Source organism: Herbaspirillum sp. NPDC087042 (assembly GCF_044745245.1).
In the GTDB taxonomy this organism is placed as follows: Bacteria; Pseudomonadota; Gammaproteobacteria; order Burkholderiales; family Burkholderiaceae_D; genus Herbaspirillum.
Window position 1 is genome coordinate 1 of record NZ_JBIUZW010000013.1, and the last position, 55,600, is coordinate 55,600.

Below are 55,600 nucleotides of genomic sequence, written 5' to 3' on the forward strand. Positions count from 1 at the left end.
TGCATCAAGACCTAGGTGGTTATCTCCACAATGGTCACGTTAGACCGGGCGGGCATGATCTAACGCTCCTGGGTGGCCATGGCCAAGCGCGTTATCGACAACCGCTGGATGGCCGTTGCGGCCGTGCCGGCCTGCGGCCGGCACGCGACGACACCCCCCCCCAACAACGACAGACGAGGACATTCATGGACGCATTCATTTGTGACGCCATCCGCACGCCCTTCGGCCGCTACGGCGGCGCCCTGGCCGGCGTGCGCGCCGACGACCTGGCAGCCGCCCCCATCCGCAGCCTGATGGAGCGCAACCCCGGCGTGGACTGGCGCCAGCTCGACGACATCCTCTACGGCTGCGCCAACCAGGCCGGCGAGGACAACCGCAACGTGGCCCGCATGGCAGGCCTGCTGGCCGGCCTGCCCATCGAGGTGCCGGGCACCACCGTGAACCGCCTGTGCGGCTCCAGCCTGGACGCCGTGGGCATGGCCGCGCGCGCCATCAAATCGGGCGAGGTACAGCTGATGATCGCCGGTGGCGTGGAGAGCATGAGCCGCGCCCCCTTCGTAATGGGCAAGGCCGAGAGCGCCTTCTCGCGCAGCGCGACGATCTTCGACACCACCATCGGCTGGCGCTTCGTCAATCCGCTGATGAAGGCGCAGTACGGCATCGACTCCATGCCGGAGACGGCCGAGAACGTCGCCAGCGATTTCGCCATCAACCGCGCCGACCAGGATGCCTTCGCCCTGCGCAGCCAGCAGCGCTGGGCAGCGGCACAGGCGGCCGGGTTCTTCTCGGGCGAGATCGCACCGCTGGCGATCCCGCAGAAAAAGGGCGAGCCGCTCATCGTCACGACCGACGAACATCCGCGCCCCGACACCACCATGGCCACCCTGGCCAAGCTCAAGGGTGTGGTCCGCCCGGACGGCACGGTCACCGCCGGCAATGCCTCGGGCGTCAACGATGGCGCCTGCGCGCTGTTGCTGGCCTCGGCCAAGGCCGCCGACCTGTATCGCCTCACCCCGCGCGCCCGCGTGCTGGGCATGGCCACCGCGGGCGTAGCACCGCGCATCATGGGCTTCGGCCCGGCGCCGGCGGCGCGCAAGGTATTGGCGCAAACCGGCCTGAGCCTGGCGCAGATGGATGTGATCGAACTCAACGAAGCCTTCGCTGCGCAAGGCCTGGCCGTCACCCGCGACCTCGGCCTGGCCGACGATGCCGCCCACGTCAATGCCAATGGCGGTGCCATCGCCATCGGCCACCCGCTGGGCGCGTCCGGCGCACGCCTGGTGACCACCGCGATCAACCAGCTCGAACGCACCGGTGGCCGCTATGCGCTGTGCACCATGTGCATCGGCGTGGGCCAGGGCATTGCCCTGGTGATCGAGCGGGTCAGTGCATGAGCGGGCCAGACGAGGGACCACAGGACATCCTGGTAAGCCGCCACGGCGCGCATGTGCTGCACCTGGTGCTGAACCGGCCAGCGCTGCGCAATGCCCTGCGCAACCAGAGCCTGCAGGAAATCGTGCAGGCCCTGGCGCAGGCTGAGGCCGATGACAGCGTGCGGGCCGTGGTCATCAGCGGCAACGAGAAGGCCTTTGCCGCTGGCGCCGATCTGAACGAGATGATCCAGAAGGATGCCATCGCCACCCAGCTTGATGTGCGCGCGCAATACTGGCGCGCCATCGCCCGCTTCCCCAAGCCGCTGCTGGTGGCGGTGAACGGCTATGCGCTGGGTGCCGGTTGCGAGCTGCTCATGCACGCCGACATCGCCATCGCCGGACGTGGCGCCAGGATAGGCCAGCCCGAAATCAATGTGGGCACCATCCCCGGCGCTGGCGGAACGCAGCGTCTCATCCGCACCGTGGGCAAGCCGCTGGCCATGAAGATGGTCTTGAGTGGCGAGTTCATCGAGGCCAGCCAGGCGCTGCAAGCCGGGCTGGTGGCCGAGGTGGTGGAGGACGACGCCACCCTGGCACGCACCCTGGCGCTGGCCGACACCATTGCCGGCAAGTCGCTGCTGGCGGTGCGACTGGCCAAGGAAGCCATGCTGCAGTCCTTCGAACTGGGGCTGGAAGCGGGTCTGCTGTTCGAACGCAAGTCCTTCTCGCTGATGGCCGCCAGTGCCGACCGCCGGGAAGGCATTGCCGCCTTCCAGGAAAAGCGTGCCGCCGTCTTCAGCGGCGGCTGACCCCTCTCTCCCTCTTGCCTGCCATCCCGGCGCCGGGCCCATGGGTCCGGCGTTTGCAGCCTTGCAACATTGCCGGCCCGGCCGGTTCCAGTTCACTTGAATGCCATGCGGATCAGGTAAAATGCCCGGCCACGACCTGGTTCAACGCGTCACTTCGCAATTTCGCATGCGCTTGGGCCGTTCGTACTGAGTAGGTCCGCAGGACCGTATCGAAGGCGCACAGCACTCTGCCTGCGGGCGCTGGCGAGCCTTCGATACGCTGCTACGCAGCTACTCAGGACGAACGGAAAAAGATGGCGCGAACTACGTCCACAATACCAACCCGCCGGCTGCGCGCCGGCACATCGCCAGTGCAGCATCATGAGCAAGCCATCCCATCCGTCCGCCGGCCAGAAACAGGCTCGCGGCAAAGCCGCCAGCGTCGCCGCCGACAAAGCACCCCAGGCCCATGACATTCGTCCCGGCCAGTCGATCGAGCTGTTGAAGGAACTGCACATCCTCACCCGCGATGGCAAGCTCAACCAGGACAGCCGCCGCAAGCTCAAGCAGGTCTACCACCTCTACCAGTTCATCGAGCCGCTGCTGCAGGAAGTGCTGGCCGATCATCCCGACGTGAGCCTGGTGGACCATGGCGCGGGCAAGTCCTATCTGGGCTTCATCCTCTACGACCTGTTCTTCAAGGGACTGGCGGGCAGCCCCCATATCTACGGCATCGAGACCCGCGAGGAACTGGTGCGCAAGTCCGAGGAACTGGCCGCGCGCCTGGGCTTTGGCGGCATGTCCTTCCTCAACCTGTCGGTGGCCGACTCGACCACCTCGGCCGCGCTGCCCGAGCGCATCGATGTGGTCACCGCCCTGCACGCCTGCGACACCGCCACCGACGACGCCATCCATTTCGCCCTGGCCAAGGAGGCCCGCTTCATGGTCCTGGTACCGTGCTGCCAGGCCGAGGTGGCCTCGGTGCTGAACCGCAACAAGGGCAAGTCGCTGACCAATTCGCTCACCGAGATCTGGCGTCATCCGCTGCATACGCGCGAATTCGGCAGCCAGGTCACCAATGTGCTGCGCTGCCTGCAACTGGAGGCGCATGGCTACAAGGTCAGCGTCACCGAACTGGTGGGCTGGGAGCATTCGATGAAGAACGAGTTGATCATCGCGCAATACCGCGACCTGCCGCGCCGCCGTCCGGCCGAGCGCCTGCAGGAAGTGTTGCGCACACTAGGTCTGGAGGAGATGGGCGAGCGCTTCTTCGCGCCGCTGGCAGCCTAGACTGGCTGACGGGCGGCAGTCTAGCGCCCACTTGCGGGAACGCTTCTTGCTCGCAATGGCAGGGAATCAAAGAGGGATGGCAGTACAGGTGGCACCGGGGAATCAAGCCAGCCGTATCGCTGCCGATATAGTCGCATTGGAATGAGGTCGCGCGCCAACAGCGTGGCGGCCGCAGGGAGACCGGGCGACCGGTTTGGGCAAAGGGGGCCGGCCACACGCCGGGAAAATGCACATGACGACCGCCATCGAGATGGAATCACTGATCGCCGATAACCAGCAGCTACGCGCCGAGTTGCAGGACCTGCTGCAGCAGGCCCATATCAACCAGTCCATCATCGAACGCCACCAGGCCTTCGACCTCAAGCTCATCGGCGCCAGCGAATTCCGCGAGCTCATCGAGGTCATGCTCAGCACCATGCCGGGCGTGTTCAACCTGGAGACGGTGACGCTGTCGCTCATCGATGGTGACTACGCGATCCAGCGCATCCTGCGCGACCTGCAGATCGGCATCAACGAGTTTCCCAGGCTGCTGTTCCAGAAGCAGCCGCTGGCCTTCATCGACGAGGATGGCCCGCTGGCGGCCGAGAAGCCGCGCCTGGGCGAGTTCGTACCGGCCTTGCATGGGCCGATGTTCCCGGCTTACCAGCCGGTGAGCGTGGCGATCCTGCCGCTGGTGCGCCAGCACCGGCTGCTGGGCTACCTGGCCCTGGGCAGTGCCCACCGCGAGCGTTTCACACGCTCGCTGGCGACCGATTTCATCCAGCGCCTGGCCACTGTCGCGGCGATCTGCCTGGAAAACGTCATCAATAACGAGCGCCTGAAGCACATCGGCCTGACCGACCCGCTCACCGGCGTGAACAACCGCCGCTACATCGAGCAGCGCATGCAGGAAGAAGTGGCGCGCAGCCAGCGCGACCGATCGGCGCTGTCCTGCCTGTTCATCGATATCGACCACTTCAAGCGCGTCAACGACCAGTATGGCCACCAGAGCGGCGACGATGTGCTGCGCGAGGTGGCTGCGCGCATCAAGAAGGAATTGCGCCTCTCGGATGCGCTGGGGCGCTTCGGTGGCGAGGAGTTCGTGGTCTTGCTGACCCACGCCACGCGTGACGATGCGGTGCGTATCGCCGAGCGTATCCGCGCCGGCATCTGCAGTCGCAGCGTGATGATCGAGGGCTCGCGCGATCCGCTGAAGATCACTGCCTCCATCGGCGCGGCCTCCCTGATGCCGCCCGATCGCAGCCGACCGGCCATGGAAGTCAAGCAAGCCATGCTCAAGGCCGCCGACCTGGCCTTGTATCAGGCCAAGGAATCCGGCCGCAATCGCGTGATGCTGGCGGCGACCGAGTAACGCTCAGGCGGCCTGCGCCACCGGACGACGGTCGCGTACCAGCCAGGGCGTGGCGATGATGAGGGCGCCACCGATCAGGTCTTGCGGCCGCAATTCGGCCGCGCCCAGCCACCATGCCGACAGGCTGGCTACCAGGATCTCGGCCAGCATCACCACCGCCGTGATGGTGGCCGGCAGGCGTGCCACACCATATTGCAGGCACAGGTTGGAGATCAGGAAGAGTACCGCCCACACCCCCACCAGCGGCCAGGCCGCGCCAGGCACATGGGCCGGCCAGGCAGTCAGGCCGGCCAGCGAGAATCCCAATCCCAGCAGACAGGCCAGCACGGCGCCGCCACTGAGCATGGCGATGGCGCGGGCGCCATCGGAGACACCGTGCAAGCGACGTAGCAGCACATTGTTGATCGCGAAGGAAAATCCGCCCAGCACCGCCAGCCAGTCCGGCAGCGTCTGCGGCAGCGGCAGGCCCAGGCGCGGCTGGTACAGCACGATGAAGGCCCCGCCCAGGCCCAGTGCCACGCGTACCAGCGAGCGCGGGGTGATGGCCTCGTGCAGCACCAGGCGCGCCAGGATCACGGTCCAGATCGGCATCAGGTAGAACAGCAGGATCACCCGCACCACATCGCCATAGGCAATGGCCACGTTGAAAACGGCATTGGTCAGCCCCGTGGCCAGCGCCACGCCCAGCAGTTCGGGATGACGCCACAGCTGTGGCAGGTCACGGTATTTCAGTGCCAGCAGCATGGCCGCGCAGGCCGTGAAGATGGCGGCCGTGGCCCACAGCGGATGCAGGCCCATCGCTTCCAGCGCGCGCATGCCGGTCCAGGACAGGCCCCAGATGGTGGTGTTGATGAGCAGCGCCGCGACGGCGGACTTGGGTAGGTGGTGCATGTTCTTTATTGGACAAATGGGATGGCGTCAGCACAATCTACGTACTTGGAACGCCACTTTCGTTAAATCCGGCAAATAGTCTTTATGCACGGTGGCTGATAGCCTTCCGTTCGTCCTGAGTAGCCCCGTCAGGGGCGTATCGAAGGCTTGTCTGCGTGCTTGTGTGCATTTCATGAGTCGGCGCACCTTCGATACGCCGCTACGCGGCTACTCAGGACGAACGGGGAGGTCCAATGCAAAATGCCGTTCAGTGCGGCACTGAACGGCATCTTCACGGACGACGGCTGGACCTGGTTCAACTGCCCTTGGCCCCAGCCTGCAGACGTTCGTACTTGTCCATCAACTGCTCGCGGCTTTCGCGCCAGGCCGGGTTGAAGGGGATGCAGGCCACCGGGCAGACCTGCTGGCATTGCGGTTCCTCGAAGTGGCCCACGCACTCGGTGCATTTGTCCGGATCGATCTCGTAGATCTGCGGCCCCATGTAGATCGCCTCGTTGGGGCATTCCGGCTCGCAGACGTCGCAGTTGATGCAATCGTCGGTAATCATCAGTGCCATGACCGCTCCTTCGTCACCACGCGCATTGCGGCGCGCGGCGCCATCCTGCTTGCTTGAACCTTCATTGCCCTACCCTGCCCTTACCTTGCGTTACCTTGCTTTACTTGCCGTGCAGCATCCTACTGCTGCTTGGCGATCTTTTCCTTGAGCCACTTCTCGACCGAGGGAAACACGAACTTGGAGACATCGCCGCCCAGTTGCGCGATTTCGCGCACGATGGTGCCCGAGATGAACTGGTACTGGTCCGACGGTGTCAGGAACAGCGTTTCCACATCCGGCAACAGGTAGCGGTTCATGCCGGCCATCTGGAATTCGTACTCGAAGTCCGAGACCGCGCGCAGGCCGCGCACGATGACGCGGGCGTTGTTCTGGCGCACGAAGTCCTTCAGCAGGCCCGAAAAACTTTCCACCTGGACATTCGGATAATGTCCCAGCACTTCATTGGCGATCGACAAACGCTCTTCGAGCGAAAAGAACGGCTTCTTGTTCTGGCTGTCCGCTACGCCCACTACCAGTTTATCGAACAACCCGGAGGCGCGTCGGACCAGGTCCTCATGTCCACGCGTCAACGGATCGAACGTGCCCGGATATACAGCTGTGACCATGGTGTCTCCTCACCGGCAATTCAATCAGAACGCGCATTATGCCTCAATTTGGGCACTGCTTTTGCGTTGCAATAAATGATAAAACACCATGCCTGCCTTGTCCGAGCGGACCACTTCCCAGGCTTGCATCCATGCCGGGGCCTCGTCGCCGTCGAGCGGGAACTCGGCTTCGGCATAGACCAGCCCGGAGGGGGTGAGCAATTCAGTGCAGCTGGGCAATATTTTTTCCAACCAGCCCTGGTGATAAGGCGGATCGATGAAGACCAGGCTGTAGCCGCCCGCCTCGCGCTGCGCCGCATTGCGGACCGCCGCCAGGGCATCGCCGCGCACGATGGCAATGGTATCGGCCTTGAGCTTGTCGCGATTGGTTTCAAGCTGGCGCACGGCCGGGCCGCTCTGCTCCACCATCACTACCCGGCGCGCGCCACGGCTGGCGGCTTCGAAACCGAGCGCGCCGGAACCGGCGAACAGGTCCAGGCAGGCCACCTGCTCCCAGTTACCATCGATGAGATGGGTCAGCCAGTTGAAGACGGTCTCGCGCACGCGGTCCGGCGTGGGGCGCAGGCCCTCGGCATCCAGCACCGGCAGCGGCGTGCGCTTCCACTGGCCGCCGATGATGCGGACCTGGTGCGGACCACGCGAGGCGGGCTTGCCGCCCTTGTTGTTCTTGTCGTGACTGCTCTTGCTCATGAATGTCCTAACTTGCTTCTCAGTTGCTTATGGGTTGGCGACGGGCGTCGCGCCGTCTTCGCCGACGATCACGGTCACCAGGGCATTGGCCTGTACATGCTTGCGCAAGGCTGCCCGCACCTCTTCGACGGTGACGGCGCGCACGCGCTCTATCCAGTGGTCCAGGTAGTCCAGCGGCAGGCCATAGAAGCCGATGACGGAGAGGTTTTCCAGCAGCTTGGCATTGCTGTCGATGCGCAGCGCGAAGCCACCGGCGAGATTGTCCTTGGCGGCCCTGAGTTCGGTAGCGCTGGGGCCGTCCTGCAGGAAGCGCTGCAGCGTGGCGCGGGTCACGCGCAGGGCTTCATCGGTCTGTTCCTTCTTGGTCTGCAGGCCGATCTGGAACGGGCCGGGCTGGGCCAGCGGCGAGAAGCCGCTGTAGACGCTGTAGCTCAGGCCGCGCTTCTCGCGCACCTCGTCGGTCAGGCGCGAGACAAACCCGCCTCCTCCCAGCACATAGTTGCCCACCGTCAGGGCGAAGAAATCCGGGTCGCCGCGCACGATGGCCGGCGCGCCGATGAGGATGTGCGATTGCGAGGCCGGGTGGGCGATGCGGATCTCGCGTGCCGCTGGCGCGACCACCGCCGGCAGCGCCGGCAAGGCAGCGCCTTGCGGCAGTTCGCGGGTCAGCGCGGCGGCAATCGCGCGGGCCTGTTCCTCGGTGAGATCGCCGATGAGTGCGATCACGGCGCGATTGGCCACGTAGTGGCTGTGGTGGAAGGCCAGCAGATCGTCGCGGGTGATGGCTTGCACGCTGGCTTCGCTGGCGTCGGCCGCATAGGGATGGCTGCCATAGGCCGCCGCCATGAAGGCCTTTTCGGCGATGGCTTCGGGCTTGGTGGCCTCTTCGCGCAGGCTGGCGATGGTCAGGGCCTTGTCGCGCTCCAGTCCCGCCTGCGGGAAGGCGGGATGGGCCAGCATGCGTGCCAGCAGGCCCAGCGCCACCTCGCGCTCGGGCAAGGAGGACAGCGTGCGCAAGCTCACCCCGGCACGGTCCTGGCCGGCGCCGCCATGCTGCTGGGCGGCCACGTCGGCGAAACCGTCGAGAATCTGCGCTTCGCTCAAGGGCCCGGCCGTGCCACCTTCCACACCGCGCGTGAGGCTGGCCACGGTCAGCTCGGCCAGGCCGGCCTTGCCCGCCGGATCGCGCCGCTGACCGGCGTCGAATTGCACGCTCACATCGAGCATGGGCAGCGAATGGTTGGCCACGAAGAGCACGCGGGCGCCGTCGGGCTGGGTCCATGATTGCACGGCCAGTGCGGCCCGGGCAGGCGACACGGCCAGCAGAGCCAGGGACGATGACAACAGCAACAGGATGCGTAGCGATTTATTCATGAAAGATCACACTGGAGAAACCGGGAGAAGGAGTGCTCGGAACGGGGACATCAGCCGCCCTGCTTTTTGTCGCCTTTGTCGCCTTTATCACCCTTGCCGATCCACTCCAGCACCGGCTGCCACTGGTCGAGATCGCGCTGCACCCGCGACGGCGCGACATCCCACAGCGTCAGGCCATGGGCGGCCAGTTGCACGTAGTTCTGGGTGTCGCGCAGATAACCCAGCACCGGCAGTTTCAGGCCTTCAATGAAGCGGTGCAGTTGCTCGGCCGAGCGGGTGCGAGCATCGACGCGCATGCCGACGATGCCCACGTCGATCTCGCCTTCGCGCACGGCCTTCTCACCGGCCAGGCGGCGCAGGAAATCCTGCGTGGCCAGGATGTCGAAGATGGAGGGTTGCAGCGGCACCAGGATCTTGTCGGCCAGCTTGAGCGCATCGTTGAGGCGCCAGCCGTGCAGGCCGGCCGGGGTATCGAGCACGACGTGGCTGGTCCCCTTGGGGGGCTTGGCAATGTAGTCCTCGCTGACTTCCCAGGTGACGATGGGACGGGCCTGCGGTGGGCGGATATCCAGCCAGGCGCGCGAGGATTGCTGGCGATCGATATCGCCCAGCAGGACAGCATGCCCGCAGCTGGCGAAATAACCGGCCAGGTTGGTGGCCAGGGTGGTCTTGCCCACGCCTCCCTTGGGATTGGCGACGACGATGACAGGCATGTTTTCCTCCGAGAAGAACAGCGAAGCCGATCGGCTATCCGAAATGCTGAAAAGGATTTATATCGTTAATGCAACAAGCCTGCCGGCGGCGGTGCCGGCCGCTTGCCCTCCAGCGGCAGGGGGACCAGCGTGGCCACGGTCAGGTTGTCATCCTTGAAGTAGCGCTGCGCCACCGCCTGTACCTGGGCAGGCGTGACGCTCTTGAGACGCTCGATGATGCGATCGATATGCTTCTGGCCGATGCCGGCCGCCTCCATCATGCCGATCTCCATGGCCTGGCCGAAGACCGAGTCGCGCTTGTAGACCTGGGCGGCGATGAGCTGCGTCTTCACCCGCTGCAGCTCCTGCTCGGAGACGCCCTCGCTGGCGATCCGGTCCACCTCGGCACGCAACAGGCCTTCCAGCTGTTCGGTGCTGACGCCCTCGGCCGGGCTGCCTTCCAGCGTGAACAGTACCGGACCGCGCGCCACGCTCTCGTAGCTGGCACCGACCGCGGTGGCCTGGTTGCCGGTGCGCACCAGCTGCGCACTGAGGCGGGCATTGTCATAGCCATCCAGCACGGCCGAGAGCACATCCAGGGCATAGCTATCCTGATCCTGCTCCACATCGCGCAGCGCCGGCACCTTGAAGGCCATCACCACATAGGGATTCTCGGCTGGTGCCTTGACCGTGACGCGACGCAGGCCCAGCTGCGCCGGCTCGTTCTGCGGCTTGCCGCGCACGATGGGGCGCGCCGGGATCTTGCCGAAATAGGTCTTGGCCAGCGCCAGCACACGCTGTGCATCGACGTCGCCGGCCACCACCAGGGTGGCATTGTTGGGGGCATACCACCGGCGATACCAGGCGGCGATATCCTGCACGCTCATGTGCTGCAGGTCATCCATCCAGCCCACCACCGGGTGGTGATAGGGATGGGCGGTCCAGGCGGCGGCGTTCAGGGCTTCGTTCAACAGGCCCATGGGCTGGTCGTCGGTGCGCCAGCGGCGCTCTTCCATGATGACGCGGATTTCCTTGGCGAACTCGCCGGCATCGAACTGCAGGTTGGCCATGCGGTCGGCTTCCAGCGCCATGACCTTTTCCAGCTGGCCTTTTTCGATCTGCTGGAAGTAGGCCGTGAAGTCGTTGGCGGTGAAAGCGTTTTCCTGGCCACCCAGTTCGGCCACCAGGCGGCTGAACTCGCCGACCTTGTGATGGCGGGTGCCCTTGAACATCATGTGTTCCAGCGCATGGGAAACACCGGTGCTGCCGTTGAGCTCATCGATGGAGCCGACCTTGTACCAGACCATCTGCACCGCGATGGGTGCGCGCCGGTCCTCCTTGACGATCACCTTCATGCCGTTGCCCAGCACGAACTCGCGCGCCGGCTCGGCCCGGGCGGGTGCCGTGGCGGCCAGGGCAGAGAGGCCCAGCAGGAAAAACAGGCTCAAAGGGCCGGCGACGAGGAAGGCTCGGATCTTCGATTTCATGGACTGTGCTCTGATAAAATGCAGGATTCATTGACCCTGGCGGCCGCGCGCGGGTCTTGAGGATGGGCAATTGTAACCTGTCCGATGCGCTTGTCAGGGCGCCGGAACTGCCCTCCCGCACCGGTTTTCCCCCTCCCGCCCCCGGCCGCAGCCAGAATCCAGCCTATCCGCCACCCGATGTTTAGTTTCTTCAAGAGAAAACCCAAACCGGAAGCGCAGCCCACGCTGCCTCCCCAAGTCGAACCGGCCCCGCAGCCTGCTACTGCGCCTGCCGCCCCCGTCATCGCCGCTGAACCGGTCGTCTCTGCCGCTCCCGTTGCTCCCGCTGCAGCGGCCGTCGAGGCTGTTCCTGCACCGGCCGAGGTCGCGCCGCCGCCCGCTGCCGTCGCGGCGCCCGAGCCGGTCGCTCCTGTGACGCGCGCAGAAGAGGCCGAAGAAGCGGTCGAAAAAGCGATCGAAGACGAGGTAGAGATCGTCGCCGCCCCCGAGGCCGCACCGGAAGCCAAGCGCTCCTGGCTCTCGCGTCTGAAGGCTGGCCTGTCCAAGACTTCCAGCAACCTGACCACGCTGTTCGTGGGCGCGCGCATTGATGACGATCTCTACGACGAGCTGGAATCGGCCCTGCTGGTCTCGGACGCCGGCGTCGAAGCCACCCAGTGGCTGCTGGACGAATTGAAGAAGAAGGTCAAGGCCGAGCGCCTGACCGAAGCCACCCAGGTGCGCACCGCCCTGCGCAGCCTGTTGATCGACCTGCTGCAGCCGCTGCAGCGCCCGCTGGTGCTGGGCCGCGAAAAGCCGCTGGTGATGATGATCGCCGGCGTCAACGGGGCCGGCAAGACCACCACCATCGGCAAGCTGGCCTTACACCTGCAGGCGCACGGCCAGTCGGTGCTGCTGGCCGCTGGCGACACCTTCCGCGCCGCTGCCCGCGAGCAGCTGGCGATCTGGGGCGAGCGCAACAACGTCGCGGTGATCGCCCAGGAGTCCGGCGACCCGGCGGCGGTGGCCTTCGACTCGGTCCACTCGGCCCAGGCGCGCGGCACCCATGTGGTGATGATCGATACCGCCGGCCGCCTGCCGACCCAGCTGCACCTGATGGATGAGCTCAAGAAGATCAAGCGCGTCATCGCCAAGGCCATGCCCTCGGCGCCACACGAGGTGCTGCTGGTCATCGATGGCAATACCGGCCAGAATGCGCTGGCCCAGGTCAAGGCCTTCGACGATGCGCTGGGCCTGACCGGTCTTGTGGTGACCAAGCTCGACGGCACCGCCAAGGGCGGCATCCTGGCCGCCATCGCCAAGACCCGCCCGGTGCCGCTGTATTTCATCGGCGTGGGCGAGCAGATCGAGGACTTGCAAGCTTTCAACGCCACCGAATTCGTCGACGCCCTCCTGAGTTGATCCGATGATTGAATTTTCCCGGGTTTCCAAGCAATACGCGCGCGAGGTCTATGCCTTGCGCGACATCTCGCTGTCGGTAAAGAAGGGGGAATTGATCTTCCTGGCCGGGCCTTCCGGCGCCGGCAAGTCCACCCTGCTGAAGATGATCGCGGCCATCGAGCGCCCCACGGCGGGCAAGCTCTCGGTCAATGGCACCGACATCGGCGGCATCAAGGCCTCCGGCCTGCCCTATCTGCGCCGCAACCTGGGCCTGATCTTCCAGCAGCAGAAGCTGCTGCTGGATCGCAACCTGCTGGCCAATGTGATGCTGCCGCTGATCGTCACCGGCGCTTCGCGCGGCGATGCCGAAAAGCGCGCCCGTGCCGCACTGGACAAAGTCGACCTGCTGGACAAGGCCCAGTGCGAGCCACTGGAGCTGTCGGGCGGCGAACAGCAGCGCGTGGCCATTGCGCGCGCCATCGTCAACCGGCCGCAGATCATCCTGGCCGACGAGCCCACCGCCAACCTGGACCGCGCCAATGCCAACAAGGTGCTGGCGGCGCTGAAGTCCTTCCACGGCGTGGGCGTGACCTGCCTGATCTCGACCCACGACGAGCAATACCTCACCGGTGCCGACCGCATCGTCTACCTGGACCGTGGCCGCATCGTCGATGGCTGGCATAACGGCGTGGCCAATCCCGTGGAGGTATCGCCATGAGCTGGATCACGCAGCATCTCAATGCCGCCGGTGACGCCCTGCGCCACCTGCTGCGCTCGCCGGGCAACTTCTTGCTCAACGTGCTGGTGGTCTCGATCGCGCTGGCGCTGCCCTTTGCCGGCCTGTCGGCGCTGGAAAACGTGCGCCCGATCTCGGACCAGATGTCGGTGGAGCCCGAGATCAGCATCTTCATGAAGCCCGACGCCGGCCGCGATGCGGCCCAGGCGGTGGGCAAGACCATTGCCCAGGTGTTGAAGGATGGCAAGACGGTCGGCAAAGTGGAATTCATCCCGCGCGAAAAGGCCTTCGATGCCTTGAAGAGCAAGACCGGCCTGGCCGACGTGCTGGCCACGCTGGGCAGCAATCCCCTGCCGGACAGCTTCGTGCTGCGCCTGCCGGGCTTCGAGAATGCCATGGATGCCGGCCGTGTCGATGACATCGCCCAGCAGCTGAAGAAGCAGCCCGGCGTGGATACGGTGCAGATCGATTCCGAGTGGGTCAAGCGCCTGGCAGCGCTCTTGCGCATCCTGCGGCTGGTGCTGCTGTTCCTGGGCATCACGCTGGGTGCGGTGGTGGTGGCGGTGGTGTTCAATACCATCCGCCTGCAGGTGATGACGCAGCGCGATGAAATCGAGGTCTCGCGCCTCTTTGGCGCCACCAATGCCTTCATCTACCGGCCCTTCTACTACACCGGCGCCCTGCTGGGCATCTGTGCCGGGCTGGTCGCGCTGGGCCTGGTGGTGTTGGCGCAGCAACCGCTCAATACGGCCATCCTGGATTTCGCCCACCTGTACGCCTCCGAATTCCAGCTGGCGCTGCCCAGCCCCGTAGCCATTACACTCTTGCTGGCGGTAAGCGCGCTGCTGGGCCTGTTCGGAGCGATGCTGTCGGTGCGCAGGCAGTTGGCGCGCAAGGCGTGAGCCTGGAAGATCGTCGCTAGCGACACCATGGTCACTGCACGGCCACCGCTTCCCCGGTGGCCGTTTTTGTTTTCGTTGCGGCTCGCACCGGATGGCTTCCGCCAGCTCAGTAGAAGTAGCGCTGCATGATCAATCGCTCCCGGTGCTTGCGCCTGGGCTTGACCTGGCCAGGCCGGTCGGCCGTCTCGATGATGGTGCGACAGGTTCCGGCTGCTCCGCCCAGCCGCCGATAGGTGGCCAGTGCCTGACGGTCCAGCAAGAGCTGGAGGGACCACCAGTGGTCGCTGTTGCGGAGGTAGGTCGAGATGTCCGGATCAATCCAGCCAGCAAACCAGCAGATGTTGCCTGCAAAGCATCGCAGACTGTTGACCGTATGACGTGGCCGGCGGGGGAAATACCCGACGACACCTGTACGGTTGAATTCCGGCGTCACCCAAAGGGCATCGTGGTGTCCGATACGATTGCGTACCTCCCTGATTCTCTTGAGCAAGTCGATGACACGCTGCCTGAACGCAGGGCTTCCGTAGGGAGTGGCCAGCGTATCGGGGGCATGAGGAAAGACCATGGCCAGGATGGCTTCCTGCAAGCCCTCAGGCTGCGACTTGTGGCCCAGCCCGCCAATCAATACCTCCCAGAAACCGAGGGGCAGCGCCGCCACAATGTCATCGGGGGTAAGCACATAGCCATCGGGTTTTCTCCCTCTGATTTTTTGCATGACGACAGCAACATCGTCCTTGGACTTCGGTGATAGCTTGTGCCGTGCCGGCAAGAATGGCGGCGCCGTCGGATGGGCGGCATGCACGGGATTGGCTCGCGGCATCATCCAGTCGAAGGAATCGGCCTTGCCAAAGTATTGCGATACTGCCCGATGGAGAGCGTTGCGCAGCGATACCTCGACGTCGGCGAGCAGCGGGAGCAGCCGGGCGCCGATTGCCTGGTTCCAGGCATAGCAGCCCAGGAGGTCCTTCTCCGAGGTGGTCCGGAAGAATGCCTCGATGGTGGACAATCTGGGAGCCGAAAGATGTCTTGGCATGTGCGGCAAGGGTACCCCGTTGCTGGTGGCGAGTCGGCGGTGCTATACTCGGCGGCATAGAGGCAAGGGTTTTCCGGGAAACTGGTCGTGCCCTTGTAAATTGAGGACAAAGCCCGCTATTGCGGGCTTTGGACTTTCTGGAAAGAAATTTTATCGTTCGGGATAGCCCGCAACAATAAATCCCCCCTGCCGAACGACTCCCTCTCTGGTTTCCCCGACATTCTTCGAGCGATGGGGCCGCAATGCCCCATCAGGAGCAGAACCGCCCGCTGCGGGCCGAGTTGTGCACTGCATAAATTGTTACAAGTTTCTGACCCGCTTTTGACCCGCATCGCAACTTTTGTCGTCCAAAGGCGACTAAGATGGAGGGGAAATAATGCAATGATTGATTCAACAACAATAGATTTACTCTATTGACGCTTCCCGATCATGCTATTAGCACTCCTGGGTGACGAGTGCTAGAATACCTTATCGAATTGCTCCAGTTTTATCTGGGCACTGCAACAAATCGCGCATTGGCGTATGACTGCGCTGGCCGAACCGGCGCCGACGTCCAATCCTTACCGCTTCATACTGCTTCCGGAAGGAACAAGGAGAATCCATGAAAACTGCGTCTGCACAAACTGCACTCATGCCTGCCGAGTCCAATGCACTCGCGCTGGGTTTTTCCGGCAGCCTGGGCAATATCGACGCATATATTTCGGCAGTGAACCGCCTGCCCATGCTGACCCAGGAAGAAGAGGTCAAGCTGGCGCGCGACCTGCGCGAAAAGAATGACCTGGGTGCCGCCCAGAAGATGGTGTTGTCGCACCTGCGCCTGGTGGTGTCGATCGCGCGTGGCTATCTGGGCTACGGCCTGCCGCACGCCGACCTGATCCAGGAAGGCAATATCGGCCTGATGAAGGCAGTCAAGCGTTTCGACCCGGCGCAGAACGTGCGTCTGGTGTCCTACGCCATGCACTGGATCAAGGCCGAGATCCACGAGTACATCCTGAAGAACTGGCGCCTGGTCAAGGTGGCCACCACCAAGGCCCAGCGCAAGCTGTTTTTCAACCTGCGCAGCCACAAGGAAGGCCTGGACGCGATGACGCCGGCCCAGGTCGAGGCCTTGGCCAAGACCCTGGACGTCAAGCGCGAGGAAGTCATCGAGATGGAAACCCGTCTCTCCGGTCGTGACATCGCCCTGGAGTCGCCCACCGATGACGACGACGACAAGTTCGCGCCGATCGCCTACCTGTCCTCGGACAACTCCGAGCCGACCCGCGTGATCGAGGCCAAGCAGTACGACCGCATGCAGTCCGAAGGTCTGGAAGCCGCACTGTCCAAGCTGGATGACCGTTCGCGTCGCATCGTCGAAGCCCGCTGGCTGGCCAACGATGATGGCTCGGGTGCCACCCTGCACGAACTGGCCGACGAGTTCGGCGTCTCGGCCGAGCGTATCCGCCAGATCGAGGCAGTGGCACTGAAGAAGATGAAGACGGCGCTGCAGGCGTACTCCTGATCAGTCCGTCATCGCAGCACCAACAAGAAAGGCGCCCTCGGGCGCCTTTCTTTTTATCCAAACGATTTGTATCGTTTGTATCGTTTAGCCGGATCAGCTCAGCAGCAGCTTGATGTCATGCGCCAGCGTCTGCGGCCCCTGTCCGTGCTTGACGAACAGACGGATGTGGCCCTGCGGGTCGAACACGTAGCTGCCGGCGGTGTGGTCCATCGTGTAGCTGCCCGGCTGCTTGCCCGGCACCTTCTGGTAGAACACCTTGAATTCCTTGGCCACTTTCTCGGTCTGCGGCAGGTCGCCGCGCAAGCCGAGGAAGCGCTTGTCGAAGGCCGGCACGTATTGCGAGAGCACCTCCTGGGTGTCGCGCTCGGGGTCAACAGTCACGAACAGGACCTGCACCTTGTCCGCATCCGGGCCCAGTTCCTTCATCACGTTGGCCATTTCCACCATGGTGGTGGGGCATACGTCCGGGCACTGGGTATAACCGAAGAACATCACCACCACCTTGCCTTTGAAGTCGGCCAGGGTACGTGGCTTGCCGGTATGGTCGGTGAGGGCGAAATCACGGGCGTAGTCCAGGCCGGTGACATCGGTGTTGTTGAATTTCAGTTCAGACTTGGACGGCCCGCAGGCCGCCAGCAGCGTCGCGCAACCGGCCAGCAGCAGCGCCGAGAGGAATCGTTTCATGTCGTGGTTTAGAAACTGCGGAACAGGAAGTAATGGTCCACCAGCAGCACCGCGAACAGGATCGACAGGTAGACGATGGAATAGGCAAAGGCCTTGCGTGCGATCAGGTCGGTGTAGTGGCGATAGATGCGCCACGAGTGCCAGAAGAAGATCGCGCCCAGCACGATGGCCGTGCCCAGATAGATCAGGCCGCTCATGCCGATGGCAAAGGGCAGCATGCTCACCGCCAGCAGGGCGATGGTGTACATCAGGATGTGGAACTTGGTCACATCCATGCCGTGCGTGATGGGCAGCATGGGCAGGCCGGACTTGGCGTAGTCGTCGCGGCGGTACATGGCCAGCGCCCAGAAGTGCGGCGGCGTCCAGATGAAGATGATCATCACCAGCACCCAGGCCTGCATGGGCACATCGTTGGCGATGGCGGCCCAGCCCAGTGCGGGCGGCATGGCGCCGGCCAGGCCACCGATGACGATGTTCTGGGGCGTGGCGGGCTTGAGGATGATGGTGTAGATGATGGCGTAGCCGACGAAGGTGGCGAAGGTCAGCCACATGGTCAGCGGATTGACCAGGGCGTACAGCACCCACATGCCCAGGCCGCCAATGACCCCGGAGAAGATCAGGGTCTGCACCACCGTGATCTCGCCGCGCGCCAGCGGACGGCGGGCGGTACGGGCCATGCGCGAATCGATCTCGCGCTCGACCAGGCAATTGATGGCGAAAGCCGCACCGGCCAGCAGCCAGATACCCAGCGTGCCGAAGACAAGCTTGTGCCAGTCGGGCAGTTCGGGGGAAGACAGGAACATGCCGATCACGGCACAGAACACCGCCAGCTGCGTCACGCGCGGCTTGGTCAGTGCCCAGTACTGGGCGATGCGGTTGGGTTGGGCGGTCAGTGTGGTCATGAAGTGACGGGCTTGGCGGGGACCGGTGGAGCGGCGCTGGCCAAGCCTTGTGGAGCGTAACGGGCCTTGTAGTTTAACATGACCATGAGGATGACCAGCAGCGCGGCGCCGCCGTTATGCACCACGGCAATGGCCAGCGGCCAGTTCAGGTAGATGGTCGCCAGCCCCGTGCAGAGCTGCAAACCCACGATGCTCAAGAGCCAGCGCCCGGTCTTGCGCAGCCCCGGATCGCGCAGCGCGCGCTGTGCCAGCCATACAACATACAAGATCACGACAAAGGCGAAGCTGCGATGCACCCAGTGGATCGCCGTCAGCGCCTGGAACGGCAGGTAGTCGCCATTGGCGGTCATGCCCAGGTGGCGCCAGAGCGTGAAACCGTGTTCGAGATCCATGTCCGGCACCAGCTTGCCATTGCACAGCGGGAAGTCATTGCAGGCCAGCGCGGCATAATTGGTACTGACCCAGCCACCCAACGCGATCTGCAGGGCCAGCAGGATGGCACCCAGCGTGGCCGGCAGCACCAGCGCCCGGCCGGCCGGGGTGACCGGCACATGCTGCTCCTGCCGGGCCGCCAGCCAGGCCAGCATGGCCAGCAGCACCAGGCCCAGCAACAGGTGGGTGGTGACGATGACCGGCTGCAGCTTCAACGTCACGGTCCAGGCGCCGAAGGCCCCCTGCAGGCAGATGAAGCCCAGCAAGGCGGTCGGAAACCAGGGGTGGAACTGCGCATCGGTCTTGCCGGACTTGAGCCAGCGCCGCCACGCCACCACCATCAGCACGATGATCAGCACGCCCACGGCCATGGCGAAATAACGGTGCGTCATCTCGATCCAGGCTTTGCTCCAGGTCACCGGGCCGGTGGGCATGGCCTCCTGCGCGGCGTTGATGTGCTCGTGCGCCAGCAGCGGATTGGAATGGTCGTAGCAGCCCGGCCAGTCGGGACAGCCCAGGCCGGAATCGGTCAGGCGCGTGAAGGCGCCGAACATGATCAGGTCGAAGGTAAAGAACAACGTCACCCACACCAGCTTGCGGTATCGGTTGACCAGCCCCTGCGCGCGCGCCACCAGCAGCAGCGGGATAAGGGAAACCAGCAGGCCGGTCAGGCCCAGTTCTATCAGCGTGATTGCATTCATCGTGGTTCAAACATGGACTGCCGCGCATACGGTGTCGATGGATCCATCAGAAACCATCAACACCATCAAGGGTGATCAAAGGCGATCAACCGATGGACGAGGCGCGCAGCAGCTTGGAAATGTCCTTCTTCATCTTGTTGGGATCGGGATCCTTGGGGAAGCGCATCATCAGGTTGCCCAGCGGGTCGATCAGGTAGATGTGGTCTTCCGCCGAGGTGCCGGCATCGACCGGCAGCCAGGCCTTGAGTCGGGCGGCGTCGGCCCTAAGGATATCGGTTCCGTCGTATTCGCGCAGCAGCATCGTTTCCACCGGCGCGTTATCGGTCACCAGCCAGACCCGTTCGATGCGTTCCATCTCCTTGCCCTGCATCAGCCGCAGCTGGCGCATGGTGAGGAGCTTCTTGCGGCAATCCTCGGCACAGTCGCCGCGATCGACCTGGAGCATGATCCACTTGCCCTTGTAGTCCGCCAGCTTGGCCGGCGCACCGTCGAGGGCGCTGCTGCCCAGTGGCGGGATGGGATACTGGCGCGGATCGATCAGCGCGCCATAGTTGGTGCGGCTCTGCGGCTTGATCACGTAGTAGGTCAGGTAGGAAGCGATCAGCGGTGCGGCACAGACAGCCACCACCGCCAGCATCTTCCAGCGTCCGGCGCGGCGGCGCGCCTCATCGGTCTTGTTGCCTGCTTCAGGTTTTGTCATTACGGCCACGTCGATATCCCGTCACGATGAAAAAGATGATTGCCATGCCGGCCAGTGCATACCACTGCACGGCATAGCCACGATGGCGCTCGCTGCCCAGCGCAGGGGCCGGCCAGTCGCGCAGCAGGCCATCGGCCCTGCCCGCCGTGGCAGCGCCCTGCTCGATCACATAGGACGAGAGCGTCCAGCCGCTGGCCTGCGCCAGTGCGGTCATGTCCAGGTTCTGCAGGATGGCCTGCGGGCGCGGTGCATCGGGCTGGCCCAGCTGCATCACATGGCCGGCGTCGCGACGCAGCACACCCTCCACCTGGGTCAAACCCACCGGCAGGGGAGCCTGTGGCAGCCGCGTGCGATCGACCGCATCGCGCGGCGCCCAGCCACGCGCCACCACCACGGCCTGTGGGCTGCCGACCGGCTTGAACAGGGTCAGCACATGGAAGCCCACGGCGCCATCGTGAGGGCGGTTTTCAAGATAGACCGTCCATGGCGCGATGAATTCTCCGCGCAGCACGATATGACGGAACTCATTGGCATCGCCACTGGCGTCGCCCGGCAGGGCCTCCAATGGCGCCTGCGTGGCACGTGCCTGCATGCTTGCCTGCAGGGCTTCCTTCGCCTGCGCGCGATGGGTCTGCCACTGGCCCAGCGCAACCCCGGCGGCAGCCACCACCAGCGTGGCGCAGAAGGGAACGAGCCTGAAACGGAATCTGGTCGGCATCTATAGGTTTGGCCTTACAATGAACGGAGACGCATCCGGACCTGACGGACTCGCGGTCCAGGACACGACAACAATATCCATCAGGCCGTAGCAGCATACTGCATGCAGGCGGCCGGAGACAGGGATTCTACCCGCATGAAAATCATCGTCGCCATCGCCTTCGTGCTCATCCTCGCCAGCCTGGCCTCGGCACTGCTGTTCCTCATGCGCGACAAGGGCAAGAGCAACCGCACCGTACAGGCGCTGACCCTGCGCGTGGGCTTCTCGGTGGCGCTGTTCCTGTTCATCCTCCTGAGCTACAAGCTGGGCTGGATACAGCCGACCGGCATCCGCTAGACGCGCTTCCCCTTCAGCGCCCAAGAAAAAGCCGCACCGAGGTGCGGCTTTCGTTTGCCCGTTCTGCTGAGGGACTTACAGCCAGTACACCACCACATACAGACCCAGCCACACCACGTCGACGAAGTGCCAGTACCAGGCCGCGCCTTCGAAGGCAAAGTGGTGCGTCGGCGTGAAGTGGCCACGCAGCAGGCGGTAGAGCACCACCGACAGCATGATCGCGCCCATGGTCACATGGAAACCGTGGAAGCCGGTCAGCATGAAGAAGGTCGAGCCATAGATGCCGGAGGTGAGCTTGAGGTTCAGCTCGGTATAGGCATGGATGTATTCATAGGCCTGGAAGCCCATGAAAGTCGCGCCCAGCAGGATGGTCAGGAACAGCCACACCGCCGTCTGGGTACGATGACCGGCGCGCAGGGCATGGTGCGAGATGGTCAGCGTGACGCCGGAGGTCAGCAGCAGCAGCGTGTTGATGGTCGGGATCGGGAAAGGCCCCATGGTGGCGAAGCTCTCCACGGTACCGGCCGGACCGACGCTACCCCACTGGCCGGCGAAGTCGGGCCAGATCACCTTGTGATCCAGGTCGGCCAGCCAGGGCATGGTGATGCTGCGGGCATAGAACAGTGCGCCGAAGAAGGCGCCGAAGAACATCACCTCCGAGAAGATGAACCAGCTCATGCTCCAGCGATAGGACAGGTCGACGCGCTCGCCATACTTCCCCGATTCGGACTCGCCGATGGCATCGCCGAACCAGTAGTACAGCACCACCAGCACCATCAGGATGCCGAAGATGTTGACGTAGGGCGCCCATGACACGCCATTGACCCAGGCCGATGCCCCGGCCATGGTGATGAGCATGGACAGGCCCGCCATCATCGGCCAGCGCGATGGCCCCGGTACGAAATAGTGTGGCGCCTTGGCTTGCTGAGAACTCATGTTCTTCTCCCGGTACGAAATCCGATTGCTGTTTGCTGTTGCCTGGTATTGCCCATGGCCGGTGTCTTCTCCCGACTCACCGGCTTCCAGGTTCGGTCTGCTCAAAAACTAGAAATCAATCCAAATCATTTACGCCTTAGCCGCTCACCGCATTGGCCACCACTACCTTGACGATGGTGACCAGGATCGCCACGAACACCACCGCGCCGATGATGCCGGCGATGATCACGTGCACCGGGTTGAGCCGGGCCGCATCCGATTCGTAATCCCGGCGCTTGCGCACGCCGAAGAAGGACCAGAACACCGCCTTCATCGTCGCCCCGAACGAGGCCTTGCGCTGCGCCGCCTGCTCCAGATCCTCGCTCACGTCCGCTCCCCCGCAGGCCGTCAGCCTGCCGTCTTGTCCTTGCCGTTGATCTCGAAGAAGGTGTAGGACAGCGTGATCGTGGTCACATCCTTGGGCAACTTGGGATCGATGTAGAACACCACCGGCATCTGCTTGGCCTGGTTGGGTCCCAGGGTCTGCTGCGAGAAGCAGAAGCACTCGACCTTCTTGAAGAAGGCCGCCGACTGCTGCGGCGCATAGCTGGGGATGGCCTGGGCATCGACACTGCGCGCCTGGGTGTTGACCACCTCATAGGTGACCTGGGTCATCTCGCCCGGATGCACCTGCAGGCTGGACACGGTAGGACGGAAGCGCCACGGCCCCTGGGCATTGCCATCGAACTCCACGGTCACCGTGCGGGTCTTGTCGACCTGGGTATTGGCCGGCGCTTCCACGGTCGCATCCTTGGGCGTGAGGAAGTTCACCCCGGTCACCTCGCAGATCTTGCGATAGACCGGGATCAGCGCATAGCCGAAGCCGAACATCAGCACCGCCACCACCACCAGCTTGCGCAGCATGACGAAGTTGAGGCCACGCTCCTGCGCAGCTTGGTCCTGGTCCGGGTTCATTTGGCGAACCAGATGCGATTGATGAAGATGCCCACGAAGAAGGCCAGCGCCACCAGCCCCAGCAGCAGGCCGGTACGCAGGTTGTCGGGTTTCTTGCGTTCGCTCATGTGCGCTCCGTTTTTCTCAAGGCCCATGCTGCTCAATGCACCACCGGCGGTTCCTCGAAGGTGTGGAAGGGGGCCGGGCTGGGCACGGTCCATTCCAGGCCTTCGGCGCCATCCCAGGGCTTGGCTTCAGCCTTCTTGCCCCCCTTGATCGAGGGGATCACCACGAAGAAGAGGAAGTAGACCTGGGTCAGCCCGAAGCCGAAGGCACCGATCGAGGCAACCATGTTGAAGTCGGTGAACTGCGCCGGGTAGTCCGCATAGCGACGCGGCATGCCGGCCAGGCCCAGGAAGTGCATCGGGAAGAAGGTCACGTTGAAGGTGATCAGCGACGCCCAGAAGTGGAACTTGCCGCGCCATTCGTTGTACATGAAGCCGGTCCACTTCGGGCCCCAGTAGTAGAAGCCGGCGAAGAGCGCAAACAGCGAGCCGGCCACCAGCACGTAGTGGAAGTGCGCCACCACGTAGTAGGTATCCTGCATCTGGATGTCGATCGGGGTCACCGCCAGGATCAGGCCGGTGAAGCCGCCCATGGTGAACACGAAGATGAAGCCCACCGAGAACAGCATCGGCGTCTCGAAGGTCATGGAACCGCGCCACATGGTGGCGATCCAGTTGAAGATCTTCACGCCGGTCGGCACCGCAATGAGCATGGTGGCGTACATGAAGAACAGCTGCGCCGTCACCGGCATGCCGGTGGTGAACATGTGGTGCGCCCAGACGATGAAGGACAGGATCGCGATCGAGGCGGTCGCATACACCATCGAGGCATAGCCGAACAGCGGCTTGCGGGCGAAGGCCGGGATGATCTGCGAGACGATGCCGAAGGCCGGCAGGATCATGATGTAGACCTCGGGGTGGCCGAAGAACCAGAAGATGTGCTGGTACATCACCGGATCACCGCCACCGGCGGCATTGAAGAAGGAGGTGCCGAAGTGACGGTCGGTCAGCGTCATCGTGATGGCACCGGCCAGCACCGGCATGACCGCGATCAGCAGGTAGGCGGTGATCAGCCAGGTCCAGCAGAACATGGGCATCTTCATCAGCGTCATGCCGGGCGCGCGCATGTTGAGGATGGTGACGATGATGTTGATCGAGCCCATGATGGAGGACGCGCCCATGATGTGCATGGCGAAGATACCCATGTCCATGCCCGGCCCCATCTGGGTGGACAGCGGCGCATACAGCGTCCAGCCGGCAGCGGTGGCGCCGCCCGGCACCAGGAAGGAACCGGCCAGCAGCAAGGCCGCTGGCGGCAGCAGCCAGAACGAGAAGTTGTTCATGCGCGCAAAGGCCATGTCGGACGCGCCGATCTGCAGCGGGATCATCCAGTTGGCGAAGCCCACGAAGGCCGGCATGATGGCCCCGAACACCATGATCAGGCCGTGCATGGTGGTCAGCTGGTTGAAGAACTCGGGACGGAAGAACTGCAGGCCCGGCTGGAACAGCTCGGCCCGGATCAGCAGCGCCAGCACACCGCCCGAGAGCAGCATGGTGAACGAGAACCAGAGGTAGAGCGTACCGATGTCCTTGTGGTTGGTGGCGAAGACCCAGCGACGCCAGCCGTGCGGATGGTCGTGCGCGTGCTCATCGTGTGCGTGCCCATGCCCGTGGTCATGGGAATGATCGGGGGCGTGATCGGCGGTAGTGGTCATGTTCCGGTCTCCAAACGATTACTTGCGTCCGGCCAGCACTTCGGCGGGCTGCACGATGTTTTCCTGGGCCTTGTTGGACCAGTTGTTGCGCGTGTAGGTGATGGCGGCGGCGATCTCGGTGTCGTTGAGCACGCCCTTCCAGGCCGGCATGGCGTTCTTGCCATTGAGCACCAGGTGGATCTGGTCGGCCTTGGGGCCATTGACCACGGGGCTGCCGTCCAGCGCCGGGAAGGCACCGGGCACGCCCTTGCCGTTGGCCTGGTGGCAGGCCACGCAATTGGCGGTGTAGACCTTCTCGCCACGCTGCTTCAATTCATCCACGGTCCAGACCTTGTTGGGATCGTCGGCCTTGGCGGCCATTTCCTTCTTCTTTTCATCGACCCACTTCTTGTAGTCGGCTTCGCTGACCACGTTGACCACGATGGGCATGAAGGCGTGATCCTTGCCGCACAATTCCACGCACTGGCCGCGATAGGTACCGATCTTCTCGGCGCGGAACCAGGTGTCGCGCACGAAGCCGGGGATCGCGTCCTGCTTCACGCCGAAGGCGGGAATCGTCCAGGAGTGGATCACGTCATTGGCGGTAGTGATCATGCGCACCTTCTTGTTGACCGGCACCACCACGGGATTGTCGACCTCGATGAGGTAGTTGTCGTTCTTCTTCAGCGTGGGATCGGTCACCTGCTCGCGCGGCGTGGCCAGGGCGGAGAGGAAGGAGATGCCTTCGCCATCGCCCTTGAGGTAGTCGTAGCCCCACTTCCACTGCATGCCGGTGACCTTGATGGTGAGGTCGGCATTGGAGGTGTCCTTCATCGCCACCACGGTCTTGGTGGCCGGCAGGGCCATGCCGATGACGATCAGGAAAGGCACCACGGTCCAGGCGATTTCCACGGTGGTGCTTTCGTGGAAGGTGGAGGCCTTGTGGCCCACCGACTTGCGATGCTTGATGATGGAATAGAACATCACGCCGAACACCGCCACGAAGATCACCAGGCAGATCACCAGCATCATGATGTGGAGGTCATAGATCTGCTCGGCGATCTTGGTGACCGGTGGCTGGAAGTTCGTCTGCAGCACGGCCGGTCCCCCCGGACTGTCCACCACGGCCCAGGCCGGCAAGCCGGCCGCCAGCATCGAGGCACCGATGATCGACGATTGAAGGCGCTTCGCAAGTTTCATGGATTTCCTCAAAAGCCCAAAAATTATAAGAATGAGAGTGCTACCGTCCCGCCCATCCGGCCCGCCAGCGCGCACTCCAGCTCCTGCGCCAGTGCGCGTCGCCCGGCTTCATTGATGAAACGGCCAACTTCCACGCGCTGCCCCCTGCAGTCCAGCGCCACCAGTGCCTGGGGGCCTGCCGGAAATGCGATGCGCGTGCCATGCAGCGTTGCCAGGTCCAGCTTGATACGGCTGGTCCGGCCCGCCTGCGTCACCTCGACGATCAGGCCATCCTCGGCCAGGACCACGACTTCACGATCAGTTGCATGACGGGCGTACACCAGGAAGGCGATGCCGACCGCCGACAATTCAATGACTGAAAATACCAGGATGGTCCATGCGCCATGGAGCGTGAAGCCCAGCGCGACCGTGAGCGATACCGTACAAAGGATTGCGAAGACCCACGCCAGCTGACGTGGCGCAATCGAACAATTGCGCTTCAATATCCATTCCCGCGTCTCCATAGCACCTCGCCAGCATGATAGTCGGTCGAGCGTGTCTCTCTTCGATCCGCAGCAGGTGTCAGGGATGGCGGCGTCGGCGCTGAACTCGGCGCGACTGCCCGGTACTGGCGCTATCCGTGGCTATCTGTTTTGCGGTCTTTATTTATTCTTGCTATTTGTTCTTGCTGGAATTTCTTGCTGTGAATTTTTTTCCCATTTCAGTATAAGGGCTAAACTCGCCACGGATCAAGCACGCACCGCCGCATCGCCGGCAATGCCCTTCCAGGCCCGTCCGGCGTACTGCCACTTACCCCGCAAGTCGGCCAGGGGACTGGCTTTGCGGCCATGCAGCAAAAGCCGCACCCGTCAGGCAGGGCGTAACGATACAGCAACGATTGCGCTGGCCAGATAGCCAGTTGCGACTAAGCCTTATATGCGCCAGCCACTATCGCGGCGGTCGCTCGAAACGAATGATGCTCTCGCCAGCCGCCGTGGTCTTGGGCACCGGGCGGAAGGCATGGCCATAGATCACCTCGAAGCTCAGCGGGATCTTGCCGTCACGGTTGCGCATGGCCTCCAGTGCAGCCAGCAGGCGCTGGTACTGGTGGCGACTGAGCATGCTGCGGCGCCGCGTCTCCAGCGGGTTGCCGCCCCAGGCGCGCACGTCTTCCAGCAGTCGTTGCGGGGTCTCGTAGGTGACCGTGATGGTCTCCATGTCCATGACGGGCGTGGAAAAGCCGGCATTGACCAGCATGTCGCCGAAGTCGTGCATGTCCACGAAGGGCAAGGTGTGCGGTGCAATATCGATGCTTTCGAAGGCGCTGCGCACTTCACGCAGGGTATCGGGACCGAAGCAGGAAAACATCAGCAAGCCTTCCACCCGCAAGACGCGCCGCCACTCGGCGAAGACGCGGTCGGGCTGGGGATGCCAGTGCAGCGCCAGGTTGGACCAGACCAGGTCCAGGGCATTGGCTGCCAGCGGCAGGCGGGCGAAATCGGCACAGGCCAGCTCCGGGCCATTGGCGCCGGGGCCGGAACCCAGCCATTTGTTGATCGAGCCGAACAGGCGGTTCATCGCCGACTGGGCACCGCGCTGGTGTTCGGCGGCCACCGCCAGCATGCCGTAGGCACCATCGATGCCGATCACCTGGGCCTCCGGATAACGCTTTTGCAACACCGGCAGGTCGGCACCCTCGCCGCAGCCGGCATCAAGCACTTCGCGTGGCGCGATCTTGACCAGGGCCAGACGTTCCTGCATGCGCGCGGACACTTCGCGACGCAGGAAGTCGGACTCGGCCACGCGTTGTGGCTGGCCGAAGCGACGGCGTACCAGGGGCAGGTCGATGGGGGCACTCAGCTTGGCGCTGGCGGAAGGCGGCGGCAGGGACATCGGGGACGGCGGCAAAAGAACAACGGTGGGCAAGGGGCGCATCGGCCGCCGCATCGACAGATGAACAGATCGACAGGGGCTGATGCGATAATGCGCGTAGTTTAGTCGAAATCCATTTTTACCGGGCGCACCTCGCATGGATGTCAAATCGCCAAAACCCGCTCCTGCCAAGACCGCTGCCGCCGGCTATCGCCGCACCGGCACCGGTGCGCCCAAAAAGCCGAGCGAGCCGGGCTGGATCAGCCGCATGCTGGCACGCGTGCCGCCCCTGCTGCCCTCCACCTGTGCGCTGTGCGGCACGAGCGGACGCGAGAGCCTGTGCACGCCCTGCCACAAGCGCTTCTACACGCGCCAGCACCGCCGCTGCATCCAGTGTGCCCTGCCCATGCCGGTGACCGGCAAGGAACTGCGCTGTGGCGCCTGCCTGAAGGACCGGCCGGCCTTCGACGCCACCATCGTGGCCACCGATTACTTCGCGCCCTCTGACCAACTGGCCCTGGCCCTGAAATTCGGCGGCGACCTGCGCCTGGCGCCGCTGCTGGCGCGCCTGATCTTTGACGCCACCCTGCGCAATCCGGTCCCCGGCAGCGAGGTGCAACTGGCCATGCCGACCCTGCTGGCGCCGGTACCGCTGGGCCGCGAGCGCCTGCAGGAGCGTGGTTTCAACCAGGCACTGGAAATCGCCCGACCGCTCTCGCGCCTGCTGGACATCCCCCTGCGTGCCCAGTTGCTGGAACGCAAGAAGGAAACCCTGGCGCAATCGGCCTTGCCAGTGGTCGCGCGCGCCCGCAACATGCGCTCGGCCTTTGCCCTGCCCTTCGGCGCCATGGATCAGGTGCGCGGTCTGCATGTGGGCATCGTCGACGATGTCATGACCACCGGCGCCACCCTGAATGAAGTGGCGATCGTGCTCAAGCGGCACGGCGCCCGACGCGTGACCAACCTGGTCTTTGCGCGCACCCTGCCGACCTGAGCACGGGTCGGCCTCTTTTTTCCGCAGGAGAGTTTTTTGTTCCACGTCGTCCTGGTCGAGCCGGAGATCCCTCCCAATACCGGCAACATCATCCGTCTGTGCGCCAATACCGGCGCGCAATTGCACCTGATCGAGCCACTCGGCTTCCCGCTCGACGACGCCAAGATGCGTCGCGCCGGACTGGATTATCACGAATACGCCAACATGCAGGTCCATCCCGACTGGGAGAGCTTCCTGGCGCGTCGCCGCGAGGATCCGCAGTTCGATGCAGGCCGCATGTTCGCCATGACCACGCATGGCTCCACGCCCTTCGCCGGCCTGGCCTTCCGTCCGGGTGACACCTTCGTCTTCGGCTCGGAAACACGCGGCCTGGCGCCCGAGCGGCGCGAGTCCTTCCCGACCGCGCAACGCATCCGCCTGCCCATGCGACCGGGCAATCGCAGCATCAACCTCTCCAATACCGTGGCGGTGGTGGTCTATGAGGCATGGCGCCAGAATGGCTATGACGGCGGCAGCTGAACAAAGTGTGCACCCATGAAAAAACGGCTCCCGCGGGAGCCGTTTTCTTTTGCCTCACAGGCGGGCGCCTGGTCAGCCCAGCAGCAATGCATCGTCGGAGAGCTTCTCGCCGCGCGTCTGCTCGAACATCTTGAGCAGGTCCGGCACGTCCAGCCCGGCGCGTTCCTGGCCCGAGACGTCCAGCACCACGCGGCCCTGGTGCAGCATCACGGTACGGTCGCCGTAGTCCAGTGCCTGGCGCATGCTGTGGGTCACCATCATGGTGGTCAGCTTGCTCTCGGACACGATCTTGGCCGTCAGCTCCAGCACGAAGGCCGCAGTCTTCGGATCCAGGGCGGCGGTGTGCTCGTCCAGCAACAGGATGCGCGACGGCTGCAGCGAAGCCATCAGCAGGCTCACCGCCTGGCGCTGGCCGCCCGAGAGCAGGCCGATACGGTCGGAGAGGCGGTTTTCCAGGCCCAGGTTGAGGATGGAGAGCTTCTCGCGGAACAGCTCGCGCATCTTGCCGCGAATGGCGAAGCTGAAGCCACGACGACGGCCGCGTGCCATAGCCAGGGCCATGTTCTCTTCGATGGTCAGCGCCTCGCAGGTGCCGGCCATCGGGTCCTGGAACACCCGCGCGACCATGCCGGCGCGGTTCCAGGCCTGCTTGCGGGTGACGTCGGTGCCATCGATCTCGATGGACCCGGTATCGACCAGCAGGTCGCCCGAGATGGCGTTCAGGAAGGTGGACTTGCCGGCGCCATTGGAGCCGATCACGGCCACGAACTGGCCGGTCGGGATTTCCAGCGAGAGGCCACGCAGGGCCGGGTTCTCGATGGGCGTGCCGGGATTGAAGGTGATCTTGAGATCAGTGGCTTTCAACATCTCAGGCTCCCTTCTTCAACAGTTTCAGCTTGCGCTTGCCCATGGGCAGCACCAGGGCCAGCATCACCAGCACGGCGGTCACCAGGTTCAGATCCTGCGCCTGCAGGCCGATGAAGTCGCTGTTGAGCGCCAGCGCGATGAAGAAGCGATACAGGATCGCCCCCAGGATCACGGCCAGCGTGGTCCACACCAGGCGGCGCGCCGGCAGGATGTTCTCGCCGATGATGACAGCGGCCAGGCCGATGACGATGGTGCCGATGCCCATGGAAATGTCGGAGCCGCCCTGGGTCTGCGCAAACAGTGCACCGGCCAGCGCCACCAGCGAATTGGCCAGCGCCATGCCGGCCAGCGTGGCGCGACCGGTGGCGATGCCCTGAGCGCGTGCCATGCGGGCGTTGGCGCCGGTGGCACGCATGGCCAGGCCGATCTCGGAAGAGAAGAACCAGTCCAGCAGCAGCTTGGCGGCGATCACCACCACCAGAAGGATCAGCGGACGGCCCACATAATCGGGGATCCAGTCCGGCTGCAGGATGGTGAAGATGGTCGGCTCGGAGATCAGCGGCACGTTGGGCTTGCCCATCACGCGCAGGTTGATCGAGTACAGCGCGATCATCATCAGGATACTGGCCAGCAGGTCCATGATCTTCAGGCGCACGTTCAGCCAGGCGGTAGTGAAGCCGGCCAGGGCGCCCGCCAGCAAGGCGACGAAGGTGGACAGGAAGGGGTTGTAACCGGCGGCGATCATGGTCGCGGCCACGGCGCCACCCAGCGGGAAGCTACCATCGACGGTGAGGTCAGGGAAAACCAGAATGCGGAAGGAAATCAGCACTCCGAGGGCCACGAGGCTGAAAATCAGGCCGATTTCCAGTGCGCCCAAGAGGGTATACAGCGACATAAAAGGACTTTCTTAAAAAACACATTCGGCATTGCGCGGTACGCTAATGCCGAATGTCTTCTGCGTTACGCCGACAGCCGCAGGGGTGGTGCGACTGCCGGCGATGCACGTGTGGCCCGGTGAGGGCCGGCTTCAGTTAAGGACCTTGGTGGCCGACTTCAGGAACTCCGGCGACAGGGTCACGCCTTGCTTCTGCGCGGCCGAGGTGTTGACGTACAGTTCCAGATTCTTCACGGGGGAAGACGCGATCTCGCCCGCCTTCTCGCCCCGCAGGATACGCGCCACGACCTTGCCGGTCTGGCGCCCCATGTCATAGAAATTCACGCCCAGGGCCGCTACCGCGCCACGCTTGACGCTGCCGGTATCGGAAGCGATCAGGGGAATCTTGGCATCGTTGCAGACCTTGGCCAGCGATTCGAAGACCGACACCACGTTGTTGTCGGTGGTGGTGTACATCACATCGATCTTGCCGATCAGGCTCTTGGCGGCCGGCGCCACATCCACCGAACGGGGGGCGGCGGCTTCCACCAGGGTGAACCCTGCCTTTTGCAGCTCGCCCTTGATGTTGTTCAAGGCCGAGACGGAATTGGCTTCGCCCGGATTGTAAACCACGCCGACGCGCTTGGCCTCGGGCACCACGCGCTTGATGATCTCGACCTGCTTGACCGGATCGAGCATGTGCGACAGGCCGGTCACGTTGGTGCCGGAGGGCTTCCAGTCCTTGACCAGTTGGGCGGCCATGGGATCGGCGATGGCCGAATAGACGATGGGGATGGTCTTGGTCGCGGCCACCAGCGGCTGGGCCGAGGGCGTGCCGATGGCGACGATGACGTCGGGATTGTCACCCACGAACTTCTTGGCGATCTGGCCGGCAGTGCCTGCATTGGCCTGGGCGCTCTGGAAGTCCCACTTCAGGTTCTTGCCCGGCTCGAAGCCTTCGGCGATCAGTTCATCCTTGGTGCCGTCGCGCACGGCGTCCAGTGCCGGGTGTTCGACGAAGGAAGTGATGGCTACCACCTTCTCGGCTGCCAGCGCGGAGGCGCAGATGGCGCTCAGTGCCAGCGCACCGGCGATGGCGCGCAACGATTTGGATACTGCAAACATGGTCCTCTCCTCTTTCATGGTGGTCGGCGCCTCGGCCTGTTCATCGCCGGGCCCGTTATTCGTATGGGACGAAACGGTCTTGCCTACGCCGGATAAAGACGATCCCGCTCGCAAGCGGGATCCTCAGGCGTCGAATCGATTATTGCTTGATGACGGTCTTGGCCGAGCTGACCAGTTCCGGTGCCAGGGTCACGCCCTGCTTCTGGGCGGCGGCGGTGTTGACGAACAGCTCCAGCTTGCTGCTGGTGGCCGAGGGGATGTCGCCCGGCTTTTCACCCTTGAGGATGCGGCCGACCACCTTGCCGGTCTGGCGGCCCAGATCGTAGTAGTTCACGCCCAGCGCAGCGATGGCGCCACGCTTGACGCTATCGGTGTCGGAGGCCACCAGGGGGATCTTGGCATCGTTGCCGACCTTGACCAGTGCCTCATAGGCCGAGACCACGTTGTTGTCGGTGTTGGTGTAGATCACGTCGACCTTGCCGATCAGGCTCTTGGCGGCGCTGCCGACGTCCACCGAACGGGGCGCGGCGGCTTCCACCAGGATCATACCGGACTTGCTCAGCAGTTCCTTCAGGGCCTTGACGACCACGGCCGAGTTGGCTTCACCCGGGTTGAAGACCATGCCCACGCGCTTGGCGTTGGGCACCACGCGCTTGATCAGTTCGACCTGCTTGTCCAGTTCCAGCAGGTCGGACACGCCGGTGACGTTGGTGCCGGAAGCCTTCCAGTCCTTCACCAGTTGTGCGGCGACCGGATCGGTCACGCCCGAATAGATCACGGGGATGGACTTGGTGGCGGCCACCAGGGCTTGGGCCGACGGCGTGGCGATGGCCACGATCACGTCCGGCTTGTCGCCGACGAACTTGCGGGCGATCTGGGCGGCGGTACCGGTGTTGCCCTGGGCGCTCTGGTATTCCCACTTCAGGTTCTTGCCGGCTTCGAAGCCTTCTTCCTTCAACTCATCCTTGACGCCATCACGCACGGCATCCAGGGCCGGGTGTTCGACGATGGCGGTCACGGCAACCGACTTGTCCGCCGCCATGGCGGGGGCAGAACACACGGCAGCCAGGGACAGGGCGGCAACCATGGCACGCAGCGTCAGCTTGTTGTTGTAGGACATGCAGTCTCCCTTGAAAAATGGATGGAATACCCGAAAAGACGGTAAGTCTAGCCTAGCGCATCTGAACAATCAATTTGCATGGCGGCATGAGCCGGGCCGCCTGCAGCCAGGCCCATGCCCAGGCTTGCCGGAACGCAACGGATCGCCAGCCGTGCCACTCGCATTCCCGCTGCGGCCATCGGCGCAAGACCGGTCACCATAGTCGCTATTGACGCGGCGTAGCCGACGGTGCGCTGCGCATTGCTATAATCCCAGCCCATGCCTTCCCGCCCTTCCCTGCCGCGCTACATCCCTGGCCGCTCCTGGTCGCGGGTGTGGCTGAGCCTGTCGCTGGTGCTGGCCATGCTGGCCGCCCCCTGGCAGGTGCAGGCAGTCGCGCAAGGCCGTGGCGAGAACAGCGAGAGTCGCGACATCCCCGCCATGGCCATCTGCAGCGTGGCCGGTGGCGCGCCAGGCAGTGTCCCCGCCCATCTCGCGGCTGGCCACTGCAACCTGTGCTGCACCGGCCAGGCCGCCACCCTGCTGCCGCCATCGATACCCCTCACCGGAGCCGCACCCGGCCTCAGCTACCCGCTGGCATCGTTCGCCCCCGCCGTCCGCTCGGCCAGCCTGGCGCCAGGCAACGCGCAGGCGCGCGCACCACCGGCCTGATCCTCCTGCCCGTTCTGCCCGCAAGACCCAAGGAGGCCCAGACGCCCGATGCGCCGGCCTCGCCCATGAAGATCAACCAGGATAGAAGACCATGAAACAGCTTTTCCAACGCCTCGCCCTCGCCGCCGCCCTGCTGGGCAGCACCGCCCTGTCGCACGCCCATGAATACAAGCTGGGCCAGCTCGACATCGGTCACCCCTATGCCCGCGCCACCGTCCCCGGCCAGCCGGCCGCCGGCGCCTACCTGAGCATCGAGAACAAGGGCAGCGCACCGGACCGACTGGTGGGCGTGTCCTCGCCGGTGGCCAAGTCCGGCGAGATCCATACCATGTCGATGGAGGGCAACCTGATGAAGATGCGTGAAGTCGAGGGTGGCCTGGAAGTCAAACCCGGCCAGAAGATCGCCATGCAGCCGGGCAATGGCTACCACATCATGCTGATGGGCCTGTCGCGTCCGCTCAAGGCCGGCGAGAAAGTCCCCGCCACCCTGACCTTCGAGAAGGCCGGCAAGATCGATGTGACCTTCAACGTGGAAGATCCGGCCGCCGCTGCAGCTGGCAAGGACGACATGGGTGACATGAAGGACATGAAGGGCCATATGCACCACTGAGCCGCCATCCCGTGCTGAAACGACAAGGCCGGCAGTGAGCGTCACGCTCCTGCCGGCCTTGTCGTTTTCCGGGGGCCTGTGCGGGTGAGCCTGGCTCAGCCGGCCAGCTTGCGCACCTTGGCCAGCAGCTTGGTGGTGGAGCGGTCGTGCTCGAAGGCGATCGCCAGCACCTGGCCACCGTAGGCGGCTACCGCCTGGCCTTCGGGGATGGCTTGCATGTCGTAGTCGCCGCCCTTGACGTAGATGTCGGGACGGGCTTGCTGGACGGCTTCCAGGGCGGTGTCTTCGTCGAAGGGGACCACCAGCGAGACCGACTCCAGCGCGGCCAGCACGGCCATGCGGTCGTCGCAGGTATTGATGGGGCGGTCATCGCCCTTGCCCAGGCGCTTGACCGAGGCGTCGGTATTGGCCGCCACCACCAGCGAAGCGCCCTGGGCGCGGGCCTGGGCCAGGTAGGTCACATGGCCGCGATGCAGGATATCGAACACGCCATTGGTCATCACCACCGGCTTGGGCAGTTGGGCCACACGTTGCTTGAGTTCTTCGCGGGTGCAGAGTTTGGATTCGAAGTCGGCCATCTTGATTGGGTCTGGTGCGAATGCGCTAGGGATTGAGCGGGGGCCGCACGCTGGGCGGCGCCATGAAAAAAGCCGCAACCTGGGTTGCGGCTTGTGATTGTACTGCCTTGTCCTGCCTGCAGACGCTTTTAGTCTCAGGCAGCAGCGGCGCCAGCCGGCAGGATGCGCTGGGTCACTTCCTTGCGGTAGCGGTTCAGCTCCTGGACGTTGCTGAAGGTGCGTTCGAACAGCAGCGACATGTTGTGCAGGATGCGGTCGACGACCTTCTTTTCCCACTCGCCATCGAACTTGATCTGGTTGTCCAGCCAGCGCTCCAGCCATTCCGGATCGGGCAGGCGGCTCTGCACGGTGTCGTTGGGGAACAGCGCCTGGTTCACGTGCAGGTTGGTGGGGTGCAGCGGCTTCTCGGTACGACGGGCCGACGCCATCAGCACGCCGATCTTGGAGAAGGCGGCGCGGGCCTTGTCGCCCACTTCGTTCAAGGCCTTCTTCATGTAGCGCAGATAGGCGCCACCGTGGCGGGCTTCATCCTGGCTGATGATCTTGTAGATCTGCTTGATGACCGGCTCGGTGTGCCAGTCGGCGGCGCAACGGTACCAGTGGTTCAGGCGGATCTCGCCGCAGAAGTGCAGCATCAGGGTTTCCAACGGCGGCGCCGGATCGAACTCGAAGCGCACGTTGTGCAGCTCCTCTTCGGTCGGACACATATCCGGACGGAAGCGGCGCAGGTATTCCATCAGCACCAGCGAGTGCTTCTGTTCCTCGAAGAACCATACCGACATGAATGCCGAAAAATCGCTGTCACCGCGGTTATCGCGCAGGAACATCTCGGTCGCCGGCAGGGCCGACCATTCCGTGATCGCGTTCATGCGAATGGTCTGAGCCTGTTCGTCGGTGAGCAAGGAAGCGTCGAACTTGTCCCAGGGAATATCCTTATCCATATTCCAACGGACCTGCTCTAGCGATTTGAACAATTCTGGGTACAGCATCTCAGTGTGTGCCTATATGCGTTAAGTGTTTGATTTAACAAGATTTTCCCTGGCCATACTAAAACCGTCAGGTTTCAGCAATATGACAAGCCCCTGCGCGTGAGCGCCCGGGGCAGGCTTGTCATGGCGAAGATCAGGGGGAGGTTGGCTTGCGGGAGGCTGGCTTCTTGTTTTGCCGCGATTGTACAACACCCGCCCGGGCCGGGGCGCTCGTATTTGGGCCGGTCTTGGGTGCTTTCTTGACCGGTGGCTTCTTCGGCGCCGGCTTGGCTGCCTTGCCCGCCTTGGGAGCGGCTACCGGCTTGGCTTTCGGGGCGGCCTTGGCCTTGGGCGGCACTGTCTTATTTTCGCTACGCTTGGCGGCCTTGGGCGGCTTGGCCGGCTTCAGGAGCGGCTCCTGCTCGGCCGCTGCGCCCGTCAGGGCATTGCCCACGGCGTGCTTGAACTGCTCCTGGAGCACGTTCCACCAGGCATTGGGATTGGCGATGGCCGACTGGAAATCGGCATTGGGCGGCGCGTCCTGCGCGGCCTGCGACTCGCTGGCGGCCTGCTCGTCCGCTTCTTCTTGCTCTTCAGCAAGCTCGGGCTCGTCGGCATCCGGCTCCTGCTCAGCTTGCGCGGACTCTTCCTGCGCGCCCGCTCCCGGCCACAGCGGGAAACCGAACGGGAACGGCGGCGGCGTAGCGCCCTCGCCCTGCGCGGCAGGCTCGCCGGCCGGGGCCTCGCGCGAGGCCATGATGGCGCTCATCGCCTGCAGGGTGGACAGGGTCGCGCTCTGCACTTCCAGGGTCTGGATGGTGGCCTTGAGCATGTTGAGGTTCAGTTCCAGCCAGGACGCCACCGTCTTCAGGTCCGATATCTTCTTGTTGATATCCTCGACCGACAGCGTCGGCGTGGCCATGGATGGCGCGCCCATGCTGCTCCACATCTTCTGCATGAAATCGATGGTATCGGTGACCGAGCCTGCGCCCGGCATCTTGTCCTGGTTCAGCATTGAACGCTCCTCTTGTAGTGTTCTCTGTGGGTCAGCGCGGCGGGCGCTGCATCTTGCACGAGCTGGGCAGGGCAGTCTGCTCGGCCGGGATGAAACGCTCGGTGCGGAAGCCGTAGCCACTGCCCTCGTTGTCGAAGCGGATGCCACCGCTGTCGGCACGCTGCATCTGCATCAGGTACAGCGGCTGGATCAGCTGGTGATCGACCGCGCGCATCGTGGCGTCGTGGAAGGCGCTCTGATAATGCGCGCCTTCCAGGGCATATGCAACCGCCGCGGGCTCGGTGCTGCGGGCCTTCTCGATGGCCTTGGCCAGCATCTCGATCATGACCTGCATGCGCAGGTAGAGGTAGTCATCCTTGGCTTGCGGATAGCGCTTGCGGTATTCCTGGTAGAAGGCATCGCTGGGTGAGCCCGGCGTGCCGCCGGCATTCGGATGCCATTCGGCCACCGCCCGCACCACCCCCACGCCGGCGTCACCGATGGCCGCCGGAGCGCCCAGGCTGTTGGCGTAGAAGGTATAGAACTTGGCCTTGAAGCCGGCGTCGCGGGCGGCCTTCACCAGCAACGTCAGGTCATTGCCCCAGTTGCCGGTGATGACCGCATCGGCCCCGGCGCTGCGCATCTTGGCGATGTAGGGCGCGAAGTCCTTGATCTTGCCGATCGGATGCAATTCGTCGCCGACGATGGCGATATCGGGGCGCTTGGCATTCAACTGCTCGCGCGCGGCTTTGGCGACCTGGCGGCCGAAGCTGTAGTCCTGGCCGATCAGGTAGACGCGCTTGGTGGACGGATCGGCCTTGATGGCTTCGGTCAGGGCCTGCATGCGCATGTCGGCGCTGGCATCGAAACGGAAATGCCAGAAGCTGCATTTCTCATTGGTCAGCGTGGGATCGACCGCCGAATAATTCAGGAACAGCACACGCCGGTCCGGCTCGCGCTGGTTGTGCTTGTTGACCGCATCAATGAGTGCTGCGGCCACCGCCGAACTATTGCCTTCGATCAGGAAGGGAATGCGCTCGTCGGTCAGCTGGCGGAACTGCACCAGCGAGTCTTCCACGCCCAGCTTGTTGTCGAAGGTGGCAAGTTGCAGCAGGTGCTTGCCATCGGGCAGGCTCACACCGCCGCGCGCATTGACGCGGTCGATGGCGTAACTGATGTTGCGCACCACGGCTTCACCGGCATTGGCGAAGGGGCCGGAGAGGCCATCGATCATGCCGATGCGGATGGGGGGCAAGGGGGCCGCAGCCTGCACGGGCAGCGACAGCGAACAGGCGGCCAATGCCATGGCAACGGCACCAGCCAGGCGGGAGGACAGGGAGGCAATCATCTTCTGCGTCTTCTTCTGCATCGACATATCGACAAGGCGTAAAACCCGCATTGTACGTTGTTTGAAAAGCATCTCCGCCATGGTGCCGGCGCCGCACGCCATCGATGCGATCCGATACACTGGCGGCATGACCGAAGTTTCCCGCTCGTTGCGGCGCTGGCCGCGCCTGCTGATCCTCATTGCGCTCACACTGATGCTGCACGGCCTGCTGGTGGACTGGGGCCGGCGGCACATGATTGCCATGCAGACGCCGCAGGAAACGGCCATCACGGTGCAACTGCATCCGCTTGCCCCGCCCGCGCAGCCGGTGGCGCTGCCGGCTGCACCGCCACCGCAGACCAAGCCTGTCACGCCGGCCACCCCGCAGCGGGCCAGCAAGCCGCAGCGCCCTGCCCGCCGCGCGCAAGCATCCATCGATCCGCCCGACGAACCGATACGCGAAACCGTCGAGCGCATCGTCACGATTGCCCCCGAGGCGCCACATACCGCGCCTGCCAATACCAGTGCCAATGCCGGTACCGGCAGCGACACCGGCCCGGCCACCGCTGCTACTGCTGCTACTGCTGCTACTGCCTCCGCCGCCAGCACTGACACACCGGCTTCCGGCAAGCACTACCAGACCGACGCCCCGCCCAGCGTCGTGCTGGACTACGACGTCACCGGCACCAAGGACCAGGCGCCCGCCTACGGTACCGGCCGCATCACCTGGATCAACCATGGCACCACCTATGAGGTGATGGGCCGGGCCAAGGCCCTGTTCTTCACCGTGCTCAATTTTTCCAGCCAGGGCGAACTCGATGACTGGGGAGTCTCACCGGTGATCTATACCGAACAGAAAGGCTTCAAGGCCGCCACCAATACGCACTTCAATCGCGAGCGCAACAGCGTCAGCTTTTCGGCCTCCACCACCAGCTACCCCCGCCAGGGCGGTGAGCAGGACCGCGCCAGCCTGATCTGGCAACTGGCCGCCATCGGACGCGGCAATCCGGCACAGATCCAGCCGGGCGTGACGATCGACCTGTTCGTGGCCGGCGTGCGCGATGGCGAGGTCTGGCGCATGCAGGTGCTGGGCGAGGAAGACATCACCCTGCCCGTCGGCCGTCTGCACACCTGGCATGTGGTGCGCATGCCCAAGCCCGGTTCCTATGACGACCGCGTGGACATCTGGCTGGCGCCGCAGCACGCCTGGTATCCGGTACGGGTGCGCTATACCGACCAGCGCCCCGATGGCGACTATACCGAGCTGTCGCTCTCGGGACTGACGCCCTGAGGCCTGCCGCATTCGGCAGATGCTGTCAAAATGCGAAACAATTGCGAACAATTACGTAAAAAAGCGGCAGAACCGTGCGCGCCGGCCCGGGTCGTACAAGACCCGCCGCCCGCCATCACGATTGACTTATCCACAGAGACACAGACGAAAATCTTGCCATGACCCGAACCTCCTCCGCCTCCCTGAGCTCCTTCCCCGCCCGCCTGGCCGCACTGGGCCTGGCCGGCCTGCTGGCCAGCGCCCCGTTGCTGGCCGCCGATGGCCCACATCCGGTGGACAAGCGCCCCTTCAATCTGCCGCCGTCGGCCGAGCTGACCTACACCATCCAGGCCAAGCAGAGCGGCCTGGACGTGCAAGGCCAGGGCATCGTGAAGTGGACGCAGAGCAAGACCACCTACAACGTCAGCACCGAAACCCGCGCCATGCTGCTGGGCAAGATCCTGGAAACCAGCAGCGAAGGCGACATCGATGCCTACGGCCTGGCACCACAGCGCTTCGTCGAGAAGCGCCTGCGCCGTGATCCCTCCACCACCACCTTCAACCGCGAACAGAACAAGATCACCTTCACCCAATCCTCCGACAGCTACCCGCTGCAGGGCGGCGAACAGGATCGCACTGGCATCACCTGGCAATTCGTGGCCATCGCCCGCGCCAATGCGGCGAAGATGAAGCCGGGCTCGGAATGGAAGTTCTTCGTGGCCGGTCCGCGTGATGCCGAGCAATGGACCTTCAAGGTGGTCGGCCGCGAAAAGATCAGGACGCCCCAGGGCGAAACCGAGGCCCTGCACATCTTCCGTGCGCCGCCGCCGGATGACCAGGGCCAGAAGCTCGATATCTGGCTGGCGCCCAAGCAAGAGTGGTATCCGGTGCGCCTGAAGTTCACCGACCCGGATGGCGACTATATCGAACAGGTGCTGGATTCGGTCAGGAAAACCAACTAAGCTTGCCACAACGCTGTGCCTGGACGCGGGGCCTGGAGGGCATGGATGCCGCCAGGCCCCGCGTCCGTCATTCCCAAACCATTGCAGAAATCCCATGTCCGACACCCCCCTCGCAAGCGCCAGCGGCGCCCTCGCTCCCACCGTCAAGACCCAGAGCGCCCTGGTGCTGTTCTCCGGTGGTCAGGATTCCACCACCTGCCTGGCCTGGGCGCTGTCGCGCTACCAGCGCGTGGAAACCATCGGTTTCGATTATGGCCAGCGCCATGCCATCGAACTGGAGGTGCGCCCGTCCCTGCTGACGAAGATGAAAGCCTTCTCGCCCGACTGGAAGAAACGCCTGGGTGAAGATCACATGATCGACCTGTCGCTGATCGGCAAGATCTCCGACACCGCACTGACCCGCGACGTCGCCATTTCGATGCAGGACAACGGCCTGCCCAATACCTTCGTGCCGGGCCGCAACCTGCTGTTCATGACGGTCGCTGCCACCCTGGCCTACCGGCGCGGCCTCAACGTGCTGGTCGGCGGCATGTGCGAGACCGACTTCTCCGGCTACCCGGATTGCCGCGACGACACCATGAAGGCCCTGCAAGTGGCGCTGAACCTGGGCATGGCCACGCAACTGAAGGTGGAAACCCCGCTGATGTGGATCGACAAGGCCGAGACCTGGGCGCTGGCCGAATCGCTGGGCGGCGCACCGCTGGTGGACCTGATCCGCACCGATACGCACACCTGCTACTTGGGCGAACGCGGCGCGCTGCATGACTGGGGCCATGGCTGCGGCAAATGCCCGGCCTGCGAGCTGCGCATGCGCGGCTATCGTCACTACGCGGTGAGCAAAACTTCCGGCTGATCAGGCACAATAGGCTCGTCCCGACCAGAACGAGCCCCATGCCCAACGCCAGAACCTCCCAGCTAGTCGCCCGGAGCGCCGCCGCGCTGCTACTCTTGCTGGCCGCCGCCGAAATCGGCCGGCGCGTCGCCGACCTCCCCAGCCTGCCGGCGCTGGTCGACCTGCAATTCGACCTGACGCCGCGCAGCCAGAGCTACCGGGTATTCGACAACAGTCCGATTCGCCGCTCCTCGCACCCGCAGCCCTTGCCCACCGCATTGCGGCCGCTCGATATCAGCGTTCCCTGGAAGGATGGCGGCAGCCTGCCGGTGATCGATTTCCTCAAGACCACCTCGGCCCATGCCTTCCTGGTGGTGCAGGATGGACGGGTGGTCTACGAACGCTATATCGATGGCTACGATGCCAACTCGCGCTTCACCTCCTTCTCGGTGGCCAAGTCCTTCGTCTCGGCGCTGACCGGCGTGGCACTGGCACAGGGCAAGATCAAGTCGCTGCAGGAGCCGATCGGCACCTATCTCAAGAGCGACGAGATCGATCCCGCCTATGCCGCCATCACCATCGGCCAGTTGCTGGACATGCGCTCGGGCATCGATGTGGAAGAAAACTACGAAGGCTCATTGACCTCGCCGGTGGTGCGCATGTTCGTCAGCACCGACCTGCATGCCTTCGTGGCCCGCCGTCATGGCCTGCGCTTCGCCCCGGGATCGCGCTACGAGTACCGCAGCGTCGATACCCTGGTGCTCTCGCGCGTGCTGGCCCGCGCCACCGGCATGCACCTGGCCGACTACGCGCAGGCGCAATTGTGGGAACCGCTGGGTATGGAACAGGATGCCAGCTGGAGCGTGGACAGCAAGCAGCATGGCGTGGAAAAAGCCTTCTGCTGCATCAACACCACCGCCCGTGACTTTGCCCGGCTGGGCTTGCTCTATCTCAACGAAGGCCGCATCGGCGAGCGCCAGATCGTCAGTACCGCCTGGGCCGCCGAACCGCGCCTGCCGGTCAACAACGGCACCATCCTCGACTATCGCGATGGCTGGTGGATCCCGCCCGGCAACGCGGCCGACCGGGATTACTCGGCCATCGGGGTATTCGGCCAGTACATCTACGTCAATCCCGCCACGCGCACTGTCATCGTCAAGCTGAGCGACTATGGTGTGGAGCAGGACGAGGTGCTCACCATGCTGGCCATGCGCCGCATCAGCCACTACGTCGCTGGCAAGGACTGATGCCACTCGTGCGCGCACAGTGATAAAAAAAACCGCCTGTCTCGCAACAGGCGGTTTTTTCATTGGCGCGGCGCAGGCGAATAAACAATATAAATAATTTACATCCACCCGCCTGCACAACTGCAACGTCAGAACAATTCGTTCTTCATCTGCGTCTTGGCCTTTTCTTCTTCCGGCGTCATACCGCCACGATCACCCATGCCCAGGTCGCGCACCATGGCAGTGGGCGGGTACTCGGCGTAGTAGTACTCGCCACCGGTCTCGATCACGCCATCCGGCACCGTGCGATCCACGTTGGGCACATCCTTGAGCGCCTTGGACATGTAGCTGATCCACACCGGCAGGGCCAGGCCGCCACCGGTTTCGCGATCGCCCAGGCTCTTGGGCTGGTCGTAACCGATCCAGGCAATCGCCGTCAGGCCGGGCTGGTAGCCGGCGAACCAGGCATCCATGGAATCGTTGGTGGTACCGGTCTTGCCGGCCAGGTCGGTCCGCTTCAGGGACAGTGCCTTGACCGCCGTGCCATGGCGCACCACATCACGCAGCATGCTGTCCATGATGAAGGCGTTGCGTGCATCGATGACGCGATTGGATTCATCGCTGGCCGTGGCCGGCTTGGCCTGGGACAGCACCGTTCCGTCGCTGTCGGTGACCTTGGTGATCAGGAAGGGATTGATCTTGTAGCCGCCATTGGCGAACACCGAATACGCACCCACCATCTGCAGCGGCGTGACATTGCCTGCGCCCAGCGCCAGGGTCAGGTAGGGCGGGTTCTTGTCGGCATCGAAGCCGAAGCGGGTGATGTATTCCTGCGCGTACTTGACGCCGACCCGCTCCAGGATACGGATGGAGACCAGGTTGATCGACTTCTGCAAGGCACGCCGCATCGAGATCGGTCCCTCGAACTTGCCGCCGTAGTTCTTCGGCTGCCAGACCTGGCCACCGGTCTGGGTGAAGGTCAGCGGCGCATCATTGATGATGGTGGCCGGCGACAGACCCTTTTCCAGCGAAGACGAATAGATGAAGGGCTTGAAGGACGAGCCCGGCTGACGCCAGGCCTGCGTGACGTGGTTGAACTTGTTGCGATTGAAATCGAAACCACCCACCAGCGAGCGGATCGCACCATCCTGCGAATTGACCGAGACGAAGGCCGATTCCACCTCCGGCATCTGGGTGATGATCCAGTTGCTGCCATCCTGGAACACCCGGATGATGGCACCACGGCGGATCTTCTTCTGCGGCGGTGCCTTGTCCGAGAGCAGGTTGGCGCCGAAGCCCAGGCCGGCACCGGAGATGCTGATCTCTTCGCCGGTGGCGAGCATGGCGGTGATTTCCTTGGGCTTGGCTTCCAGCACCACGGCCGAGACCATGTCATCGCTATCGGGATGGTCGGCCAGCTCCACCTCCACGGCATCCTCCAGGACTTCGCGGCTGGTGTTTTCCGGCAGGTCCATGTAACCCTCGGGACCGCGATAGCCGTGGCGGCGCTCGTAATCGATGATGCCGCGACGCAGGGCGATGTAAGCCGCATCCTGGTCGGTCTTGGTGATGGTGGTGAAGACGTTCAGGCCACGCGTATAGGTCTCGTCCTTGTACTGGCTGTAGACCAGCTGGCGCGCCATCTCGGCGACATATTCGGCGTGCATGCCGAAGGCCGAACTATCACCCTTGACGCGCAGTTGTTCATCTTTGGCTGCCTGATACTGCACTTCAGTGATATATCCAAGCTGGCGCATGCGCAGTAGGATGTATTGCTGACGGGCATGGGCGCGCTTGGGATTGACCACCGGGTTGTAGGCCGACGGCGCCTTGGGCAGGCCGGCCAGCATGGCGGCCTCGGCGATGGTGAGATCCTTGAGCTGCTTGCCGAAATAGATCTGGGCGGCCGAGGCGAAGCCATAGGCACGTTGTCCCAGATAGATCTGATTCATGTAGACCTCGAGGATCTGGTCCTTGGTCAGGTTGTTCTCGATCTTCCAGGCCAGCGGGATCTCGTAGAAGAACTTGCGCACCGCCTTCTGCAGGAAGGTCGGTTCGTTGCTGGTCAGGAAGAAGTTGCGCGCCACCTGCTGCGTGATGGTGGAGGCCCCGCCGCCGCCGCCGGAGAGGTTGGAGAAGGTCGCCCGGGCGATGCCCTGGTAATCGACGCCGCCGTGTTCGTAGAAGCGGTCATCCTCGATGGCCAGCACGGCCTTCTTCATGATCTCGGGGATGTCCTTGAAGTGCACCAGGTTGCGACGCTCTTCGCCGAATTCGCCGATCAGCACGCCATCGGCCGAGAAGATGCGCAGCGGGATCTTGGGACGGTAGTCGGTCAGGGTATCGAGGTCGGGCAGCTTGGGATAGGTCAGCGCGACGATGAAGGTCACGCCCAGCGCCGCCATCACGGCCAGGCCGAATACGGTGCCGAACACGCCTAGCAGGAGACGCAGGGACCAGTGCATGCGCTTGCGCGGTGGCTTGCCGGTGGGCTCATCGGCCGCCGGCTGGGCCGCAGTGTTGGGCGCCGATGCGGGCTTCTTGGGATCGTCGCCGTTGGAAGGTGAAGACATTCGAGATATGCGTTAAAGCAGGCCGTAGCCGGATTGGAAGAAACAAGCCCGCATTATAGCGGCTCCCCCCTGCAGGCCGCGCGGCCCGGTGTTGCAAATAGACCAAACCCGATGGGACAGGGTTCCTGGCCGCGCTTGCGTCCGGGTGGCCGGCGGCGGCGAATTGGCCGGTCTTCCTCAAGTTTTGACTATTCCCGCACCGGCTTGTGCGTCTGACAATCCATGCTCCTTCCCTGGCATGAGGTGAGCGGCATGGTGCGGCTATCCCTTCCCCTAGGCTTGCGCCCGGCGTCCCTGTGCGCCGGCCTCGACATCGGCCGCGATAGCCTGCGCCTGGCCCTGCTGCGACGCCGTGGCGGACGGCGGCAGGTGCTGCAGCTGGCCACGCGCAGGCTGCCGTCGCCGGGCGCGGGACGCGACCATTTCAGCGACATCGATGCACTGGCCAGCCACTGCCGCGCCCTGCTGGCCGCTCCGGCCTGCCGGGATGCGACACTGGTGCTGGCCATTCCCGCGGCCAGCCTGACGCATCGCCAGCTGGTCCTGCCGGCCGGTTCGAACGCCGTGCAACGGCTATCCCAGGTGCGCGCCGAGATGGCGGCCCATGGCCTGGCTGCCGAAGAATACGAACTCGACTACCAGCTCCAGGGCCCCCAACCAGGTTCGCCGGGTGACGTACAGGTGCTGGCCCTGGCCGCCCCTACGCTGGCCATCGAAGACCGGCTGGCGCTGGCCGAGGCCCTGCAGATGCCCCTGGCCGCGCTCCCCCCGGAGGATCTCTGCCTGCGCGACTTCCTGCGCCAGGACCGGCCGACCCGCGCCGCTGCCGTGCTGCGGCTCGACAGCGGCAGCCGCTGGCTGATCCAGGGCACCGGCGCCAGCCAGCCCTTGCACTGTCCCGCGGCCGCCGTGGGCAAGAGCCGTGCCGACGCGGCCCTGGCCCTGCTGGCCGAACTGGCGCCGCTACTGCACCAGCGGACGCATCAGCTGCTGCTGACCGGCGACCAGCCCGGGCTGGACGACCTTCCCCGCCTCTTCCACCGCTACACCAGCCTGACGGCGGCACCAGCCCGGCTACCCGCCAGCCTGGTCCTGGCCACCGCTAGCGGCGACACCACCCCCAGCGCCCTGAGCGGCTTTCATCTGGCCCTGGCGCTGGCGGCACGGGGGCTGGCATGACGACACCCATCGACTTCCTCCATGCGCCAGGCCGGCGCCGCCGTGCGCGTGAACGGCTCTTCTACGGCTGGCTGGCCACGGCGACACTGCTGGGCAGCCTGTCGGCCGGCCTCCTGGCTCTGCGCCTGCACCTGCACACGCGCGACCTGCTCGCCGCCAGCACCCTGCTGGACGGGCAAGTCCGGGCGCTGGCGCCACAGGTCCAGGCCAGCACCGCGCTGCGTGCCGATATCGAGCGGCTGGAAAAGCGCAACACCGCCCTGCGGCAACTGGCGCAGCAACGTGCCCAGGCCGCCCAGCTGTTGCGCGGCGTGGCCACGGCAAGCGACACCGGGATGCGCCTGCAGCGCATCAGCCTGCAGGATGGGCGTGCCGACCTGTCCGGACAGGCCCCCACCATGCAGGCTATCCAGGACTATGCCGGCGCGCTGTCCGGGGCCGGGCTGGAGGGCGCCACCCTGCATGATCTGCACGCCGACCAGCAGCCGGATGCCACGGGCGGCTATGCCTTCAGCCTCACCATCCCGCTGCCACCGACAGCGACGGAAACCCGCCGATGAGCCTGCGCGCCCTGGCCATCCATCCCGCCCACTGGCCGCTGCCGGCGCGCCTCGTCCTGATGCTGGCGTGCGCCCTGCTCTGCGCCGTCGGCGGCCTGCTGCTGGCCGTGCAGGAGCAGGAAGACAGCCGCCACGCCGCCCGCCAGCGACAACAGGAACTGCGCACGCAATTCCGGGCTGCGCTGGCCCAGGCCAACCGCGTGGGTACGCTGCGCGTGCACAAGACGGCACTGGAGGTGCAATTGGCGACACAGGAAGAGCAACTGTGGCCATCCGCCGCCGCCAGCAACGGCCTGCTGCACACGAAACTGATGCGCCGTGCTGCCGAATGCGGCCTGACGCTGGAATCGTTCAAACCCCATGCCGGCAAGCCCTCGGCCAGCCTCAGCCTGCGCGGCCCCTATAGCGGCCTGTTGCGCCTGGTCGAGTTGGTCACCGCCCCACCCCTCCCCGTCCTCATCGACAGCCTGGAACTGCGCATCAGCGAACGCCCCGGCGACCGCAGCCTGCTGATGACCACCATCGTCACCGCCCCGACACGACCCGACCCGCAAGAAAAGGAGCGCTCCCCATGACTCTCTTACCTCTCTTACGACCCGCCCTGCCGCTCGTCATCGCCTGCCTGCTGGCCCTGCCTGCCCGCGCCCTGGTCGCCGACCATCCGGACGAAGTGGCGGCGACCCTCACCTGGCTGGACGATGCCCGCCGCCAGGCCGCTCGTGTGCCGCCAGACCCGCTCCCGCCGGCAGCCACTGCAACAGAAGCGGAAGCACCTCCCACGGCATCGCTCCAGGATCCCTTCGGCCTGCACCAGCCGGACGCCATGCCACCCGACGCATCCGCATCACAGCGCCCGCGTCCCCGATCCGGCGACACGGAGCCAGGCGCCGCCGATGCAGCAGATGCCGCGGATGCAGCCCCGCCGCGCCCCGCCCTGCGCATGCTGGGGAGCCTGCGGCAAGACGATCTGCAACAGGCGCTGGTGGAGATTGCCGGCACCACCTACCGCGTGGGCCGGGGCGATACGCTGCCGGCTGGATTGGGCAAGGTCGTGGCCGTCAGCGACGATGCCATTGACATCAGCGATGGCGCCACCACCCGCACCATCACGATCGATCCGACGCCAGTATCGGCACCGGCACCGGCCCCATCATCGCTACCGTCACGCCAGGGCAAGCGTCGCCTGACCCGGCCGGGGGCAAGGGCATGAGCGCGCCGTGGCCCGCATCGCTTGCCGGACTGGCGCTACTGGTGCTACTGGCCGTGCCACAGCCTGCCTGCGCTGCCAGCGACACCCGCCTGCATGCGCTGGACATCCACTATCACCAGGACGCTGCCACGCTGGAGCTGCGCCTGACCCAGCCCATCGATGCCGCCCGCGTCAACACCTTTACCCTGATCGATCCGCTGCAACTGGTGCTGGACCTGCCCGAGGTCACGCCTGCTGCCCACCTGCCCCGCCGCCTGGCCGCCAGCGGCCTGCTCAGGCAGGTCACCCTGGCCGGGGACGGCGAACGCCTGCGCGTGCTGCTGCGACTCAAGCAGCCGGTCACGCATCGCCTGCAGGTACAGGGCGAGCGCCTGCTGCTGGCGCTGGCGCCGCGTGCTGACGAGGATCCGGCGGCCATCGGCCAGATCGACTTCCACCGTGGTCCGGCCGGAGAAGGCCGGCTGACGCTGGAACTGGCCTCCGCCGATCACCCGGTCCAGTTGCGCCAGCTGGGCCAGCGCCTCATCGCCGACATCGGTGGCGCCAGCTTGCCGGTCGCCCTGCGGCGGCGTGTGGAGGTGGCTGGATTCGGCACCCCGGTGCGCTACCACACGGCCCTGCCCCACGACGATGGCGTACGGCTGGTAATCGAGGCGCAGGGGCCGTGGCGCTACCTGGCGCACCAGCAGGGCCGCCGGCTCGTCATTGATGTACTGAGCGCCGCACCGCCAGCGCAGGCAGGCGGGGCCGACAAGGCATACAGCGGCAAGAAGCTCTCGCTGAATGTCCAGAACATCGAGGTCCGCACCGCGCTGCAGGTACTGGCCGACTTCACGGGCGCAAACATCATCGCCAGCGATAGCGTGGGTGGCCAGTTGAGCCTGCGGCTCAAGGACGTCCCCTGGGACCAGGCGCTGGACCTGATCCTGCAGGCGCGCGGCCTGGAGATGCGGCGCCACGGCGAGGTACTGTGGGTCGCCCCACGCGAGGAAATGCTGGCACGTGAACGGCAGGAACTGGAACAGAAGGCCCAGATCGCTGACCTGGAAGCGCTGCACGCCGAGAGCTTCCAGCTCAACTACCAGCGCGCCGACACGCTGCGCCGGGCGCTGGGCATCGGCGAGGACGGCACCACCCAGCCCGGACGGCGCAATACCCTGCTGTCACGGCGCGGCAGCGCCATGATCGACAGCCACACCAACCAGTTGCTGGTCACCGATACCCTGGCGGCGCTGGCCAACGTGCGCAAGCTGATCGAACGCATCGACGTGGCCGCGCGCCAGGTATTGATCGAGGCACGCATCGTCGAGGCCGACGACGGCTTCGCCCGCAACCTCGGCGTCAAGCTGGGCCTGTCGGCCTTGAGCCGGGGTGCGGCCATCGGCAACAGCTATGCCGGCGTGGGCGAGCTGAGCGGCCAGACCGCCCCCGTACCCGGGCTTTACCTGCGCGAACCGGCACTGGACCTGCGCGCCGATGCCGCCGGCGGCAAGCTCCCGGGCAGCTTCGCCTTCACCCTGTTCAATGCCGCCGCGCAACGTTTTCTCAATGTCGAGCTGTCGGCGCTGGAAGCCGACGGTCGCGGCAAGATCGTCTCCAGCCCGCGCCTGGTCACGGCCGACCAGCAGGCCGCCCTGATCGAGCAGGGCGAAGAAATTCCCTACCAGCAATCCGCCGGCAATGGCGTCACCACCACGGCCTTCAAGAAAGCCAACCTGAAGCTGGAAGTCACGCCCCAGATCACCCCCGATGGCAACGTGATCCTGGATGTCGACGTCAACAAGGACAGCCGTGGCAGCGCCACGCCCGGCGGCCTGGCGATCAATACCAAGCACATCAAGACCAAGGTCCAGGTCGAGGATGGCGGCACGGTGGTCATTGGCGGCATCTATACCCAGGCCGACCAGGCGCATGAGACCCGGGTGCCGCTGCTGGGCGAGATCCCGCTGCTGGGCGCGCTGTTCCGCCAGCGCAGCAGCCGCCGCGAAAAGACCGAATTGCTGATCTTCCTGACACCGCGCATCGTCGTCCCGCCGCGCCCATATTGACTTTTACGGCGCCGGACCGGGATTTTTTCCCCGGTGGCGGGGCAAGAACGGTAAAATCCCAGTTCCAGGCCTGCGCTGCCGGGCGGCAACCCCGCCGGCGCGCCGATCCGGACGACGCCCGCGGGGCGCCCGGGTGACTGCGGCGACAGACGCGCAGCACCACCAGACATTTGCCAGCAGCGCAGGATTCTTAGTTTGATATGACTGGAAGCATCTTCCTCGTCGGCCTGATGGGAGCCGGCAAGACCACCATAGGCCGGGCCCTGGCCAAGAAGCTCAACAAGCGTTTCGTCGATTCGGACCACGAGATCGAAGCGCGTACCGGCGCGACCATCCCGGTGATCTTCGAGATCGAGGGCGAGGAGAATTTCCGCCGCCGCGAAGCCGAAGTCATCCGCGAGCTCTCGGCCCAACCCGATATCGTGCTGGCCACCGGCGGTGGCGCCATCCTGCGCGCCGAGAATCGCGAAAACCTCAAGAAGGGCGGCACCGTCGTCTACCTGCGCGCCAGCATCAACCAGATCCTCCAGCGCACCGGGCGCGACAAGAACCGCCCGCTGCTGCAGACCGCCGACCCGCGCCGCAAGCTGGAAGAACTCTCGCGCCAGCGCGACCCGCTGTACCGCGACGTGGCCGACTTCGTGGTCGAAACCAATCGGCCCAACGTGCAGTTCCTGGTGCAGACCATCATCAGCCACCTGGAACTCTCGTCCAAGGAAGAGGCCTGGCTGCCGCTGCCGGACGCTGACGACACCCTCGTCCTGGACACCAGCAGCACCACCCTGGCACGCGCCATGGACGGCACCACGGTGCTGGCCACCGGCCATTCCACCCTGATCATCGAAGGCGCCCACGGCGCCGCCCCCTCCATTGTTGGCAGCATGAACCAGACCACCTCCCTCCCTGCCGGCACCGCCAGCAGCACCGTCGCCCCCATCACCCTCAACGTCGACCTGGGCGAGCGCAGCTATCCCATCCACATCGGCCGCGGCCTGCTGGACGATGCCAGCCTGCTGCCGCGTTACGTGGCCGGCAAGCGCGTGGCCATCGTCACCAACGACAAGGTCGGCCCGCTGTATCTGGAGAAGGTCAGCCGTACCCTGCGCGAGGCCGGCAAGCAGGTCACCGAGATCGTGCTGCCCGATGGCGAGGAAGAAAAGAACTGGGCCAGCCTGATGACGATCTTCGATCGCCTGCTGGCCGACAAGTGCGACCGCAAGACCACCCTGGTCGCCCTGGGTGGCGGCGTGATCGGCGACCTGACCGGATTTGCCGCCGCTTCCTACATGCGTGGCGTGCCCTTCGTGCAGGTGCCCACCACGCTGCTGTCGCAGGTGGATTCGTCGGTCGGTGGCAAGACCGGCATCAACCACCCGCTGGGCAAGAACATGATCGGCGCCTTCTACCAGCCGCAGGCAGTCATCGCCGACACCGCCACCCTGCATACGCTGCCCGCGCGCGAACTCTCGGCCGGTATCGCCGAAGTGATCAAGCACGGCGCCATCATCGATGCGCCCTTCTTCGACTGGATCGAAGCCAACGTCGAGCTACTGGTCGCCAAGGATGACGCCGCCCTGGCCTACGCCATCCAGCGCTCCTGCGAAATCAAGGCCGACGTGGTCCGCCAGGACGAACGCGAAGGCGGCCTGCGCGCCATCCTCAACTTCGGCCACACCTTCGGCCACGCTATCGAGAATGGCCTGGGCTACGGTGAATGGCTGCATGGCGAAGCCGTCGGCTGCGGCATGGTGATGGCGGCCGACCTGTCGCATCGCCTGGGCTACATCGACGCCGCCACGCGCGAACGCATCCGCGTCGTCACCGAGGCCGCCGGCCTGCCCACCCGGGCGCCGGATCTTGGCACCGAGCGCTGGCTGGAACTGATGGAAGTGGACAAGAAGAACGAAGGCGGCCAGATCAAGTTCATCCTGATCAAACCGCTAGGCAGCCCCCTGATCACCAATGCGCCGCAGGACTTGCTATTGCAGACCCTGGCGGCCTCCACCGGAGAGTGACATGCATCCTGAAGCGCCGCCCTATCTCGCCCCCTACGCCGCCAACCCGGCAAGCTCGCGGGGCCGGCGCTTCAGTGAAACACCTCCCGGCTCACGCAGCGAATTCCAGCGCGACCGCGACCGCATCGTCCACTCCACCGCCTTTCGCCGCCTCGAATACAAGACCCAGGTCTTCGTGAACCACGAGGGCGACCTCTTCCGCACCCGCCTCACCCACAGCATCGAAGTGGCGCAGATCGCCCGCTCCTGCGCGCGCAACCTGCAACTCAACGAAGACCTGGTGGAAGCCATCTCGCTGGCCCACGACCTCGGCCACACGCCCTTCGGCCATGCCGGCCAGGACGAGCTGAACCACTGCATGAAGCACCACGGCGGCTTCGAGCACAACCTGCAGAGCCTGCGCGTGGTCGATGAGCTGGAACAGCACTACGGCGCCTTCGATGGCCTGAACCTCAGCTTCGAGACCCGCGAAGGCATCCTCAAGCACTGCTCGCTGCACAATGCCCGCCAGCTGGGCGATATCGGCCTGCGCTTCCTGGAGAAGCGGCAGCCCTCGCTGGAAGCGCAACTGGCCAACCTGGCCGACGAGATCGCCTACAACAACCACGACATCGACGATGGCCTGCGCTCGGGCCTGTTGACCATGGAGCTGATGAGCGAGGTCGACTTCTTCGCCCGCCACCTGCGCGAAGTGGAACAGGCCTACCCCGGCATCACCGGCCGCCGCGTGATCCACGAGACGGTGCGGCGCATGATCAATGCCCTCATCGTCGACCTCATCCAGACCTCGCGTGCACACATCGCCGAGATCGCGCCGCGCCATATCGATGACGTGCGCAATGCCCCGCAGTTGATCTCCTTCTCCGATAACATGGCCGAGCAGGCTGCGGTGCTGAAGAAATTCCTGCGTGAGAAGCTCTACCGTCACTATCAGGTCAATCGCATGACCGCCAAGGCACGCCGCATCATCGCCGAGATGTTCCAGGCCTTCATCGAGCAACCCAACCTGCTGCCACCGGATTACCAGGTCAAGGGCATCGCCGATGAAGCGCTGCGCCTGGACAAGCAGGCCCGCAAGGTGGCCGACTACATCGCCGGCATGACCGACCGCTACGCCATCCGCGAGCACCGGCGCCTGTTCGTGATGGAATGAACGTTATAAAAATTTAGTCCGTGCCGCTCGCAGCTTTAGTCCGCTCATCCTGTGGACTAACACCCGCCCCGCACTGAACGCGACGTATCGATACGTCGCGTTTTCCGCAAGCTCATCGATGCGCTCGGATACACGTCACAGCGTTGCCCCACTGCAAACGAAGTGAGCTCATCGGCACCTCCCGCACATCTCGTTACATTTTTTCTCAATATTTTTTTCATTCGTACGCTCACGGAACACGTCGTTCCGCTGCCCGCAATCCCTTACCCATATTGGCTTTGCCAGGCATTACAAAGAGGCAATGCGAACCCGCCGCGATGTGTGGCGAGGAAACTGACAGATGTAAATTTCTGTCAATATCAAGTCGGCTTCGCACGCGCCGTTATGCAGGAATGGAGTGGCGCTGTTCTTCCGACAACTCACCACTCCAGCGGATCCGACTCTCCCCCTTAGCCCGGATCCCCTTTCCACAGGAGACCGTCATGGCCATCGGCAACACCAGCAACCTGGACAGCACGTCCATCTATCCCCTGAGCAGCAGCGCCTCCACGGATGCCAATACGCTGTCGAGCAACAGCACCGGCACCAGCGCCGCCAACAGCGACAAGATCGCCAGCGCCCAGCAAGCCAACCTGCTCACCGCCAGTGGCTCGCAGGCACAGCTCAACGTCTCGATCCTGCAAGCCTCGCTGCAGGTCTCGCTCAATGCGCAGAACGATCCGCTGTCGCTGGTCTACAAGAGCGCCATCGCCAACATCAGCGAAACACTGGGCATCTCGGACAGCAGCGGCACCACACCCGCCACCACACCGGCAGCGCAGGACAACTCCCCCGAAGGCACGGCCGGACGCATCGTCTCCTTCATCACCAACATGTTCCAACTGTTCAAGCAAAACAACCCCGACAAGTCCGACAGCAGCAATATCGACGACTACATGAACCAGATCTTCAAGGGTGTGGACCAGGGCTTCTCGGAAGCACGCGGCATCCTCGACAGCCTGGGTGCGCTCAATGGCGATATCGCCAGCAATATCGACAAGACCTATTCGCTGGTACAGAAGTCGCTGAAGGACTTCATCGACCAGGTCAAGAACGGCAACCAGCAAGGTGGCGATGGCAGCAGCGACGGCAGCGGCGGCACCGTCGTGGCCAGCCAGACCACGGTGAGCATTTCGGTCTCGGTGAGCCAGACCAGCATCAGCACCACCGCGTAAGCGCCACTCATCCGGCGCAACACGGGCGTAAAAAAACAGGCTGTCCCCGCAAGGGAACAGCCTGTTCTTCGTTCAGCGCTGGCTAGGAATTCAGCGCAGCGCTGCAAGCCCTGTCAAAGCTTCAACCCTTGAGCTTGGCAAACGCCGCGGCCATCGCATTGTTGGCCGGTGCCTGCTCGCGGCCGCGCTGGTTCTGGTGCTGCGACAGGCGGCGCGAATCGTTGCGATCACCACGCTGCTCGTTGCGCGCGCCGGGTGCCGGGGCGGTGTCGTTCAGGCGCATGGTCAGGGCGATACGCTTGCGCTTCTCGTCCACTTCCAGCACCTTGACCTTGACCACCTGGCCGGCCTTGACCACGGTGTGCGGGTCCTTGACGTAGCTGTTGGACAGCGCCGAGATATGCACTAGGCCATCCTGGTGCACGCCGATGTCGACGAAGGCACCGAAGGCGGCCACGTTGGTGACCACGCCTTCCAGGATCATGTCCACGCGCAGGTCCTTGATCTCTTCCACGCCGTCCTTGAAGGTGGCGGTGGTGAACTCGGGACGAGGGTCACGACCCGGCTTGTCCAGTTCCTTGAGGATGTCGGTGACGGTGGGCACACCGAATTTCTCGTCGGCATACTTGGCCGGCGACAGGCCCTTGAGCAGCGAGGTCTGACCCAGCACGCTCTTCACATCCTTCTTGATGTCGGCCAGGATCTTCTCCACCAGCGGATAGGATTCCGGGTGGACGGCAGAAGCGTCCAGCGGGTTCTCGCCATTCATCACGCGCAGGAAACCGGCGGCCTGTTCGAAGGTCTTGTCGCCCAGGCGCGGCACCTCGCGCAAGCCAGCGCGGGAGCTGAACATGCCCTTCATGTCGCGGTAGGAAACGATGCTCTGCGCCACGCTGGCGTTGAGGCCAGACACGCGTGCCAGCAGCGGCG

56 protein-coding genes (1 of these 56 cut by a window edge) are annotated in these 55,600 nt (G+C 64.4%); 25 read left to right on the forward strand and 31 right to left on the reverse strand.

All coding sequences use genetic code 11. The features are described from left to right. Positions 1–185: 185 nt before the first annotated feature. From pcaF to ACIPHN_RS17530, 4 genes are all read left to right on the forward strand, one after another. Positions 186–1,394: a 3-oxoadipyl-CoA thiolase gene (pcaF, locus tag ACIPHN_RS17515; protein ID WP_400438020.1), complete on the forward strand. Its 1,209-nt coding sequence runs from the start codon at positions 186–188 to the stop codon at positions 1,392–1,394. After that, a complete protein-coding gene (locus ACIPHN_RS17520; RefSeq protein WP_400438022.1) occupies positions 1,391–2,182 on the forward strand; it encodes an enoyl-CoA hydratase-related protein in 792 nt (263 codons plus the stop codon). The genes pcaF and ACIPHN_RS17520 overlap by 4 nt, the downstream gene beginning before the upstream one ends. 360 nt (positions 2,183–2,542) lie before the next feature. Continuing rightward, on the forward strand, positions 2,543–3,451 hold the full coding sequence (locus tag ACIPHN_RS17525) for a class I SAM-dependent methyltransferase (RefSeq protein ID WP_400438024.1): 909 nt from the start codon (positions 2,543–2,545) through the stop codon (positions 3,449–3,451). A gap of 232 nt (positions 3,452–3,683) precedes the next feature. Further along, a complete protein-coding gene (locus ACIPHN_RS17530) occupies positions 3,684–4,802 on the forward strand; it encodes a GGDEF domain-containing protein (protein ID WP_400438026.1) in 1,119 nt (372 codons plus the stop codon). Between the two features lie 3 nt (positions 4,803–4,805). Here the strand turns inward: ACIPHN_RS17530 and ACIPHN_RS17535 are convergent, their stop codons facing one another. The 7 genes from ACIPHN_RS17535 to ACIPHN_RS17565 form a co-directional block, all read right to left on the reverse strand. Beyond that, positions 4,806–5,693 carry a DMT family transporter gene (locus tag ACIPHN_RS17535; RefSeq protein ID WP_400438028.1) on the reverse strand — a complete coding sequence of 296 codons (888 nt, stop codon included), beginning with the start codon at positions 5,691–5,693 and terminating at the stop codon, positions 4,806–4,808. Between the two features lie 295 nt (positions 5,694–5,988). Beyond that, on the reverse strand, positions 5,989–6,249 hold the full coding sequence (locus tag ACIPHN_RS17540; protein ID WP_400438030.1) for a YfhL family 4Fe-4S dicluster ferredoxin: 261 nt from the start codon (positions 6,247–6,249) through the stop codon (positions 5,989–5,991). Positions 6,250–6,368: 119 nt separating this feature from the next. After that, the gene (gene coaD / locus ACIPHN_RS17545) at positions 6,369–6,854 is read right to left on the reverse strand and encodes a pantetheine-phosphate adenylyltransferase (protein ID WP_400438032.1); all 486 of its coding nucleotides are present in this window, start codon (positions 6,852–6,854) and stop codon (positions 6,369–6,371) included. A 36-nt stretch (positions 6,855–6,890) separates the two neighbouring features. Beyond that, positions 6,891–7,544: a 16S rRNA (guanine(966)-N(2))-methyltransferase RsmD gene (rsmD, locus tag ACIPHN_RS17550; protein WP_400438034.1), complete on the reverse strand. Its 654-nt coding sequence runs from the start codon at positions 7,542–7,544 to the stop codon at positions 6,891–6,893. A gap of 27 nt (positions 7,545–7,571) precedes the next feature. Then, on the reverse strand, positions 7,572–8,918 hold the full coding sequence (locus ACIPHN_RS17555; protein ID WP_400438036.1) for a M16 family metallopeptidase: 1,347 nt from the start codon (positions 8,916–8,918) through the stop codon (positions 7,572–7,574). Between the two features lie 50 nt (positions 8,919–8,968). Beyond that, complete coding sequence (locus ACIPHN_RS17560) at positions 8,969–9,631, reverse strand: AAA family ATPase (RefSeq protein WP_400438038.1); 663 nt, start codon at positions 9,629–9,631, stop codon at positions 8,969–8,971. Between the two features lie 65 nt (positions 9,632–9,696). Then, positions 9,697–11,097 (reverse strand): M16 family metallopeptidase, encoded by a 1,401-nt coding sequence (locus tag ACIPHN_RS17565; RefSeq protein WP_400438040.1) that lies wholly within the window; start codon positions 11,095–11,097, stop codon positions 9,697–9,699. 177 nt (positions 11,098–11,274) lie between these two features. On the opposite strand from ACIPHN_RS17565, the gene ftsY reads away from it, so the two are divergent. From ftsY to ftsX, 3 genes are read left to right on the forward strand one after another with little or no spacing between them, the layout of a single operon-like run. Further along, positions 11,275–12,498 (forward strand): signal recognition particle-docking protein FtsY, encoded by a 1,224-nt coding sequence (gene ftsY, locus ACIPHN_RS17570; RefSeq protein WP_400438042.1) that lies wholly within the window; start codon positions 11,275–11,277, stop codon positions 12,496–12,498. A gap of 4 nt (positions 12,499–12,502) precedes the next feature. Next, the gene (locus tag ACIPHN_RS17575; RefSeq protein WP_198983907.1) at positions 12,503–13,195 is read left to right on the forward strand and encodes a cell division ATP-binding protein FtsE; all 693 of its coding nucleotides are present in this window, start codon (positions 12,503–12,505) and stop codon (positions 13,193–13,195) included. After that, positions 13,192–14,115 (forward strand): permease-like cell division protein FtsX, encoded by a 924-nt coding sequence (gene ftsX, locus ACIPHN_RS17580; protein WP_400438044.1) that lies wholly within the window; start codon positions 13,192–13,194, stop codon positions 14,113–14,115. The genes ACIPHN_RS17575 and ftsX overlap by 4 nt, the downstream gene beginning before the upstream one ends. A gap of 106 nt (positions 14,116–14,221) precedes the next feature. On the opposite strand, the gene ACIPHN_RS17585 is transcribed toward ftsX, so the two are convergent. Then, entirely contained in the window at positions 14,222–15,121 is a 900-nt protein-coding gene (locus ACIPHN_RS17585; RefSeq protein ID WP_400438046.1) for a hypothetical protein, read from the reverse strand. A gap of 628 nt (positions 15,122–15,749) precedes the next feature. Here ACIPHN_RS17585 and rpoH point away from each other — a divergent pair. After that, entirely contained in the window at positions 15,750–16,649 is a 900-nt protein-coding gene (gene rpoH / locus ACIPHN_RS17590) for an RNA polymerase sigma factor RpoH (RefSeq protein WP_400438048.1), read from the forward strand. Positions 16,650–16,742: 93 nt separating this feature from the next. Here the strand turns inward: rpoH and ACIPHN_RS17595 are convergent, their stop codons facing one another. The 5 genes from ACIPHN_RS17595 to ACIPHN_RS17615 all read right to left on the reverse strand — a co-directional run bounded on the left by ACIPHN_RS17595 (position 16,743) and on the right by ACIPHN_RS17615 (position 20,786). Further along, the gene (locus ACIPHN_RS17595; RefSeq protein WP_400438050.1) at positions 16,743–17,333 is read right to left on the reverse strand and encodes an SCO family protein; all 591 of its coding nucleotides are present in this window, start codon (positions 17,331–17,333) and stop codon (positions 16,743–16,745) included. 8 nt (positions 17,334–17,341) lie between these two features. Further along, positions 17,342–18,235: a heme o synthase gene (gene cyoE, locus ACIPHN_RS17600; protein ID WP_400438052.1), complete on the reverse strand. Its 894-nt coding sequence runs from the start codon at positions 18,233–18,235 to the stop codon at positions 17,342–17,344. Further along, complete coding sequence (locus tag ACIPHN_RS17605) at positions 18,232–19,368, reverse strand: heme A synthase (protein ID WP_400438053.1); 1,137 nt, start codon at positions 19,366–19,368, stop codon at positions 18,232–18,234. The genes cyoE and ACIPHN_RS17605 overlap by 4 nt, the downstream gene beginning before the upstream one ends. 85 nt (positions 19,369–19,453) lie before the next feature. Further along, positions 19,454–20,068 (reverse strand): SCO family protein, encoded by a 615-nt coding sequence (locus ACIPHN_RS17610; protein ID WP_400438055.1) that lies wholly within the window; start codon positions 20,066–20,068, stop codon positions 19,454–19,456. Then, the gene (locus ACIPHN_RS17615) at positions 20,055–20,786 is read right to left on the reverse strand and encodes an SURF1 family protein (protein WP_400438057.1); all 732 of its coding nucleotides are present in this window, start codon (positions 20,784–20,786) and stop codon (positions 20,055–20,057) included. Before ACIPHN_RS17615 ends, ACIPHN_RS17610 begins: the two co-directional genes overlap by 14 nt. A 135-nt stretch (positions 20,787–20,921) precedes the next feature. Between ACIPHN_RS17615 and ACIPHN_RS17620 the strand changes: the two genes are divergently transcribed. Then, positions 20,922–21,122, forward strand: coding sequence for a twin transmembrane helix small protein (locus ACIPHN_RS17620; protein WP_198983916.1), 201 nt, complete (start codon positions 20,922–20,924; stop codon positions 21,120–21,122). 75 nt (positions 21,123–21,197) lie between these two features. Here ACIPHN_RS17620 and ACIPHN_RS17625 read toward each other — a convergent pair whose 3' ends face one another. The 8 genes from ACIPHN_RS17625 to ACIPHN_RS17660 all read right to left on the reverse strand — a co-directional run bounded on the left by ACIPHN_RS17625 (position 21,198) and on the right by ACIPHN_RS17660 (position 27,822). Beyond that, the gene (locus ACIPHN_RS17625) at positions 21,198–22,058 is read right to left on the reverse strand and encodes a cytochrome c oxidase subunit 3 (protein ID WP_400438060.1); all 861 of its coding nucleotides are present in this window, start codon (positions 22,056–22,058) and stop codon (positions 21,198–21,200) included. 136 nt (positions 22,059–22,194) lie between these two features. After that, complete coding sequence (locus ACIPHN_RS17630) at positions 22,195–22,371, reverse strand: DUF2970 domain-containing protein (RefSeq protein WP_400438326.1); 177 nt, start codon at positions 22,369–22,371, stop codon at positions 22,195–22,197. Positions 22,372–22,445: 74 nt separating this feature from the next. Continuing rightward, entirely contained in the window at positions 22,446–23,012 is a 567-nt protein-coding gene (locus ACIPHN_RS17635) for a cytochrome c oxidase assembly protein (RefSeq protein ID WP_400438062.1), read from the reverse strand. Further along, positions 23,009–23,119: a cytochrome oxidase small assembly protein gene (locus ACIPHN_RS17640; protein WP_400438064.1), complete on the reverse strand. Its 111-nt coding sequence runs from the start codon at positions 23,117–23,119 to the stop codon at positions 23,009–23,011. Before ACIPHN_RS17640 ends, ACIPHN_RS17635 begins: the two co-directional genes overlap by 4 nt. Positions 23,120–23,151: 32 nt before the next feature. Beyond that, on the reverse strand, positions 23,152–24,771 hold the full coding sequence (ctaD, locus tag ACIPHN_RS17645; protein WP_400438066.1) for a cytochrome c oxidase subunit I: 1,620 nt from the start codon (positions 24,769–24,771) through the stop codon (positions 23,152–23,154). A gap of 18 nt (positions 24,772–24,789) precedes the next feature. Further along, a complete protein-coding gene (coxB, locus tag ACIPHN_RS17650) occupies positions 24,790–25,950 on the reverse strand; it encodes a cytochrome c oxidase subunit II (protein WP_400438068.1) in 1,161 nt (386 codons plus the stop codon). 23 nt (positions 25,951–25,973) lie between these two features. Continuing rightward, complete coding sequence (locus tag ACIPHN_RS17655) at positions 25,974–26,453, reverse strand: DUF2244 domain-containing protein (protein WP_400438070.1); 480 nt, start codon at positions 26,451–26,453, stop codon at positions 25,974–25,976. Positions 26,454–26,877: 424 nt separating this feature from the next. Then, complete coding sequence (locus tag ACIPHN_RS17660) at positions 26,878–27,822, reverse strand: methyltransferase domain-containing protein (protein ID WP_400438071.1); 945 nt, start codon at positions 27,820–27,822, stop codon at positions 26,878–26,880. Between the two features lie 136 nt (positions 27,823–27,958). On the opposite strand from ACIPHN_RS17660, the gene ACIPHN_RS17665 reads away from it, so the two are divergent. After that, positions 27,959–28,795 (forward strand): phosphoribosyltransferase family protein, encoded by an 837-nt coding sequence (locus tag ACIPHN_RS17665; RefSeq protein WP_400438073.1) that lies wholly within the window; start codon positions 27,959–27,961, stop codon positions 28,793–28,795. Between the two features lie 36 nt (positions 28,796–28,831). Beyond that, positions 28,832–29,314, forward strand: a complete 483-nt coding sequence (locus tag ACIPHN_RS17670; protein ID WP_400438075.1) for a tRNA (cytidine(34)-2'-O)-methyltransferase — start codon at positions 28,832–28,834, stop codon at positions 29,312–29,314. A 72-nt stretch (positions 29,315–29,386) separates the two neighbouring features. Here ACIPHN_RS17670 and ACIPHN_RS17675 read toward each other — a convergent pair whose 3' ends face one another. The 4 genes from ACIPHN_RS17675 to ACIPHN_RS17690 all read right to left on the reverse strand — a co-directional run bounded on the left by ACIPHN_RS17675 (position 29,387) and on the right by ACIPHN_RS17690 (position 33,300). Further along, positions 29,387–30,181: an ABC transporter ATP-binding protein gene (locus tag ACIPHN_RS17675; protein WP_400438077.1), complete on the reverse strand. Its 795-nt coding sequence runs from the start codon at positions 30,179–30,181 to the stop codon at positions 29,387–29,389. A 1-nt stretch (position 30,182) separates the two neighbouring features. Next, entirely contained in the window at positions 30,183–31,076 is an 894-nt protein-coding gene (locus ACIPHN_RS17680) for an ABC transporter permease (protein WP_400438079.1), read from the reverse strand. A gap of 132 nt (positions 31,077–31,208) precedes the next feature. After that, positions 31,209–32,180 carry an ABC transporter substrate-binding protein gene (locus ACIPHN_RS17685; protein WP_400438081.1) on the reverse strand — a complete coding sequence of 324 codons (972 nt, stop codon included), beginning with the start codon at positions 32,178–32,180 and terminating at the stop codon, positions 31,209–31,211. A gap of 139 nt (positions 32,181–32,319) precedes the next feature. Continuing rightward, positions 32,320–33,300, reverse strand: coding sequence for an ABC transporter substrate-binding protein (locus tag ACIPHN_RS17690; RefSeq protein WP_400438083.1), 981 nt, complete (start codon positions 33,298–33,300; stop codon positions 32,320–32,322). A gap of 258 nt (positions 33,301–33,558) precedes the next feature. Between ACIPHN_RS17690 and ACIPHN_RS17695 the strand changes: the two genes are divergently transcribed. After that, positions 33,559–33,951 (forward strand): hypothetical protein, encoded by a 393-nt coding sequence (locus ACIPHN_RS17695; protein ID WP_400438085.1) that lies wholly within the window; start codon positions 33,559–33,561, stop codon positions 33,949–33,951. Positions 33,952–34,042: 91 nt separating this feature from the next. Continuing rightward, positions 34,043–34,561, forward strand: a complete 519-nt coding sequence (locus ACIPHN_RS17700; protein WP_400438087.1) for a copper chaperone PCu(A)C — start codon at positions 34,043–34,045, stop codon at positions 34,559–34,561. 95 nt (positions 34,562–34,656) lie between these two features. Here the strand turns inward: ACIPHN_RS17700 and rfaE2 are convergent, their stop codons facing one another. The 4 genes from rfaE2 to ACIPHN_RS17720 form a co-directional block, all read right to left on the reverse strand. Continuing rightward, the gene (gene rfaE2 / locus ACIPHN_RS17705) at positions 34,657–35,139 is read right to left on the reverse strand and encodes a D-glycero-beta-D-manno-heptose 1-phosphate adenylyltransferase (RefSeq protein WP_400438089.1); all 483 of its coding nucleotides are present in this window, start codon (positions 35,137–35,139) and stop codon (positions 34,657–34,659) included. Positions 35,140–35,273: 134 nt separating this feature from the next. Next, entirely contained in the window at positions 35,274–36,128 is an 855-nt protein-coding gene (locus ACIPHN_RS17710; protein ID WP_400438091.1) for a diiron oxygenase, read from the reverse strand. 133 nt (positions 36,129–36,261) lie between these two features. Further along, a complete protein-coding gene (locus ACIPHN_RS17715; RefSeq protein WP_400438093.1) occupies positions 36,262–37,122 on the reverse strand; it encodes a PhaM family polyhydroxyalkanoate granule multifunctional regulatory protein in 861 nt (286 codons plus the stop codon). Positions 37,123–37,153: 31 nt separating this feature from the next. Further along, positions 37,154–38,449: a branched-chain amino acid ABC transporter substrate-binding protein gene (locus ACIPHN_RS17720; protein ID WP_400438327.1), complete on the reverse strand. Its 1,296-nt coding sequence runs from the start codon at positions 38,447–38,449 to the stop codon at positions 37,154–37,156. Positions 38,450–38,510: 61 nt separating this feature from the next. Between ACIPHN_RS17720 and ACIPHN_RS17725 the strand changes: the two genes are divergently transcribed. The 4 genes from ACIPHN_RS17725 (at position 38,511) to ACIPHN_RS17740 (ending at position 42,739) form a co-directional block, all read left to right on the forward strand. Next, complete coding sequence (locus ACIPHN_RS17725) at positions 38,511–39,719, forward strand: DUF3108 domain-containing protein (RefSeq protein WP_400438094.1); 1,209 nt, start codon at positions 38,511–38,513, stop codon at positions 39,717–39,719. Between the two features lie 158 nt (positions 39,720–39,877). Then, complete coding sequence (locus ACIPHN_RS17730; protein ID WP_400438096.1) at positions 39,878–40,660, forward strand: DUF3108 domain-containing protein; 783 nt, start codon at positions 39,878–39,880, stop codon at positions 40,658–40,660. A gap of 94 nt (positions 40,661–40,754) precedes the next feature. Further along, on the forward strand, positions 40,755–41,513 hold the full coding sequence (gene queC / locus ACIPHN_RS17735) for a 7-cyano-7-deazaguanine synthase QueC (protein ID WP_400438098.1): 759 nt from the start codon (positions 40,755–40,757) through the stop codon (positions 41,511–41,513). Between the two features lie 38 nt (positions 41,514–41,551). Further along, positions 41,552–42,739, forward strand: coding sequence for a serine hydrolase domain-containing protein (locus tag ACIPHN_RS17740; protein WP_400438100.1), 1,188 nt, complete (start codon positions 41,552–41,554; stop codon positions 42,737–42,739). Positions 42,740–42,867: 128 nt separating this feature from the next. Here ACIPHN_RS17740 and ACIPHN_RS17745 read toward each other — a convergent pair whose 3' ends face one another. Further along, positions 42,868–45,291, reverse strand: a complete 2,424-nt coding sequence (locus ACIPHN_RS17745; RefSeq protein ID WP_400438102.1) for a penicillin-binding protein 1A — start codon at positions 45,289–45,291, stop codon at positions 42,868–42,870. Between the two features lie 222 nt (positions 45,292–45,513). Between ACIPHN_RS17745 and pilM the strand changes: the two genes are divergently transcribed. From pilM to ACIPHN_RS17785, 8 genes are all read left to right on the forward strand, one after another. After that, a complete protein-coding gene (gene pilM / locus ACIPHN_RS17750; protein WP_400438104.1) occupies positions 45,514–46,470 on the forward strand; it encodes a pilus assembly protein PilM in 957 nt (318 codons plus the stop codon). Continuing rightward, complete coding sequence (locus tag ACIPHN_RS17755; RefSeq protein ID WP_400438106.1) at positions 46,467–47,030, forward strand: pilus assembly protein; 564 nt, start codon at positions 46,467–46,469, stop codon at positions 47,028–47,030. The genes pilM and ACIPHN_RS17755 overlap by 4 nt, the downstream gene beginning before the upstream one ends. Continuing rightward, positions 47,027–47,605: a type 4a pilus biogenesis protein PilO gene (locus ACIPHN_RS17760; RefSeq protein ID WP_400438108.1), complete on the forward strand. Its 579-nt coding sequence runs from the start codon at positions 47,027–47,029 to the stop codon at positions 47,603–47,605. The genes ACIPHN_RS17755 and ACIPHN_RS17760 overlap by 4 nt, the downstream gene beginning before the upstream one ends. Continuing rightward, positions 47,602–48,240 carry a pilus assembly protein PilP gene (locus ACIPHN_RS17765; RefSeq protein ID WP_400438110.1) on the forward strand — a complete coding sequence of 213 codons (639 nt, stop codon included), beginning with the start codon at positions 47,602–47,604 and terminating at the stop codon, positions 48,238–48,240. The genes ACIPHN_RS17760 and ACIPHN_RS17765 overlap by 4 nt, the downstream gene beginning before the upstream one ends. Continuing rightward, positions 48,237–50,288, forward strand: a complete 2,052-nt coding sequence (gene pilQ / locus ACIPHN_RS17770) for a type IV pilus secretin PilQ (protein ID WP_400438112.1) — start codon at positions 48,237–48,239, stop codon at positions 50,286–50,288. Before ACIPHN_RS17765 ends, pilQ begins: the two co-directional genes overlap by 4 nt. A gap of 200 nt (positions 50,289–50,488) precedes the next feature. Further along, positions 50,489–52,303: a 3-dehydroquinate synthase gene (aroB, locus tag ACIPHN_RS17775; RefSeq protein WP_400438114.1), complete on the forward strand. Its 1,815-nt coding sequence runs from the start codon at positions 50,489–50,491 to the stop codon at positions 52,301–52,303. 1 nt (position 52,304) lies between these two features. After that, positions 52,305–53,456, forward strand: a complete 1,152-nt coding sequence (locus ACIPHN_RS17780; protein WP_400438116.1) for a deoxyguanosinetriphosphate triphosphohydrolase — start codon at positions 52,305–52,307, stop codon at positions 53,454–53,456. A 482-nt stretch (positions 53,457–53,938) separates the two neighbouring features. Beyond that, entirely contained in the window at positions 53,939–54,670 is a 732-nt protein-coding gene (locus ACIPHN_RS17785) for a DUF5610 domain-containing protein (protein ID WP_400438117.1), read from the forward strand. 121 nt (positions 54,671–54,791) lie between these two features. Here the strand turns inward: ACIPHN_RS17785 and ACIPHN_RS17790 are convergent, their stop codons facing one another. Beyond that, positions 54,792–55,600 carry the end of a Tex family protein gene (locus tag ACIPHN_RS17790; RefSeq protein WP_400438119.1) on the reverse strand. 1,543 nt of this gene lie beyond the right edge of the window, so only the last 809 of its 2,352 coding nucleotides appear in the window; its start codon lies off the right edge, out of view — the gene reads right to left on this strand; the stop codon is at positions 54,792–54,794.

Excerpts from the sequence above, each read along its gene's own strand:
- ACIPHN_RS17730 (WP_400438096.1), top strand. The coding sequence starts at position 39,878 with ATGACCCGAACCTCCTCCGCCTCCCTGAGCTCCTTCCCCGCCCGCCTG.
- ACIPHN_RS17535 (WP_400438028.1), bottom strand. The coding sequence starts at position 5,693 with ATGCACCACCTACCCAAGTCCGCCGTCGCGGCGCTGCTCATCAACACC.
- ACIPHN_RS17630 (WP_400438326.1), bottom strand. The coding sequence starts at position 22,371 with ATGAAGGCGGTGTTCTGGTCCTTCTTCGGCGTGCGCAAGCGCCGGGAT.
- ACIPHN_RS17760 (WP_400438108.1), top strand. The coding sequence starts at position 47,027 with ATGAGCCTGCGCGCCCTGGCCATCCATCCCGCCCACTGGCCGCTGCCG.
- ACIPHN_RS17695 (WP_400438085.1), top strand. The coding sequence starts at position 33,559 with ATGCCTTCCCGCCCTTCCCTGCCGCGCTACATCCCTGGCCGCTCCTGG.
- coxB (WP_400438068.1), bottom strand. The coding sequence starts at position 25,950 with ATGAAACTTGCGAAGCGCCTTCAATCGTCGATCATCGGTGCCTCGATG.
- rfaE2 (WP_400438089.1), bottom strand. The coding sequence starts at position 35,139 with ATGGCCGACTTCGAATCCAAACTCTGCACCCGCGAAGAACTCAAGCAA.
- ACIPHN_RS17520 (WP_400438022.1), top strand. The coding sequence starts at position 1,391 with ATGAGCGGGCCAGACGAGGGACCACAGGACATCCTGGTAAGCCGCCAC.
- ACIPHN_RS17665 (WP_400438073.1), top strand. The coding sequence starts at position 27,959 with ATGGATGTCAAATCGCCAAAACCCGCTCCTGCCAAGACCGCTGCCGCC.
- ACIPHN_RS17700 (WP_400438087.1), top strand. The coding sequence starts at position 34,043 with ATGAAACAGCTTTTCCAACGCCTCGCCCTCGCCGCCGCCCTGCTGGGC.
- pilM (WP_400438104.1), top strand. The coding sequence starts at position 45,514 with ATGCTCCTTCCCTGGCATGAGGTGAGCGGCATGGTGCGGCTATCCCTT.
- queC (WP_400438098.1), top strand. The coding sequence starts at position 40,755 with ATGTCCGACACCCCCCTCGCAAGCGCCAGCGGCGCCCTCGCTCCCACC.
- ACIPHN_RS17575 (WP_198983907.1), top strand. The coding sequence starts at position 12,503 with ATGATTGAATTTTCCCGGGTTTCCAAGCAATACGCGCGCGAGGTCTAT.
- ACIPHN_RS17710 (WP_400438091.1), bottom strand. The coding sequence starts at position 36,128 with ATGCTGTACCCAGAATTGTTCAAATCGCTAGAGCAGGTCCGTTGGAAT.
- pcaF (WP_400438020.1), top strand. The coding sequence starts at position 186 with ATGGACGCATTCATTTGTGACGCCATCCGCACGCCCTTCGGCCGCTAC.
- ACIPHN_RS17605 (WP_400438053.1), bottom strand. The coding sequence starts at position 19,368 with ATGAATGCAATCACGCTGATAGAACTGGGCCTGACCGGCCTGCTGGTT.
- rsmD (WP_400438034.1), bottom strand. The coding sequence starts at position 7,544 with ATGAGCAAGAGCAGTCACGACAAGAACAACAAGGGCGGCAAGCCCGCC.
- rpoH (WP_400438048.1), top strand. The coding sequence starts at position 15,750 with ATGAAAACTGCGTCTGCACAAACTGCACTCATGCCTGCCGAGTCCAAT.
- ACIPHN_RS17560 (WP_400438038.1), bottom strand. The coding sequence starts at position 9,631 with ATGCCTGTCATCGTCGTCGCCAATCCCAAGGGAGGCGTGGGCAAGACC.
- ctaD (WP_400438066.1), bottom strand. The coding sequence starts at position 24,771 with ATGACCACTACCGCCGATCACGCCCCCGATCATTCCCATGACCACGGG.
- ACIPHN_RS17715 (WP_400438093.1), bottom strand. The coding sequence starts at position 37,122 with ATGCTGAACCAGGACAAGATGCCGGGCGCAGGCTCGGTCACCGATACC.
- cyoE (WP_400438052.1), bottom strand. The coding sequence starts at position 18,235 with ATGACCACACTGACCGCCCAACCCAACCGCATCGCCCAGTACTGGGCA.
- ACIPHN_RS17595 (WP_400438050.1), bottom strand. The coding sequence starts at position 17,333 with ATGAAACGATTCCTCTCGGCGCTGCTGCTGGCCGGTTGCGCGACGCTG.
- ACIPHN_RS17720 (WP_400438327.1), bottom strand. The coding sequence starts at position 38,449 with ATGATTGCCTCCCTGTCCTCCCGCCTGGCTGGTGCCGTTGCCATGGCA.
- pilQ (WP_400438112.1), top strand. The coding sequence starts at position 48,237 with ATGAGCGCGCCGTGGCCCGCATCGCTTGCCGGACTGGCGCTACTGGTG.
- ACIPHN_RS17540 (WP_400438030.1), bottom strand. The coding sequence starts at position 6,249 with ATGGCACTGATGATTACCGACGATTGCATCAACTGCGACGTCTGCGAG.
- ACIPHN_RS17625 (WP_400438060.1), bottom strand. The coding sequence starts at position 22,058 with ATGAGTTCTCAGCAAGCCAAGGCGCCACACTATTTCGTACCGGGGCCA.
- ftsX (WP_400438044.1), top strand. The coding sequence starts at position 13,192 with ATGAGCTGGATCACGCAGCATCTCAATGCCGCCGGTGACGCCCTGCGC.
- coaD (WP_400438032.1), bottom strand. The coding sequence starts at position 6,854 with ATGGTCACAGCTGTATATCCGGGCACGTTCGATCCGTTGACGCGTGGA.
- ACIPHN_RS17525 (WP_400438024.1), top strand. The coding sequence starts at position 2,543 with ATGAGCAAGCCATCCCATCCGTCCGCCGGCCAGAAACAGGCTCGCGGC.
- ACIPHN_RS17655 (WP_400438070.1), bottom strand. The coding sequence starts at position 26,453 with ATGGAGACGCGGGAATGGATATTGAAGCGCAATTGTTCGATTGCGCCA.
- ACIPHN_RS17635 (WP_400438062.1), bottom strand. The coding sequence starts at position 23,012 with ATGAACCCGGACCAGGACCAAGCTGCGCAGGAGCGTGGCCTCAACTTC.
- ACIPHN_RS17755 (WP_400438106.1), top strand. The coding sequence starts at position 46,467 with ATGACGACACCCATCGACTTCCTCCATGCGCCAGGCCGGCGCCGCCGT.
- ACIPHN_RS17615 (WP_400438057.1), bottom strand. The coding sequence starts at position 20,786 with ATGCCGACCAGATTCCGTTTCAGGCTCGTTCCCTTCTGCGCCACGCTG.
- ACIPHN_RS17660 (WP_400438071.1), bottom strand. The coding sequence starts at position 27,822 with ATGTCCCTGCCGCCGCCTTCCGCCAGCGCCAAGCTGAGTGCCCCCATC.
- ACIPHN_RS17765 (WP_400438110.1), top strand. The coding sequence starts at position 47,602 with ATGACTCTCTTACCTCTCTTACGACCCGCCCTGCCGCTCGTCATCGCC.
- ftsY (WP_400438042.1), top strand. The coding sequence starts at position 11,275 with ATGTTTAGTTTCTTCAAGAGAAAACCCAAACCGGAAGCGCAGCCCACG.
- ACIPHN_RS17565 (WP_400438040.1), bottom strand. The coding sequence starts at position 11,097 with ATGAAATCGAAGATCCGAGCCTTCCTCGTCGCCGGCCCTTTGAGCCTG.
- ACIPHN_RS17640 (WP_400438064.1), bottom strand. The coding sequence starts at position 23,119 with ATGAGCGAACGCAAGAAACCCGACAACCTGCGTACCGGCCTGCTGCTG.
- ACIPHN_RS17685 (WP_400438081.1), bottom strand. The coding sequence starts at position 32,180 with ATGTTTGCAGTATCCAAATCGTTGCGCGCCATCGCCGGTGCGCTGGCA.
- ACIPHN_RS17675 (WP_400438077.1), bottom strand. The coding sequence starts at position 30,181 with ATGTTGAAAGCCACTGATCTCAAGATCACCTTCAATCCCGGCACGCCC.
- ACIPHN_RS17785 (WP_400438117.1), top strand. The coding sequence starts at position 53,939 with ATGGCCATCGGCAACACCAGCAACCTGGACAGCACGTCCATCTATCCC.
- aroB (WP_400438114.1), top strand. The coding sequence starts at position 50,489 with ATGACTGGAAGCATCTTCCTCGTCGGCCTGATGGGAGCCGGCAAGACC.
- ACIPHN_RS17620 (WP_198983916.1), top strand. The coding sequence starts at position 20,922 with ATGAAAATCATCGTCGCCATCGCCTTCGTGCTCATCCTCGCCAGCCTG.
- ACIPHN_RS17780 (WP_400438116.1), top strand. The coding sequence starts at position 52,305 with ATGCATCCTGAAGCGCCGCCCTATCTCGCCCCCTACGCCGCCAACCCG.
- ACIPHN_RS17530 (WP_400438026.1), top strand. The coding sequence starts at position 3,684 with ATGACGACCGCCATCGAGATGGAATCACTGATCGCCGATAACCAGCAG.
- ACIPHN_RS17680 (WP_400438079.1), bottom strand. The coding sequence starts at position 31,076 with ATGTCGCTGTATACCCTCTTGGGCGCACTGGAAATCGGCCTGATTTTC.
- ACIPHN_RS17610 (WP_400438055.1), bottom strand. The coding sequence starts at position 20,068 with ATGACAAAACCTGAAGCAGGCAACAAGACCGATGAGGCGCGCCGCCGC.
- ACIPHN_RS17555 (WP_400438036.1), bottom strand. The coding sequence starts at position 8,918 with ATGAATAAATCGCTACGCATCCTGTTGCTGTTGTCATCGTCCCTGGCT.
- ACIPHN_RS17690 (WP_400438083.1), bottom strand. The coding sequence starts at position 33,300 with ATGTCCTACAACAACAAGCTGACGCTGCGTGCCATGGTTGCCGCCCTG.
- ACIPHN_RS17745 (WP_400438102.1), bottom strand. The coding sequence starts at position 45,291 with ATGTCTTCACCTTCCAACGGCGACGATCCCAAGAAGCCCGCATCGGCG.
- ACIPHN_RS17740 (WP_400438100.1), top strand. The coding sequence starts at position 41,552 with ATGCCCAACGCCAGAACCTCCCAGCTAGTCGCCCGGAGCGCCGCCGCG.